Source organism: Nocardioides sp. SRI_004, assembly GCF_057586415.1.
Window position 1 is genome coordinate 110,249 of record NZ_JBYCZV010000014.1, and the last position, 50,746, is coordinate 160,994.

Below are 50,746 nucleotides of genomic sequence, written 5' to 3' on the forward strand. Positions count from 1 at the left end.
GAGCTGATGGTCCACCACTCGTCGTGAGGCCCCGACGGTCCTAGGCTGCGAGCATGACGCTGGCCCAGAACCTCGTCCGGATCGCCCTCGGCACGACCATGGTGGGAGCGGGGGTGACCCACCTGACGGTGGCCCGGGAGGAGTTCCGGGCGCAGGTGCCGGAGTGGTTCCCGGTCGACGACGACCTGACCGTGCTCGGCTCCGGTGTGGTCGAGATCGGCCTCGGCGCGGCCTTCGTGGCGCTGCCGAAGCGCCGGCGGCTCGTCGGCGGCCTGCTCGCTGCGTTCTTCGTCGCGATCTTCCCCGGCAACATCGCGCAGTACGTCGAGGGGACCAGCGCCTTCGGGCTCGACACCGACCAGAAGCGGCTCGCCCGGCTGTTCTTCCAGCCGGTCCTGGTGCTGCTGGCCCTGTGGGGCGGGGGTCGGCTCGGCCGGCAGCGGGGCGCGGGCGCGGACTGAGCGGCGAGCCGTCGGGAGCGGTTGTCGGCGCCGTGGCCTAGGGTGGGACCCGAGCGGCTCAGGACGGGGGCCGTGCCAGCGGGTCTCGCGACCCCTCGGCCGGAAGGCCCCCTGTGCAACCCAACAGCCCTGTCCTCGTCGAGCTCGACGGGGACAGTCTCCCCGGCCTGTTCCTCAAGGCGACCGCCGACGGCACGCGCCTGCTCGTCACGTTCGAGCAGGACGGCCACGTCTCGACCACCTGGCTCCCGGTCGAGCAGGTGCGGCTGGTCGAGGCGTAGCCGGGTCGGGCTCAGCCCTGGGGCGGGTGGTCCCCGGCCTGTCGAACCTGCTGGTTGGTCGAGTCGACGATCTCCTGCGCGATGGCACGGAGCCGGATGTTGCTCGTCGACGACGCGCGCACCAGGAACTGGAACGCCCGGTCCTCGGTGAGGCGGTAGCGCTCCATCACGATGCCGACCGCCGTGCCGATGGCTTGGCGTGAGGCCACCGACTCCTTGAGCTGGTGCTCGTGGCGCGAGCGGCCGAGCGCGATCGCGGCGTGCGCGGCGAAGAGCTCGGCGAGCTGGATCGCGTCGGGATCGATGCCGGGCTCGACGGCGTAGAAGTTCAGCCCGCCGAGCGCGCCGTCGTCGGTGTAGAGCTGCAGGCCCATCTGGGCGCGCAGACCGAGGCGCGCGACCTCCTCGACGTACCGCGGCCACCGCGTCTCGGTCTCGACGTCCTCCATCACCGTGACACCGCCGTGGGTGATCGCGTCGTAGCAGGGGCCCTCGCCGAGCTTGTACTGGAGCTCGTCGACCTCCCAGACCAGGCGGCCGGTCCCGGCGCGGGTCTCGATGGTTCCGAAGTGGCCGTTGCCCTTGCCGGTCACGGAGATGCCGACGTGCTCGAAGCCGGGCACGGTCTGCTGGGCGGCGTGCACGATCGCGTCGAGGGTGTGCTCCAGCGACTGCTGGCGGTCGATGGCGCGCGCGGCGTCGGTGAGTGCGGAAGCGATGCTGGTGGTGTCGGTCGTCACGGTCCCTCCTCGTCGTGGGGCCTTCGTGGTACCCGCGAAGGGCCCCGTCGATCCGGGAGAACGACGAAGGGCCCGGTCACGTGACCGGGCCCTCCGTGTGCGGTACACCCCCTCGGACTCGAACCGAGAACCCGCTGATTAAGAGTCAGCTGCTCTGCCAATTGAGCTAGGGGTGCATCTGGTGAAGCGAGATGGAACATTACCAGCGGCGGGGCTGGCCGGTGAAATCGGGAGGCCGCCTGGTCAACCGCGGGACTCCAGCACGGCCTGGGCCGCGTTGTGCCCGCCCAGGCTGCTGACCGCCCCGCCCCGACGGGCGCCCGAGCCGCAGAGCAGCACGGCGTCGTACGACGTCTGCACGCCCCAGCGCTCGGCGGGGGTGTCGAGCCGGGCCCGGGCGGGGGCCCACGGCCAGTCCAGGTCGCCGTGGAAGATGTGGCCGCCGGGCATCGCGAGGTCGGCCTCGACGTCCTGCGGGATCTTCGCCTCGATGCAGGGCTCGCCCGCCGGCGTGCGCATCACGACGGACTCGATCGGCTCCTCGAGCACGGCGTCGAGCGAGGCGATCGCGCGGCGCAGGGCCTCGGCCCTGGTCGCCTCGGGGTCGGCGTCGAACAGGCGGGCCGGCGTGTGCAGGCCGAAGTAGGTGAGCGTGTGGGTGCCGGCCGGGACGTCGCCGAGGATCGACGGGTCGGTGAGGGAGTGGCAGTAGACCTCGCCCGGCAGCGGGTCGGGGAGCTCGCCGCGCGTCGCGGCCGCCCACGAGACCTCGAGGTCCGAGGCGGACTCGGCGAGGTGGAGCGTGCCGGCGAACGCGACGGCCGGGTCGATGCCGGAGCGGAGCCGGGGGAGCCGCGAGAGCAGGAGGTTGACCTTGAGCTGGGCGCCCTCGGGCTTGGTGGCGGGATCCTCGCCCTCACCGAGCAGGATCCGCAGCACCCACGGCGCCACGTTGGCCAGCACGTGCCGCGCCTGAGCGCTGCGCTCCCGCGTGCCGTCGTGCCACCGGACCTCGGCCCCCTCGCCGGGGCCGCCGGGGAGGATCGCGCTGACCCCGGCGCCGGTCACGATCTCCGCGCCCGCGTCGCGGGCGGCCCTGGCCAGCGCGTCGGTGACCGAGCCCATACCGCCGACGGGGACCCGCCACTCGCCGGTGCCGTTGCCGATCAGGTGGTAGAGGAAGCAGCGGTTCTGGACCAGGCTCGGGTCGCGCAACGACGCGAAGGTCCCGATCAGCGCGTCGGTGCCCACGACGCCGCGGACGAGGTCGTCGCGGAAGCGCCGCTCGATCGCCTCGCCGAGCGGCCGCTCGACGACGTCGTGCCAGATCTCCGGGTCCACGGCAGCGCGGACCTCGGCGTCGGTGGCCAGCGGCCGGGTCAGGGTCGGCGCGACGGCGCCGGCCAGCCCGGCCACGCCGTCGTAGAAGGCCCGCCAGGCGTCGTACTCGTCGTCGGAGCCGGTGAGCTCGCGGAACGAGCGCCGGGTCGCCTCGCCCTCCTCCCGCTCGACCAGCAGGCCCGTGGCCCGCCCGTCCCGCACGACCGGCGAGTACGACGCCGTCGACCGGCTCACGAGCCGGAGGTCGGGCCCGAGGTCGGTCACCACCTGCTGCGGCAGCAGCGAGACCAGGTAGGAGTAGCGCGACAGGCGGGTCGGGAAGTCCGGGAAGGCCTGTGCCGAGACCGCCGCACCGCCGACGTGGTCGAGTCGCTCGAGCACGAGGACGGACAGTCCGGCGCGGGCGAGGTAGGCGGCAGCAGTGAGGCCGTTGTGGCCGCCCCCGACCACCACGGCGTCGTAGCGCGTCATGGACCGACCCTATGCGCAGGGGGTGGACGGAATAGGCCACCAGAGCATATGGTTGACATGGCAACCAATCCGCTCGACCACCACGGAGGTGGATCCCATGCCCGCGATCACCGTTGACGACCTCACCGTCCTGCCGCGCCTGAAGACGCCCGGCCTGGGTGACCAGCCGCGCCCGGTCTGGCAGGTGACCACCGCTCCGCAGGGCTACGAGGGGGAGGGCTTCCCGGTGCGGCGCGCGTTCGCCGGCATCGACATGAAGCACCTCGACCCGTTCATCATGATGGACCAGATGGGCGAGGTGGAATACGCGCCCGGTGAGCCCAAGGGGACCCCGTGGCACCCGCACCGGGGCTTCGAGACCGTCACCTACATCATCGACGGCGTCTTCGAGCACCAGGACAGCCACGGCGGTGGCGGCACGATCACCAACGGCGACACCCAGTGGATGACCGCCGGCAGTGGCCTGCTGCACATCGAGACGCCGCCGGAGTGGCTGGTCCAGCAGGGCGGGCTCTTCCACGGCATCCAGCTGTGGGTCAACCTCCCGAAGTCCGACAAGATGAACGATCCCCGCTACCAGGACATCCGCTCCGGTGAGGTCGCGCTGCTGACGAGCGACGACGCCGGCTCGCTGGTCCGGGTCATCGCCGGCAGCGTCGACGGGCACGACGGCCCCGGGTCGACGTACAGCCCGATGTCGCTGGTGCACGCGACGATCGAGCCCGGCGCCCGCCTCGACCTGCCGTGGCAGGTCGACTACAACGCCCTGGTCTACGTCCTCAACGGCTCCGGCACGGTCGGTGCCACGGACGCGCAGCCGGTGCGGATGGGCCAGACCGCGGTGCTCGGCGCGGGTGACTACGTCACGATCACGGCCGACGAGCGGCAGGAGAGCCGCTCGCCCAAGCTGGACGTGATCGTCGTGGGCGGCCAGCCGATCCGTGAGCCGATCGCGTGGGCCGGGCCGTTCGTGATGAACACCAAGGCCGAGGTCATGGCCGCCTACGAGGACTTCCAGAAGGGTCGCTTCGGCCTGCCGATCGGCGGCTGACGCCGGGGGCCGGGCCGCGGGCTCGTAGGGTCGGGCCATGGCCCGGCTGTTCCGTGACGCGTACGGCGTGCCGCACCTGCGTGCGGACTCGGTGACCGACCTGGCGCACGGCCAGGGCCGGGTCACCGCCCACGACCGCGCCTGGCAGCTGGAGTGGCTGCGCCTGCGGGCGACGGGCGGGACGGCGGCGGTCGTCGGCGGCGAGGTGGCGGAGGCGTGGGACGCCTTCGCACGCGGGGCGCGCCTGGAGGAGACCGCGCGGCGCGCGTACGACGGCTGCACGCCCGAGACGCAGGCCTTCACGCGTGCGTACGCCGCCGGCGTCAACGCCGGCCTCGCCGCGTCCGGCCCGGCGGCGGTGCCCGAGCTCGCCCACCTGGGCCAGGTGCCGGGGGAGTGGGAGCCGTGGACCCCGATGGCCACCTTCCTCGCCCAGCAGGTGCTCTTCGGGACGATCGGCTCGCAGCTGTGGGACCGCCTGGCGCGTGAGGTGCTCGGCGACGACGCCCGCCTGCTGAGCCACGAGGGTCCGCAGGCCGCCGGCAGCAACGCCTGGGTCGCCGGGGGAGGGCGCACCGCCTCGGGCTTCCCGCTGATCGGGGGCGACCCGCACCGCAACCTCGAGCAGCCGGGGGTCTACCAGCAGGTGCGCCTCGTGTGCGAGGACCCGGACGACAGCTTCGACGTCCTCGGCTACACCTTCGTCGGCGTGCCGGGCGTCCAGCACTTCGCGCACGCGAGCGAGGTGGCGTGGGCGATCACCAACGCCTGTGCGGACTACCAGGACGTCGTCGAGGACGGCTCGGGACTGCCGCTCGGCAACGGGCTCTCGGTGCGGACGGCGTCCTGGGTGCTCGGCGCGCTCGGGTTCGACGCGCTCCTGCCGCTGCTGCGGGCCCGCACCGTGGACGACGTCGACCGCGCCTTCGACCACTGGGTCGAGCCGGTCAACAACCTCGTGATCGCCGACCGCGGCGGTGCGCTGCGCTACCGGATCGCCGGCCGGGTCCCGGTCCGCGACGACGCCGGGGAGTGGGTCGGCTGGCTCGGCGAGCCGAACCGTGCCGACGCCGGCCCCGACGGCGTCCTCGTCACGGCCAACGAGCGCCGCGGCCCGGAGAGCGCCGCGGTGGGCTCGTCGTTCTCCCCGCCGTACCGCGCCGAGCGGATCCGCGCCCTGCTGGGCGATCGGGTCGGGCTCACCGCGGAGGACTTCGCGGCGATCCACGACGACGCCCTGCTCCCGACCGTCGGCCTCCTGTCCCGGCTCGTGCCCGGCGCGTTCGACGACTTCGACGGCGTGATGGCGGCGGACTCCGCGCCTGCCGCGCGCTTCGCGGCCTGGCGTTCCGCGCTGGTACGACGCCTCGCCGCCGAGCCGGCCCTCGCCGGCCTCCTCGCTCCCGGGCCGGCGCACGACCACGGCCCGCTCTTCGCCTGGTCGATGGATCCCGTGGTGCACCTCGGCCTGGCCCTGCCGACCCTCGCCGCCGAGGCGCTGGCCGGGCGAGCGCCGTTCGGGATCGACCTGCCGGCCCTGGCCCGCGCCGCGCTCGACGACATCGCCGGCGCCGATCTCCCGGCGAGTTGGGGCGAGACCCATGTCGCGCAGCCGACCCATGCGCTCGCCGAGGCCGGCTTCGACGCGGGGATCCCGCTCCTGCCGGTCTCCGGTGACCAGGACGCTGTCCGCACGATGGGCTCGTGGCCGGGCATCACCGACGCGGCGACCCGCGGCGCGGTCGCCCGCTACGTCTGGGACCTGGCCGACCGCGGCGCCGGTGGATGGGTCGTGCCGACCGGTGCGTCAGGCCTGCCCGGGCCGCACCACGCCGACCAGCTGCGTCCGTGGCTCGAGGGCCGGCTCCTGCCGATCGTGACCGACTGGGATCAGCTGGTCGAGGACAGCGCCTTCGCGAAGAACGCCTCCGCGTAGGGGTTGTCGTTGTAGCGCTCGACCCGGTCGTAGCCCGCGCGCTCGTACATCGCGATCGCCTCGAGCAGGGTCCCGTTGGTGTCGAGCACGACCCGCACGTAGCCCTGCGCCCGAGCGAGGTCTTCGAGGTGGCGCAGCATCCGCGACCCGAGGCCGGCGCCTCGCCAGTCGCCGTCGACCCACATCCGCTTGATCTCGGCCGTGCCGTCGCCGGCCGCCGGCAGCGGCCGGATGCCGCCGTAGGCCACCGGCGCCCCGTCGGAGGTCGCGATGACGTACGTCGCCCCGGGCTCCGGCGTGTCCGGCCCGCCGGGGTCGAACCCGCCCGGGAAGCGCTCGTCCAGCTCGGCGAAGTAGCGCCGGGTCGCCTCGCGTGCGGCCGGGTCGTCGCTGGCGACCTCGCGGAGGCGGACCGTGGCCGCCCGCACCAGCAGGTCCGCCGTGGCCAGCGCCCCGGCGAGCCGCTCCTGCTGGCGAGGGGTCAGGGGAGCGACCAGCGAGCCGGCGCGCTCCTCGGAGCGACGCTCCAGGTCGTCGTACGCCTGGCGCCCGGCCGGCGTGAGCTCGACCAGCCGGCGCCGCCGGTCGGCGTCGTCGACGACGGTGGCGACCAGGCCGTCGTCCTCGAGCCGGCGCAGCATCCGCGAGAGGTGGCCCGAGTCGAGGTCGAGGAGCTCGCGCAGGTCGCGCACCCCGACCGGTCCGGTGCTGCCGATCTCGAACAGCAGCCGCGACACGGCGAGGGGGCGGCCGGAGCCGAGGAAGGACTCGTCGAGCACGCCGATGCGCTGCGTGTAGGTGCGGTTGAAGCGGCGCAGGACCTCCGTGAGCATTCTCTGACCTTAGTCAGACAATGTTGCGAGGTGCAACGTCGCTCGGCGGCGTAGTGTGGTGCTCCCTCGTCTCGGAAGACTGGAGCCCGTCATGGTCTGGTTGTACGTCGCCCTCGCACTCGTCGTCGTCCTGGCGGCCGGGTTCCTCTACGACCGCCGTCGCCGTGCGGTCATCCGTGGCGACAGTGCGTCGCGCCACCGCGACCTGGGCCGGGCCGTCGAGCACGACAACAGCGGGCTCGAGCGCCGCATCCGCGGCGGACAGGGACTCTGAGGACGAATGCAGATCGGCCGGGCTCCGAGGAGCCCGGCCGATCTGTCTCGGGGTGAGTAACGGGACTTGAACCCGCGACATCTGCGACCACAACGCAGCGCTCTACCAGCTGAGCTATACCCACCATGACCCCGAAGGGCCGGGCAAGAGTGTAGACGCAGTCCGCTCCGAATCAGGAATCGGTGTCGGGATGTGTCGCGCCGAGCCCGGTGATCGAGCCGCCGTGGCGGGCCGCGGCCTCCTTGGCCGCATCACTGTCCGGGCCGGGGAGCGGGACGAAGACGGTGTCGCGGTAGTAGCGCAGCTCCTCGATGCTCTCCTGGATGTCGGCGAGCGCGCGGTGGTTGCCCCGCTTGGTGGGGGCGTTGAAGTACGCCCGCGGGAACCAGCGCTTGGACAGCTCCTTGATCGAGGAGACGTCGACGATGCGGTAGTGGAGGAAGCCGTCGAGCTCGGCCATGTCGCGCGCGACGAAGCCGCGGTCGGTGGCGACCGAGTTGCCGGCGAGCGCGGGCCGGCTGTCGGGAGCGCAGTGCTCGCGCAGGTAGGCCATCACCTGCTCCTCGGCCTCGCGGAGGGTCACGCCCTTCTCCAGCTCGGCGAGCAGGCCCGAGGTCTCGTGCATGTTCCGGACGAAGTCGATCATCTGGTCGAGCGCCTCGGCGGGGGGCTTGATGATGACGTCGACGCCGTCGCCGAGGACGTTGAGGTCGAAGTCGGTCACCAGGGCCGCGATCTCGATGAGGGCGTCGTTGCGGAGGTCGAGCCCCGTCATCTCGCAGTCGATCCAGACCAGTCGTTCGTTCACGATGGTGCACCCTACGCCTGCTCGCCGACGGCCGTGCGCGTGCTCTCAGGTCCCGCTCAGAGGCGGCCACTACTCTCGGCCGCGTGAACGGAACACTGGCCTGGGTGGGCCTGCTCGCCCGGCTGGTGACCGGAGGTGTGTGGCTCGTCGCGGGCGCGCTCAAGATCACCGAGCCGGACGCGAGCATCAACGCGGTCCGCGCCTACCAGCTGCTGCCGTCGTCGCTCGCGGAGGCGGTCGGGCTGGCGCTGCCGGGCATCGAGGTCGTCATCGGTCTCGCGCTCGTGGTGGGCGTGTTCACCCGCGGCGCGGCGGTGCTGTCCGCGCTGCTGTTCGCGGCGTTCATCATCGGCATCGCGTCGGTGTGGGCGCGGGGGATCGAGATCGACTGCGGCTGCTTCGGCGGTGGCGGCGCCGACCCGGGCGCGTCCTCGGCGTACCCGTGGGAGATCGCGCGCGACGCGGCCCTGCTGGCGGCGTCCGTCCTCGTGGTGTGGGTACGACGAACCCGGCTCGCCCTCGATTCCGTACTGTTCGAACCACGCGCCACCGGCGCTGCTGAAGGAGATGGGAACTGATGGCGTCCGACAACTCGAAGGCCACCGCGCGCGCGCAGAAGGCGGCCGCGGAGCGGGCCGCGCAGGCGAAGCGGGAGGCCCGGCGCCGGATCCTCACCATCGGTGGCGTCGTGCTCGCGATGGTCATCATCATCGGCGGCTCGGTCGCCTTCAGCCTGGTGAAGAAGAACGAGAACGACAAGAAGCTCGAGGACGCCGCCAGCGGCCGCAGCGACTACGGCGTGACGATCGGCCCGGACGACGCGCCCAACAAGGTCGTCATCTACGAGGACTTCCTCTGCCCCTACTGCGGTGAGCTGGAGAAGCGCACGCGCGACGACCTCGCCGAGCTGGCCGCGGACGACAAGGTCCAGGTGGAGTACCGGCCCTTCGACCTGCTCAGCCAGCTCGGTGACTACCCGATCCGGGCCGCGAGCGCCTTCTCCGTGGTGCTCGAGAAGTCCGGCCCGGAGGTGGCCAAGAAGTTCCACGACCTGCTCTACGAGAACCAGCCCTCCGAGAAGGACCCGGGCGCCGTGACCAACGACGACCTGGTCGACCTCGCCGTGGAGGCGGGGGCGAAGGAGGCCGACGTCGCGGACGCGATCCGCAACGTCAGCAACGAGGGCTGGGTGACCGAGGCGACCGCCGAGGCGCAGAAGGCCGGCGTCTCCAGCACGCCGACGATCCTGCTCAACGGCAAGGTGTTCGACGACGGACGCACGGTCGACGACCTCGCCGAGAACCTGATCGCGGCCCTCGACTGACGGTCCTAGGGTGGGTCCGTGCTGAGTTCCTTCATCGCCGGCCTGCCCAAGGCCGAGCTCCATGTCCACCACGTCGGCTCGGCCTCGCCGCGCATCGTCTCCGAGCTCGCCGAGCGCCACCCGGGCACGGTTCCCTCGGACCCCGCCCTGCTGAAGGACTTCTTCGCGTTCCGCGACTTCGCCCACTTCATCGAGGTCTACCTCGCGGTCGTCGACCTGGTCCGCACTCCGGAGGACGTGCGCTACCTGACCTACGAGATCGGCCGCGAGCTCGCTGAGGGCCAGGCCGTCCGGTACGCCGAGCTCACCTGCACGCCGTACACGTCGGTCCTGCCCGACGACCCGGACCGGGGCATGCCGATCGAGGCCTACACGGAGGCGATCGAGGACGCCCGGGTCGCGGCCGAGCGCGACTTCGGCCTGGTGCTGCGCTGGATCTACGACATCCCGGGGGAGTCGGGCCTCCCGGCAGCCGACGCGACGCTGCGCTTCGCGCTCGACCACGCGCCCGAGGGGCTGGTCGCCTTCGGCCTCGGCGGTCCCGAGATCGGCGTGCCGCGCGGGCAGTTCGTCCCGCACTTCGCCGCGGCCCGCGCGGCCGGCCTGCACTCGGTCCCGCACGCCGGCGAGACGACCGGGCCCGAGACCATCTGGACCTCGCTGCGCGACCTCGGCGCCGAGCGGATCGGTCACGGCACGTCGGCGGCCGCGGACCCCGCGCTGCTGGCCTGCCTCGCCGAGAACCGAATCCCCCTGGAGGTCTGCCCGTCGTCCAATGTCGCCACCCGTGCCGTGGCCTCGCTCGCCGAGCACCCGCTGCCGGTGTTCGTGGAGGCCGGCGTCGTGGTGACGATCAACTCCGACGACCCGCCGATGTTCGGGACCACCCTCAACCGGGAGTACGAGATCGCGGCCGACCTCCTCGGCCTCGACGAGGCCGGCGTGGCCGAGCTCGCCCGGGCCGGGGTCGGTGCGTCCTTCGCTCCCGACGACGTGAGGGCCCGGCTGGTCGGCGAGATCGACGGGTACGTCGGGGCGGGGGTCTGAGCCGTGCAGCAGTCACCCTTCGAGCTCTTCAGCATCGACTCCCTCCTGTCGGAGGAGGAGATCGCGATCCGCGACACCGTGCGGTCCTTCGTCGAGGCGAAGGCGCGCCCGCACCTCGCCGACTGGTACGAGTCGGCGTCGATCCCCGCCCGCGACCTGGCCCGTGAGCTCGGCGGGCTGGGCCTGCTCGGCATGCACCTCGAGGGCTACGGCTGCGCCGGCACCAGCGCCACCGCCTACGGCCTGGCCTGCCTCGAACTCGAGGCCGCCGACTCCGGCGTGCGCTCGCTGGTCTCGGTCCAGGGCTCGCTCGCGATGTACGCGATCTGGAAGTGGGGGTCCGACGAGCAGAAGGAGGAGTGGCTGCCGCGGATGGCCGCCGGCGAGGCGATCGGCTGCTTCGGCCTGACCGAGCCCGACTTCGGCTCCAACCCCGCGGGCATGCGCACCCGCGCGGTTCGCGACGGCGACGGCTGGGTGCTGACCGGCAACAAGATGTGGATCACCAACGGCTCCGTCGCCGACGTCGCCGTCGTGTGGGCGCAGACCGACGAGGGCATCCGGGGGTTCGTCGTGCCGACCGACACGCCGGGCTTCAGTGCGCCCGAGATCAAGAAGAAGATGTCGCTGCGCGCGTCGGTGACCTCCGAGCTGGTCCTGGACTCGGTCCGCCTGCCCGGCTCGGCGGTGTTCCCGGAGGTGCGTGGCCTGCGCGGACCGCTCTCCTGCCTGAGCGAGGCCCGCTTCGGCATCGTGTTCGGGGCGCTCGGTGCCGCCCGCGACTGCCTCGAGGTGGCGATCTCCTACGCACGCGAGCGGGAGATCTTCGACAAGCCGCTGGCGTCGTACCAGCTCACGCAGGCGAAGCTGGCCGACATGAGCCTCGAGCTCGGCAAGGGCATGCTGCTGGCCCTGCACCTGGGCCGGCTCAAGGACGCCGGCAGGCTGCATCCCGACCAGGTCAGCCTCGGCAAGCTCAACAACGTCCGCGAGGCCATCGCGATCGCTCGCGAGTGCCGCACCATCCTCGGCGCCGCGGGCATCACGCTGGAGTACCCGATCATGCGCCACGCCAACAACCTGGAGTCCGTGCTGACCTACGAGGGCACCAGCGAGGTGCACCAGCTCGTCATCGGCCGGGCCCTGACCGGCGAGGCCGCCTTCCGCTGAGGGCCCCCGGGAAGGCGTCAGCCCCGCGAGGCTCATACCTCCCGCGGGGCCATCTCCTTTGTACGACGCCGAGGTGACGGGCCGGGGGAGGCGCGCCGTCGTCCGGGTGACACCCGGACGAATCAGCTGCGGACCGCCACGATCGCGAGTCGGGCGGGTGAGCGTGACCGATGGACCACTCTCACCCACCCGACTGCGCGATGGCGCCCCCGGCAGGAGTCGAACCCGCAACCCTCGGAGTAGAAATCCGCTGCGCTATCCATTGCGCCACGGGGGCCGTGGCCTGAGGGTATCGCCCGTCCGCTCGGACGAGCATCTTGGAATATACCCATGGGGGGTATATGTTCCCGAGTCATGAACCCACGCAACGCCATCGCAGCCAGCGCGACCCTGCACTGCCTGACCGGCTGCGCCATCGGTGAGATCGCCGGCCTGATGATCGGTACGGCGGTCGGGCTGTCCAGCGGGCAGACGATCGTCCTGGCGGTGGGGCTGGCCTTCGTGTTCGGCTACCTGCTGTCGTCGCTGCCGCTGGTCGGCGCGGGCATGTCCTTCGGGCGGGCGCTGCGGCTCGTCCTGGCGGCCGACACGATCTCGATCATCGTGATGGAGGTCGTCGACAACGCGGTGATGGCCGCGATCCCCGGCGCGATGGAGGCGGGCCTGGTCGACCCGGTGTTCTGGATCGGCATGATCATCGCCCTCTCGGCGGCGTTCGTCGCGGCCTTCCCCGTCAACCGGTACCTCATCGACCGCGGCAAGGGCCACGCCCTGCACCACGCCCACCACGGTGGCCACGACGGCCACGACGGCGCTGACCACGCCTCGCACGAGGGTCACGCGCCCCACGGAACGGAGCACCACGGATGAACGTCAACACCCTCGCCGCCGGCGTGATCGGCTTCCTGCTCGGCGGGCTCGTCGTGTCGACCGCAGCCTCCCTGGAGGACGACGACGCGGAGCCGGCCCACGGCGTGGACCGACCCGCCGTCGTCAGCGTGCGCTGAGCCCCGCGCCGCAGCGGGCGCGGACCCCCGTCACTCCGGCTTGTGGGCGATGGCGGCGGCCACCGCGTGGTGCACCTCGGGGTGGAACACCGACGGCATGATGAAGCTCGCGTTGAGCTCGTCGTCGCGCACCACGTGGGCGATCGCGTCGGCGGCCCGCAGGCACATCTCGACGGTGACCTCGTGCGCGCGGGCGTCGAGCAGGCCACGGAAGACGCCGGGGAACGCGAGCACGTTGTTGATCTGGTTGGGGAAGTCCGAGCGGCCCGAGGCGACGACGGCGGCGTACTTGGCAGCCTGCGCGGGGTCGACCTCGGGATCGGGGTTCGCCAGCGCGAACACGACCGGGTCGTCCGCCATGGTCGAGATCCACTCGGGCTTGAGGATGCCGGGCGCGCTGACGCCGATGAAGACGTCGGCGCCGACGAGGACGTCCTGCAGGCCGCCGCTGCGACCGTCCTTGTTGGTCAGCGAGGCGAGCTCCCGGTGGGCGGCCGACAGGCCGGCGTCACCGGCGACCAGCGCGCCGTTGCGGTCGACGACCACGACGTCCTGCACGCCGGCGGCCAGCAGCAGCTTGACGATCGCCGTACCGGCGGCGCCCGCGCCCGAGACCACGACCCGGGCGGTCCCGATCTCCTTCTTCACCACGCGCAGCGCGTTGGTGAGCGCGGCGAGCACCACGATCGCCGTACCGTGCTGGTCGTCGTGGAAGACCGGGATGTCGAGGCTCTCGCGCAGGCGGGCCTCGATCTCGAAGCAGCGCGGCGCGGCGATGTCCTCGAGGTTGATGCCGCCGAAGCCGGGCGCGATCAGCTCGACCGCGCGCACGATCTCGTCGGTGTCCTGGGTGTCGAGGCAGATCGGCCACGCATCGATCTCGCCGAAGCGCTTGAACAGCGCCGCCTTGCCCTCCATCACCGGCAGCGCCGCGCCGGGGCCGATGTTGCCGAGGCCCAGGACCGCCGAGCCGTCGGTCACGACGGCGACCGTGTTGCCCTTGATCGTCAGGCGCCGCACGTCGTCGGGGTTCTCGTGGATCGCCATCGAGACCCGCCCCACGCCCGGCGTGTAGGCGAGCGACATGTCGTCACGCGTCTTCAGCGGGACCTTCGAGGCCACCTCGATCTTGCCGCCGAGGTGGATCAGGAAGGTCCGGTCGGAGACCTTGTGCACTTCCACGCCCTCGACCGCGGCGACCGCGGTCTGCAGCTCGGCCGCGTGCTCCGCGTCCGCCGCCGAGCAGGTGACGTCGACCGTGAGCCGGTTGCTGCTCGACTCCGCGACGTCGATCGCCGTCACCATGCCGCCCGCTCCCGCGATGGCGGTCGCGACCTCGCCCACGACGCCGTGGTCGACGGTCGTGTGGAGGCGCATGGTGATGGAGTACGACGAAGCGGTGGCGGTCTTCTTGGGCACGGGTCGAGTGTTGACCCTCGGGAGGGTTACTCGGAAGTCACCGCAACGTAGTGCTCATAGTGTTCACGGGCGGGTCACCCGCGCAGCGCGCCCATCCACTCCTCGATGGCGTCCGGCGTGCGGGGGAGAGCGGCGGAGAGGTTCGCGACCCCGTCGGCGGTGACGACCACGTCGTCCTCGATCCGGATGCCGGTGCCGCGCAGCTCCTCGGGGACGAGCAGGTCGTCGGCCTGGAAGTAGAGGCCCGGCTCGACGGTGAGCACCATCCCCTCGACCAGGTCCGCGTCGCGGTAGGCCTCGGGCGCCGCGTGGCCGCAGTCGTGCACGTCCATGCCGAGCATGTGGCTGACGCCGTGGAGGGTCCAGCGGGCGTAGACCTTCGAGTCGGGCGACAGGGCCTCCTCGACGGGCACGGGCAGCAGGCCGAGGTCGGCGAGCCCGTTGGCGAGCACGACCATCGCCGCATCGTGACCGGCGAGGAACTTCGCGCCCGGGCGCAGCGCCGCGATCGCGGCGTCCTGTGCCTGCAGCACCAGGGTGTAGAGGTCGCGCTGGAGGGTGGTGAACGTGCCGCTCACCGGCAGCGTCCGGGTGATGTCGGCCGTGTAGAGGTTGGGGTTCTCGACGCCCATGTCGAGCAGGATCAGGTCGCCCGGTACGACGGCGCCGGAGTTCTCGATCCAGTGCAGGGTCGTCGCGTGGGAGCCGTTGGCGACGATCGAGTCGTAGCCGATGTCGTTGCCCATCGCCCGCGCCCTGCGGAAGAAGGTGCCCTCGAGCCAGCGCTCACCGTGCTCGAGGACCCGGTCCCACTCGCGGACACTGTCCTCGAAGCCGAGCGTCGTGGCGTCGATCGCCGCCTGCAGCTGCCCGACCTCCCAGTCGTCCTTGACCAGGCGGAGCTCCGAGAGGACCCGCGCGAGCTCGGTGTCGCGTCCCTCGTCGGCGGCGACCAGGCCGTCGACCACGGGAGAGACGCCGCGGTGGACGCGGGTCTTCGTGCCGCTGCCCAGGGCGCCGGGGAGCTCGTCGACGTGGCGCACCTCGATGCCGAGGGCGGCCGACAGCTCGTCGGCCGACGGGCGCTTGCCGGCCCACAGGGCGCCGTACTGCCGGTCACGGAAGAACTCGTCGCTCTCGCGCCCCGCGCGCGGGCGCGCGTAGAGGACGGACGAGCCGTCCGGCTCGACGACCAGCACCGCGTCGGAGGTCTGGTTGCCGCACAGCCAGGTGTGGGCGGTGTCGGGGCGGAAGCGGTAGTCGGTGTCGTAGGCACGCACCTTGTAGCCGCCGCCCGGCAGCACGAGACGCTCGCCCGGGAAGGCCTCGGCGAGACGGCGCCTGCGGTCGACGGACAGGTCGGCCAGCGGGTGGCGCTCGACCTCGGTCGGCCGGTCGTCCCAGCCGGTGCGCATGAAGGCGGCGTAGGCCTCGGGGACCGCCGGGTCGTGCTGCTCGGTCTTGAGCTGCTCGGCCGGCGCGGAAGGGGTGCTCTGGGGGGTGTCCTCGGTCACCTTTCTCACTGTACGCCGCGTCCGGACTTTGCCGATCAGGGGTTGACGGACGCCTCCCGATAGGCTTCCGCCCATGTCAATGGGCCCTCGCAACAGTGTTGCCTTCACGGTCGTCGTGACCGTGGCGGTCACTGTCGGGGCCCTGCTGACCCTGATGGTCCTCGCCCTCTCCGGAGCGCCCGGCACGACCCTGCTCGCCACCGCCCTCGCCGCACTGCCGGTCGGCCCGGTGCTGGCGGCGTACCTCTGGCTCGACCGGTACGAGCCCGAGCCGCGGATCCTGCTCGTCGCGGGCCTGGCGTGGGGCGCCTTCGTGGCCACCATGGCGGCCATCGTCATCCAGGGTGTCGGCGGTCTGTTCGTCACCTTCACCGACACCGCGTCCCTCGCCCTCGCGGCGCCGGTGGTCGAGGAGGCCAGCAAGGGCCTCTTCCTGCTCCTGCTGCTGTGGTGGCGGCGCGCCGAGGTCGACGGGATCCTCGACGGGATCGTCTACGCCGGGATGGTCGGCGTCGGCTTCGCCTTCACCGAGAACATCCTCTACCTGGCGGCGGCCTGGAACGGCACCGACGGGATGGGCCCGGGCGGCTTCGGGGCGGTCACCGGGACCTTCGTGCTGCGCTGCCTGTTCAGCCCGTTCGCGCACCCGCTCTTCACCGCCTTCACCGGCATCGGGATCGGCATCGCCGTGGGCTCGCGCAGCCGGTCGGTCCGTGTGCTGGCCCCGGTCGGCGGGTACCTCGCCGCCGTGCTCGCCCACGGCCTCTGGAACGGCTCCTCGGTCTACGGCTTCGGCGGCTTCGTGGTCGTCTACGCGGTGATCATGCTCCCGGCCTTCATCGGCGTGGTCGCCCTGGCCTGGTGGGCGAGGGAGACCGAGGCGCACGTGCTGCGCATGGCGCTCACCGACGCCGCCGGGCGCGGACTGCTCCCCGCGACCGACATCGGATGGGTGGTGGACCTGCGGGCCCGCCGCGAGGCCCGCCGACACGCACGCCGCGACGGCGGCCCGGCCGCCGAGCGCGCGATGCGCGACTACCAGCAGGCGGCCATCGAGCTCGGCTTCCTGCACCACCGCCTGCTGCGCGGCACCGCACCGCGTGACTGGCAGGCGCGTGGCCAGGACTTTCTCGGTCGCATCCAGGCGGCTCGGCCTCGGATCGCGTTCCCCGGACAGGTGGTACCCCAGCGATGACCCCCGGACACCAGGCACCGACAGGTGCCGACCTCCCCGGCGTGGGCCCCGACGACGGCCGCATGCTGACCGAGGTCGTGCGCCTGCACGGCGCGCTCAAGGCCGCGCCCCTGCCCCTCGACCTCCCCGGCGTGAGCGCGCTGCGCATCGGCCGCGACCACGTCATCGAGCAGCTCGAGGACTACGTCATCCCGCGGCTCACCGAGATCGAGGCGCCGATGCTCGTCGTCGTCGGCGGCTCGACCGGCGCCGGCAAGTCGACGCTGGTCAACACCCTCGTCGGCCACAAGGTCACCACGCCCGGCCTGCTGCGGCCGACCACCAAGTCGCCCGTCCTGGTGCACCACCCCGACGACGCCCGCTGGTTCGGCGCCGACCGCCTCCTGCCGGAGCTGGCCCGGGTGCAGCAGGCGACCGACGACCAGTCCGCGATCCAGCTCGTCGCGAGCCCGCAGGTGCCGCGCGGCCTGGCGATCCTCGACGCGCCCGACGTCGACTCCGTCGACGAGCGCAACCGTGAGCTCGCCGCCCAGCTGCTCGCCGCCGCCGACCTCTGGCTCTTCGTCACCTCGGCGGCCCGCTACTCCGACCAGGTGCCGTGGGACCACCTCAAGGTCGCGGTCGACCGCAACACCGCGGTCGCGCTCGTCCTGAGCCGCACCCCGGCCGACGACGTCGCGACCGTGTCCGTGCACCTCGCCCGGATGATGGCCGCGCGCGGCCTCAAGGACAGCCCGCTGTTCGCGGTGGCGCAGGGCGTCGTCAGCGACGAGGGGCTCCTGCCGACGTCGTACGCGGCGGAGATCCGGGGCTGGCTCGAGGCGCTCGCCGCCGACGCCGCCGCCCGGCGCGAGGTCGTCAACCAGACGGTCGCCGGCGCGGTGCGCACGGTCACCCGCAAGGCGTTCCCGATCGCCGACGCCGCCGGCCTCCAGGTCGCCGCCGTCGGCGACCTGCTCGCCGCCGCCGACAAGGTCTACGACGACGCGCAGGCCGGGCTCGTCGCGGCCGGCTCGGACGGCACCCTCCTGCGCGGCGACCTGCTCGCCCGCTGGCAGGAGTTCGTGGGCAGCGGCGAACTGGTGCGCTCCCTGGAGGCCAAGGTCGGCTTCGTGCGCGAGCGGCTCGTCAACGCGATCAAGGGCAAGCCCCAGCAGGCCGAGCGCGTCGCGGTCTCGATCGAGATGGCCGTCGAGGCACTCGTCGTCGACCACGCCGAGCGGGCCGCCGAGAAGGCTGCGGGGGAGTGGCGTGCCGAGGAGTACGGCGCCGCGCTGCTCGCCTCGACCGACGACGACCTGACCCGCGCCGGCCGCGGCCTGCGCAACCGGGCGACGCAGGAGGTGCGCGGCTGGCTCGACGAGCTCCAGGAGTTCGTCCGTCACGAGGCCGGCGACGCGCGGCACAGCGCCCGCTTCCTCGCCCTCGGCGTGCGGGGACTCTCCGTCGCGCTGGCGGTCGTCGCCCTCGCCGGTGACGAGCCGCAGGGCCAGGCCGCCGAGTCGGTCCGGCTGGGCCGCTCGCTGCTGGACACGATCCTCGGTGCGGGCGCGGCGGGCCGGGTGGTCGACCAGGCCCGCGGCACGCTCGCGCGCCGGCTGACGACCCTGATGGGTGCCGAGCGGGCCCGCTACCTCGCGCCCGCGGCGCAGTGGGAGCTGAAGCCCGATGCGGCCGACCAGCTGCGCCAGGCGGCGCGGCGCGTGGACGACCTGCGGTTCGCCGCGGCGAAGAAGGGAACGGGTGGACACCTGTGACGGATGGTCTCGAGACGGAGGCGACCGGACTGGGCGACCTCGCCACGCGCGGCACGCCCATCGGTGAGCGGGTCGACGGCCTCGGCGACGCCGTGCTGGCGGCGCGGGGCCGGGTGCCCGACGAGCTGCTCGACGAGGTCGCGGCCGCCGCGGACCGGGCCACCGGCCGGCTGAAGCTGTCCGCCCGCCACACCGTGGTCGCGATCGCGGGCGCGACGGGGTCGGGCAAGTCGTCGACGTACAACGCGCTCACCGGCCTCGAGCTGTCGTCGGTGGGCATCCGCCGCCCGACGACCTCGTGGGCGACGGCCGTCGTCTGGGGGAGCCAGGGCGCCGAGGAGCTCCTCGACTGGATCGGCATCCCGCCGCGCCACCAGACCATGCGGGACTCGATGCTCGACACCCGGCGCGAGGACAGCTCGTTCGACGGCGTCGTCCTGCTGGACCTGCCCGACCACGACTCGACCGAGGTCTCCCACCACCTCGAGGTCGACCGGCTCATCGCCGTCGCCGACCTCATGGTGTGGATCCTGGACCCGCAGAAGTACGCCGACGCCGCCGTGCACGACCGCTACTTCAAGCCGATGGCGACCCACCAGGGCGTCATGCTGGTGGCGCTCAACCACATCGACACGGTGCCGCCGGAGCGACGCCAGACCATGGTCGACGACGTCCGCCGCCTGCTCGCCGAGGACGGCCTGCCGGACGTGCAGGTGCTCGGCATCTCGGCCAAGGAGGGCATCGGCATGGCCGAGCTCCGCGCCGAGATCCAGCGCCGGGTTCAGGACAAGCGCAGCACGACCGCCCGGGTCGAGGCCGACATCGCCGCGGCCGCCGGTCGCCTCGAGGCGGCCGCCGGCTCCGCCCCGGTGCGGGAGCTGCCCGCGAAGCGCTTCGATGAGCTCGAGGAGGCGGTGGCCGACGCGGCCGGCGTCTCGGCGGTCGTCGACGGCATCGAGCGAACCCTCGGCAGCCGGGCCCGCGGCGCGGTGACCTGGCCGCCGCTGCTGCTCCTCGGCCGCGGCGGCGGTGACGGCGAGGGGATCGACGCCGATCCGCGGATCGCCCCGCTCGACCGGGCGAGCGTCGACACCGCCGTCCGCGGGCTCGCCGACGAGGCCGGTGACGGCGTGGGCGAGGGCTGGGCCCCGCACGTGCGCGCCGCCGCGACCGGGCACCTGGCCGAGGTGGGCGACCGCCTCGACCGCGAGCTCGGCAAGGTCGACCTCGGCGTCCGGCTCCCGTTCTGGCTCAACCTGGTCCGGCTGCTGCACTGGCTCCTGCTGCTGGCCGCCGTCGGCGGCCTCGGCTGGTGGGGCTACGCCGCCGTCCGCGGTACGACGGACGACCTCCAGCAGGTCGCCGGGTTCCCGCTGCCGGCGGTCGTCGGCGTCGCCGGCCTCGTGCTCGGGATCGTGCTCGCGATCGTCGGGCGCAGCCTGGTCGGCGGCCTGGCCCGCGGGCGTGCCGAGTCCGCCGACGAGCGGCTCCGCGCCGTGGTGCACGAGGTCGTCGATGCCGATGTGGTGCAGCCGGTGAACCGCGAGGTCGCCGCCTACGCGAGCTTCCGCCGCGGGATCGCGGCCGCGCGTCCCTAGCCGCGCGCCCCGCTCGACCGCCACGACGGCCCCTGCTGACCCAGCAGGGGCCGTCGTGCATCCACAACCCGGCACCGTGCGGTGGTTCCTCCACAGGCCGCGGCGGCGGGGGCGACGTGCGTCGTACCCGGGGAGTGGACTGTCCCCTCGACCGGCCACACGGGTGGCCGGACCGAGAGATCAGGAGCTCCGAGATGGCCAACGAGACGATCGTGACGGTGCAGGGGTGGGTCGCCGGCATCCCGATGGTGCGCGAGGTGGGCGGCGTGCCGGTGATCAACTTCCGGGTCGGCTGCACGCCGCGTCACTTCCACCGCGGATCCAACAGCTGGGTCGACGGCCCGACACAGTGGTACGGCGTGAGCGGCTGGCGCCGCCTCGCGACGCACGCCGGGACCTCGCTCAAGCAGGGCGACGCCGTCGTCGTGCACGGACGGCTCAACCACCGCACGTACGTCAACAAGAGCGGTGTCGAGGTCCTGGCGATGGAGATCGAGGCGTTCACGGTCGGCCACGACCTGACCCGCGGCACGGCGTCGTTCACGAAGGCCCCCTCCGCCGGCGTGCCGGCTGCCGACCCCGGCCAAGGAGGTGCGCCTGCTGCTGCGTAGGCTTGGCAGGTGGCTGAATACGTCCTCTCCCTGCGCAACGTTCGCAAGGCCCATGGCGACAAGGTCGTCCTCGACAACGTGACGCTGTCGTTCCTCCACGGCGCCAAGATCGGCGTCGTCGGACCGAACGGCATGGGCAAGTCGTCGCTGCTCAAGCTGATGGCCGGGCTCGACCAGCCCAACAACGGCGACATCGTCCGCGACCCCGATGCCACGGTCGGCATGCTCCAGCAGGAGCCGCCGCTGACCGAGGGCAAGACGGTCCTGGAGAACGTCGAGGAGGCCGTCGCCGACACCAAGGCGAAGATGAAGCGCCTCGAGGACGCCTACATGGAGATGGGCGACCCCGACGCCGACCAGGACGCCCTGATGGCCGAGACCGGCGAGCTGCAGACCGAGCTCGACAACATCAACGCCTGGGACCTCGACAGCCGCCTCGAGCAGGCGATGGACGCCCTGCGCTGCCCGCCCTCCGACGCCCTCGTCGACAACCTGTCCGGTGGTGAGCGTCGCCGCGTCGCGCTGTGCAAGCTCCTCCTCCAGCAGCCCGACCTGCTGCTCCTCGACGAGCCCACCAACCACCTGGACGCCGAGTCCGTGCAGTGGCTCGAGGGCCACCTGAAGTCCTACCCGGGTGCCGTCCTGGCCGTCACCCACGACCGCTACTTCCTCGACAACGTCGCCGAGTGGATCGCCGAGGTCGACCGTGGCTCGATCCACGGCTACGAGGGCAACTACTCGACGTACCTCGAGACCAAGAAGGAGCGCCTCAAGGTCGAGGGCGCCAAGGACGCCAAGCGCGCCAAGATGCTCGAGAAGGAGCTGGAGTGGGTGCGCTCCAACGCCAAGGCGCGCCAGACCAAGTCCAAGTCGCGTCTGGCCCGCTACGAGGAGCTGGCGGCCGAGGCCGACAAGGCCCGCAAGATCGACGCGGCCGACATCAACATCCCGCCGGGTCCGCGCCTGGGTGACATCGTCCTCGAGGCCGAGCACCTCACCAAGGGCTTCGAGGACCGGATCCTCTGGAACGACATCTCCTTCACGCTGCCGCGGGCCGGCATCGTCGGCGTCGTCGGCCCCAACGGCGTCGGCAAGACCACCCTCTTCCGGATGATCACCGGCGGCGAGGAGCCCGACTCCGGCAAGCTGACCGTCGGCCAGACCGTGAAGATCTCCTATGTCGACCAGAGCCGTGGCGGCATCGACCCGAACAAGAACGTCTGGGAGGTCGTCTCCGACGGCCTGGACTTCATCAAGGTCGCCAACTTCGAGATGAACAGCCGCGCCTACGTCGCGTCGTTCGGCTTCAAGGGCCCGGACCAGCAGAAGAAGGCCGGCGTGCTCTCCGGTGGTGAGCGCAACCGCCTCAACCTGGCCCTCACGCTCAAGCAGGGCGGCAACATGCTGCTGCTCGACGAGCCGACCAACGACCTCGACGTCGAGACCCTGTCCTCGCTCGAGGACGCGCTGCTCGACTTCCCGGGCTGTGCCGTGGTCACCTCCCACGACCGCTGGTTCCTCGACCGGATCGCCACCCACATCCTCGCCTGGGAGGGCACGGAGGAGAACGAGGGCGAGTGGTTCTGGTTCGAGGGCAACTTCGCGTCGTACGAGGAGAACAAGATCGAGCGCCTCGGCCTCGAGGCCGCCCGTCCGCACCGCGTCACGCACCGCCGCCTCACCCGCGACTAGTTGTCTGGCACGAGCGCGTCTACGCTCCGGCGGGGGCAGCAAGCTGCCGTCGCTGCGCTCCCGCCGCGCTGCCGCACCGCAGTCGCGTTCCGTAGGTCAAGCCGTGGACTGGCGGCAAGCCGACAGTCCTCGAGCGGGTGCGCGAGTGTGTCACCCGGGTCCGCCCCGGGCGCGGGCTACCTCAGCTCGCGCTCCGGGTGGGCGTCGATCAACCGGTCGCAGACCGCGTCCATGACGCGGCCGAGCGCGTCGAGGTCCTCGGGCGCCACGAGGTCGATGAGTGACTGGCGCACGGTCTCGACGTGGCTCGGCGCCGCCGTGCGCAGCATGGCGTAGCCGTCATCGGTGAGCCGGCAGACGACCCCGCGTCCGTCGTCGAGGGAGCCGGTGCGCCGCACCAGCCCGCTTCCCTCCATCCGCTTCACCGTGTGGGTCACCCGACTACGGCTGTGCGCCAGCGCCGCGGCGAGCTGGGCCATGCGCAGCTGGCCGTCGGCCTCGGAGAGGCGGACGAGGATCTCGTACTCGACGGCCGACAGGCCGTGGTCGCGACGGAGGTCCTCGTCGAGCCGATCGAGGAGCAGCGTCGTCCCGAGCAGGAAGGCTCGCCAGGTCCGCTGCTGGTCCCGGTCGAGCCACCGCGGCTCGAGGCGGTGGGCCACGGCTGCGACACGCTCCTCGCTCATCGGGGCATTCTATGACTTCGCTGTGCGTCGCGGACGGAGGTCCTTGCGCATCACGACCCGCGGGTGGCCGCTGAGCACGGACGTGGTGTCGGCGGCGTGCTCGAAGCCCGCCGCCTCGAAGGTGGCGCGCAGGCCGGCGTAGGCCATCGTCAGGTCGACCTTCGCGGAGCCGTTGTCGAGCGGGTAGGCCTCGAGGACCGGTGCGCCGCCGTCACGCGCGAACTCGATCGCGCCCTCGACCAGCCGGTGGGAGATCCCCTGGCCGCGGTGCCCCGGCCGGACCCGGATGCACCAGACCGACCACACCGGCAGGTCGTCCACGTGCGGGATCTTGCGGTTGCGCGCGAACGTCGTGTCGGACCGCGGCGCGACGGCGGCCCAGCCGACCGGCACGTCACCGTCGTAGGCCAGCACGCCGAGGGGACCGTCCTCGAGCAGCTTCGCCACGAACGCGCCGCGCTCCTGGCCGCGCATCGTGTTGTTGACCTTCGAGGGGATCCGGTAGCTCAGGCACCAGCACACGCTGGCGTCGGGGCTCTTCGGGCCGACGAGCGCCTTCACGTCCTCGAAAACGGCGGCGGGCCGCACCTCGATGCTCATGCACCGAAAGGTACGGCCCGCCGCCGACAGGCTGGTCCGGTCAGGACATGCGCTCCAGGATCATCGCCATGCCCTGGCCGCCACCGACACACATGGTGATCAGGCCGGTGGACTTGTCGTGCCACTGCAGCGAGTTGATCAGCGTGTTCTGCAGGCGGGCGCCGGTCATGCCGAACGGGTGACCGACGGCGATCGCGCCGCCGTTGACGTTGAGCTTCTCGATCGGGATGCCGAGGTCCTCGGCGGAGGGCAGCACCTGCGCGGCGAAGGCCTCGTTGATCTCGGCGAGGTCGATGTCGTCGATCGACATGCCGGCGTGCTTGAGCGCGTTGCGGGTCGCCTCGACCGGGCCGAGGCCCATGATCTCGGGGGAGAGGCCGGAGACGCCGGTCGACACGATCCGGGCGAGCGGGGTCAGGCCCAGCTCGGCGGCCTTCGTGTCGGACATGATCACGACCGCGGCGGCGCCGTCGTTGAGGGCGCAGCAGTTGCCGGCGGTGACCACGCCGTCGGGGCGGAAGACCGGCTGCAGCTCGGAGAGGGCCTCGTAGGTGACGCCGGCGCGCGGGCCGTCGTCCTTGCTGACGACCGTGCCGTCGGCGAGGGTCACCGGGGTGATCTCGCGCTCCCAGAAGCCGTCCGCGATGGCCTTCTCGGCGAGGTTCTGCGAGCGGACGCCGAAGTGGTCGAGGTCCTCGCGCTTGAGGCCGCGGATGCTCGCGACGTTCTCGGCCGTCTGGCCCATCGCGATGTAGATGTCGGGGAGCAGGCCGTCCTCGCGCGGGTCGTGCCAGACCTTGCGGCCCTGGGCGTACTCCTCGGTGCGCACCTGGGCGTCGGCGAAGAGGGGGTTCTTGGTGTTCGGGATGTGGTCCGACGTACCGAACTGGAAGCGCGAGACGGTCTCGACACCGGCGGAGATGAACACATCGCCCTCGCCCGCCTTGATCGCGTGGAAGGCCATCCGCGAGGTCTGCACCGACGAGGAGCAGTAGCGGGTGATGGTCGCGCCGGGGATCTCGGTGCCCATCAGGGTGGTGACGATCCGCGCCATGTTGTTGCCGGCCTCGCCACCGGGCAGGCCGACGCCGAGGTAGAAGTCGTCGACGTCCTTCGGGTCGAGCGCGGGGACCTTGTCGAGGGCGGCCTGCGCGATGAACGCGGTGAGGTCGTCGGGGCGGAAGTCCTTCAACGAGCCCTTGTTCGCGCGGCCGATCGGGGTACGGGCGGCGGAAACAATGACGGCCTCGGGCATGGGCACTCCTCGGTGAGCGGTGGTAGTCGGAACCAGCACAGACTAGTAGGAGTGCATTGGAACAGGTTGCAGTCGTGGCGGACGCCACACTCCCGCCTGACGGGACGTGGTCACCCGCTCCGGCCCCGGTCCCCGCATGGAAGCATCGGGGCGTGCGGCACCGCTACGAATGCCCCCTGCGCTGGGCTGACCTCGACGTGCTCGGCCACGTCAACAACGTCCGATACGTCGACTACCTGCAGGAGGCGCGCAGCGCCTTGCTCCGGGCCTGCCTGCACGCGGCGGGCGTCGAGCGGCAGGAGGGCGTCGGGTACGTCGTCGTCCGGCACGAGGTGACCTTCCTGGCGCCGTTGCTGTTCCGCAGCAGCTCGGTCCTCATCGACTCGTGGGTCACCGAGATCCGGGGCGCGAGCTTCACCCTCGACCACGAGATCTTCCACGAGGCGGAGGACGGCGGCCGGGTCGTCTACGTGCGGGCCCGGACCGTGCTCGCGCCCTTCAGCCTCGAGTCCGGGCTGCCGCGCCGGATGGACGACGCGGCGCGGGCCGCCCTGGCGCCGTACGCCGAGGAGGGCGAGCGCACCCGCCCGCTCAAGGTCGACGTGCCGCGTGAGCACGCGGCGCACTACCCGGTCACGGTGCGCTTCTCCGACCTCGACATCTACCGTCACGTCAACAACGTCGTGTACTTCGAGTACTTCCAGGAGGCGCGGATCGCGCTCTTCGGCAAGCTGCGCGCGGCACTGCGGGAGTTCCCCCGGATCAACGTCGTCGTCGCCCAGACCGACCTCGAGTACGTCGCCCCGATCACCGCGCGCGCCGAGCCCTACGACTGCTGGTCGGTCGCGACCCGGATGGGCAACAAGTCGATGGTCATCGAGTCCGAGATCGTCGACGCCTCCGGAGCGGCGCCGCGCGACGGCGTGCTGGCGAGGTCGCGCGTGGTCCTCGTCTTCTTCGACGCGACGACGCAGCAGTCCGTGACCCCGCCGCCGGGCTACCGCGAGGCGATCGTCGACTCGTTGGGCGGACCGCTCGCCGTGCCGTCGGCCTGACGGCTCACCACCCGGGCGGGAGCCCGGTGAAGTCCGGCTCGCGACCCTCGGCGAACGCGCTCAGCGCCTCCAGGTTGGCCGGGCCGCCCATCAGCTCGGCGAAGGCGGCGTTCTCGCGGTCGCGGGCGTCGCGGATCGCGGCGCGGTGCGGCTCGGTCATGGCCCTCTTCACCGCGACGAGCGAGGAGATCGGCCGGCGGGCGAGCAGGCTCGCGTGCTCGCGGGCGACGTCGAGCAGGCGATCGGCCGGGCAGACCTGCCGGACGAGCCCCATCTCCCGGGCCTCCTCGGCTGAGACCCACTCGGCCGACAGCAGCATCCAGGCGGCGTCCTGGCGGCCCACCAGCGCCGGGAAGAGGTACGACGACGCGGCCTCCGGTGCCACCCCGAGGGACGTGAACGGGCACTTCAGTCGGGCATCGGCCGCGATGAAGGCCAGGTCGGCGAAGCCGAGGATCGTCGCGCCGATGCCCAGGCCGATGCCGTTGACGGCCACGACCAGCGGCTTGGGGAAGTCCACGAGGGCGTCGACGAGCCCGATGAAGCCGTGCTTGCCCCGCTCGAACGTCGGGTCGGTCGCCATCCGGTGCATCTCGAGCAGGTCGGTGCCGGCGCTGAACGCGCGCCCGGCGCCCGTCAGCAGCACCACGGCGACCTGCGGGTCGGTGGCCGCCTCGAGCAGCGCGTCCGCCGTGGCGTCGTACAGGGCCTCGTTGAACGCGTTGAGGGCGTCCGGCCGGTTGAGGACGAGCGTGCGGACGCGGTCCTGGTCGGACACCGTGAGGATCATGGGTCCAGACTAGAACGTGTTCTAGGGCTGCGTCACTCGGTGGTCGCGAGCGGCTCCGGCGCGAGGGCCGACCGCAGCCGGCGCAGCGCCCGGTGGCGCGCGACCCGCACCGCCACCGCCGTCATGCCCAGCGCGCTCGCCGTGCTGGCGACGTCGAGGTCGAGCACCTCCAGGCAGGCGATGACGTCGCGCTCGCGGGGCGGCAGGGAGGCCAGCGCCTGACGGACCCACTCGTCGGCGATCAGCCCGCCCTCGGGTCCGGCGACCGCCTCCTCGGCCTCGGCGGTGATCAGCTCGAGGCCGCGGGACCGGCTGCCGGAGCGGCGCCACGCGTTGGCGCCGTGGTTGCGGGCGATGCCGAACAGCCAGCCCCCGAAGTCGGCGGTGTCGCCGTGGAAGTCCGCGATCCGCTCGGCCGCCACCATCCAGGTCGCGGCCGCGAGGTCCTCGGGCGCCTCGGTCCCGGGCACCGTGCGCGCCTCCAGCCACAGCAGGAGGCGTCCGGCATGGGCGAGGTAGAGGTCGCGCCATGCCAGCGACTCACCGCGCTTGGCCGCGGCGACGCATTCGTCGTCGGCGCGCACTGACGTGTTCCACCCCTGCCTGCCCGTGGCGTCCCGACGTGCCGTCCGGACCTGCAACACATTGTCGCGCCTTCGCGGCGCTTTGGGGAGGGAATCGAGCGGGTGTCTTTACTTTGTGGGGCCGTGTCCGCGGCCGTGGCCACGGCCCGGGCCGGGCCGGTCGCCGTCGGTCCCGCGGCGGTCGTCGGCGCCGCCCTTGTCCTTGTCGTCCTTGGGCGCCGAGCCGGTGCCCAGCGCGGCCGGGTCGCCGAGCTTGGCCGCCGGCCCGTCGTCGGGCGCCTCGGGCAGCCCGGGGAGGTCGGGCTTGCGTCCCTTGTCGTGGCCGACCTTGCGGCCCTTGTCCTTGACCTTGCGCTCGCCGGGGCGCTCGGCCGGGATGCGCGCCCGGTCGATCGCGCGCTCGGAGCCGTCGGCGCGGTCCGAGGCGGAGGAGTGAGTGCCCGGCAGCCCCGGGGACAAGGGGCTGCCGGGCGAGGTGGACACGTCGGGTTGTGGGGTTCCGACGTTTCCGTGACTCGGCGGGCCGGAGGGCTCCTCCTGGGTGGGGCTGTCGGCAGGCGACAGTGGGATGTCGCTGCCGGTTGGGGTGCCCGCTGCCCAGGTCGCCGCCGCGATCACGGCCACGGAGGCCGTCGCGACGATCATGCGGAGTCCAGCCGACCGAGCCGTCTGGGGGGCGACCGGTTGCGAGCTCGCACCGAGCTCGGCCAGGACGCCCAGGAACACCGGGTCGGGCTCGAGCGTCGGCACTGCGACGCGGAGCCGTTCGGTCCGGTGGTTGCTCATCTCTCGATCTCTGCTTCGCGCTGCGTGGTGGTGCTTCCTCGAGGTCAGTCCCCACCCCAGACGGGGACTGGCCTTCACGGGGTACATGTAGCGAGCGGCGCGTGGTGTTACATCGGCTCGGAAATCTTTTCGCGGGCCATCTCCTGGCGCAGCCGCTTCAGCGCCCGGTGGTGGGCCACGCGTACGGCGACCGCGCTGATCCCGAGCGCGGTGGCCGTCGTCGGCACGTCCATGTCGAGCACCTCGCGGCAGGTGACGACGTCGCGCTCACGCTCGGGGAGGGTCGCCAGCAGCCGGCGGGCCCAGTCGTCGGAGGTCGTGTCCGGCTCGGGGCCGGGGACCGTGCCGGTCGAGCCGTTGTCCAGCGGGATCCGGTCGCGTCGTACCGAGCGCCGGTGCGCGTTGACCGACAGGTTGCGGGCGATGCCGAACAGCCAGCCCGCGAACTCCTCGGAGCTGCCGTTGAACCCGGCGATCTTCTCCGCGGCGACCAGCCAGGCGCCCGAGGCGATGTCCTCGGGGCTCTCCTCGCCGGAGGGGCGCCCGCGCAGCCAGACAACGAGACGGGAGGCGTGCGCCCGGTAGAGCTCACGCCATGCATCGGAATCGCCCCGCTTGGCCGCGGCGACGACGTCGTCGTCCGTCGTCACCGCGCCTGGTCCACCAACGCTTCCTGCGGCCGGGGGGAGCGGTGGGCACCGCTGTCGCTGTCGGGAGAGGTCGGGTGCGCGCTGGCGCGGCCGCCGTTGACCGGCGGCAGGCCGGGAAGGTCCGGAACGCCATCGAGTCCCGACGGTTGGGGAACCGACGGGACTACGGTGGGAACGGGCAGCGAGGGGACCTCCGGGAGGTCGACCTCGCCCCCGGGTGGGTCGCCGCTCGGCGGCGACGGGGTCGGACCGCCGGACGGTCGGCCGGACGGTACGCCGCTGTCGCTGGGCTCGGCCGGCGTCGTGGCCTGGCCGGTCTCCTCGCCCGCGGGGTCCGACGCGTCGGTGCCAGCGGGTGAGGTCGGCGCGTCCGAGGGTGGGGTTCGGGCGTCGCCGGGTTGTGGGTCGGTCGGCTGTTGCGTGATGCGTTCCTCGGGGCGGAACGGTGAATCCGTCCCAGGCAGGGCGCCTGCTGCCCACGAGGTCGCTCCGACGGCGATCGCACCCCCCAGCACAATCGCAAGCCGTGCACCAGCCGACCGACCCGGTCGCGCCGCCGGCACCGTCGAGCTTGCGCTCAACTCGGCCAGCTGCGCGAGCAGCACCGGATCCGGATCGGCTGGGCGCACCTCGGCGCGCAGCGTCTCGATCCAGTCCGGACGGGTCATGGTTTCTCTTTCGAGTTGGACCATCGTGAACGGGCCCGATCACGATGGGGAAGGGAATCCCCTCGTGCAGTACCTGTCACGCGGTCGGCTGTGCGTTACATCCTCGCGAAAATCTTTTCGGGCCGCACCCGAACGCCGCATCGCCGGCTGCCGGGCAGGGTCGGCCGGCGGGGTCGGCCGGCAGGGTCAGCCGGCGGTGTTCACCATGAAGTTCGCGGCGTGCGTGACGTACTCCCAGAACCGGGCGTCCTGCTCCGGGGTGAGGTCGACGCTGTCGAGCCCGGCGCGGAAGTGGGTGAGCCACCGGTCGCGGGCGTCGAGGTCCACGGCGAACGGCGCGTGCCGCATGCGCAGGCGCGGGTGCCCGCGCTGCTGGGAGTAGGTCGTCGGCCCGCCCCAGTACTGCACGAGGAACATCAGGAACCGTTCCTCGGCGGGGCCGAGGTCCGCCTCGGGGTACATCGGCCGCAGGACCTCGTCCTGCGCGACGCCCTCGTAGAAGCGGGCGACGATGCGGCGGAAGGTCTCCAGCCCGCCGATCTCGTCGTAGAAGGTCTGCTCCTGCTCCACGTCGTCCATCATCCCTCGTCGCCGGTGGCGGCCTTCGGGGGAGGGGCGTCGTGGTCGCGGCGGTCCTCGCGGTGCCACACCACGCGCTGGGCGAACGGGATCTCGATGCCCTCGTGGTCGAAGCGGGCCTTGATCCGCTGTCGCAGGGCGCGGGCGACGGCCCACTGCTCGAGCGGCGCCGTCTTCACCATCACCCGGATCGTCACCGAGTCGGCCGCCAGCATCTCCACGCCGGTCACCTCCGGCTCCTCGATGATGAGCCCGTTGAACTCCTCGTCCTCCCACAGGTCGTGGGCGACCTCGCGGAGCACCCGCTGCACGCGGGCCAGGTCCTCGCCGTACCCGACGCCGACGTCGACGACCGCCCGGGACCAGTTCTGGCTCTTGTTGCCGACCCGGAGGATCTCGCCGTTGGGGACGTACCAGACCGTCCCGTTGATGTCGCGCAGCCGCGTCATCCGCAGGGTCACGGCCTCGACCGTGCCGTTGGCCTCGCCCACGTCGACGACGTCGCCGACGCCGTACTGGTCCTCGATGAACACGAAGATCCCGGCGAGGAAGTCCTTGACGAGCGACTGGGCGCCGAAGCCGAGCGCGATGCCGATGATGCCGGCGCTCGCGATGATCGGCGCGATGTCGACGCCGAGCTCGCTGAGCACCATCGTGCCGATGACCGCTGCCACGACGAAGGTGATGATGCTCTTCAGCAGCCCGGCCATGGTCGCCGCGCGCTGCTTGCGCCGTGCGGCGACCGAGGTCTCGACCCGCTCGGGCAGCACGCCCTTCTCCGCGCGACTCGCGATCCGGTCGACGACGCGGTGCAGGAGCCAGCGGATGACCAACCCCAGCAGGACCAGCCCGATCACCGCCAGCGGCTTGCCGATCAGCACGTCGGACCACTCCGCGAGGCGGCGGTTGCCGGTGACGTCCCACGTCAGGTCGCACACCTGCTCGCCGTCGGCGCAGGGGTTGACCGCGTCGGTTGCCGTGAGGAGGAGTGAAAGCATCCCGACAGTCTTCCAAATGAGTCGTGACCGGTTGGCGGCCACCACCTGCCCCGGCGGGGCCGGGTGCCGATATCCTCCTCCCGTGACCAGCACTGTTGTACGACGCCTCCTCGCCCTGTGCTCCCTCGTCGGCGTGAGCGCGCTGCTCGTCGTGGCCGGCGCGAGTGCGGCCTCCGCCGACACCCCCGAGCCCCGTCCGGGCAGCTGGGAGCCGAAGCCGGACATCGACGTCCTCCACGCGTGGCTGGTCCTGGCCGGCATCCCGCTGCTGGTGTTCGTCGTCATCACGCTGCTCTTCGTCGCGCCGGCGCTCGCCCGCGGCGCCGACCTCAGCCCCAACGCGCTGGAGCCCGAGAACCAGTGGCTCGGCGGCCCGCGCAAGGCGGCCGGCGAGCTGGCGGCGCCGGACTCCGAGGACTCGAAGGCCGGCGGCGCCGGCGGCAGCTGGTAGTCCGCGGCCATGAGCACCACGGCACTGAACGCGACCGAGCGCGCCGCGCTCGACGTCACCATCCGCAACGCCGAGCAGGCCTGCCGGGCGGAGATCTCGGTCTTCGTCGGTGCTGCCAGCGGCGACCCGCGCGACTTCGCGACCAGCCTGCACAACACGCTCGTGCTCCCGGCGCGCAGCGTGCTCGTGATGGTCGACCCCGACCGCCGGCTGGTCGAGATCGTGACCGGCGGCCACGTCCGCGAGCGGCTCACCGACGACGAGGCGCAGCAGGCCGTCGCCGCGATGACCGAGCGCTTCGCCGAGGGTGACCTCGCGGGCGGCCTCAACCGCGGCATCGAGCTCCTGGGTGAGCTCGCCAAGGACTGAGCCCGCCACCACGACGCGCAACGGCCCGGCACCCCGAGGGGCGCCGGGCCGTTGCCGTGTCCGGGGGCGCTACGAGGCGTCGAACGCCTGGGCGGCGAGCGCGCGGGCCACGTCGGCCCGGCCCTCGCGCACGTAGCGCACCGCGCCCGGGTTGACCGCGTCGGCGTTGGCGGCGAGCCACGCGTCGACGGCCTCGAGCGTCTCCGGGGTGGCGATCAGGCGCGGGAAGATGAACTCCAGCGCGACCGACGCCTTGTGCGCGCCCAGCCGCTCCCAGGTGCCGGCGACGTCGGCGAGGTAGGTCGCGACGTACGGGGCGAGCACCTCCTCCTGGCCGGCCTGCCAGAAGGAGAGGACGACGCTGCGCTGCGTCTCGTTCGGCGTCGCCGGGTCGAGCACGGCCTGCTGCCACGCCCGCTCCTTCGCGGCGGCGGTGGGCATCGCGGCGCGGGCGGCGGCGGACTTCTCCTGGCCGGAGATGGTGTTGTCGCCCGCGAGCTCGGCGTCGATCCGGGCGTCGTCGGCGCGACCGACCCGGGCGAGCGCGGTGAGCAGGCCCCAGCGCAGGTCCTGGTCGATCGCCAGGCCCTCGAGGACGAGCGTGCCGTCGAGCATGCCCTCCAGCTCGGCGATCGCCTCCTCGCTGCGCGCGGCGGCGGCGTAGGCCCGCGCGAACGTCAGCTGGTGGTCGGTGCCCGGCTCGGCTGCCTCGAGGAGGGCGCGCAGGCCCTTCTCCCAGCGGTCGGCCAGCTGGGCACGCGTGGCCGGGGCCGCGTAGAGCGTGACCGCCTGGGCGGCGTACACGGGGATCCGGCTGACGCCCCACGCGTCGGTCTCGCTGCCGATGTTGCCGAGCACCAGCTCGACGTAGTCGGTCGCGGAGAGCTCGGCGTCGCGGGTCATGTCCCAGGCGGCGCTCCACACCAGCGCGCGGGCGAGCGAGTCGTCCAGGTCCGAGAGCCGGGCGATCGCCGTGGCGCGGGAGTGCTCGTCGAGGCGGATCTTCGCGAAGGCGAGGTCCTGGTCGTTGAGCAGGAGGAGCTCGGGCTGGGCCTTGCCGACCAGCTCGGGCAGCTCGGTGCGGGCGCCCTCGACGTCGACCTCGACGTAGTCGGTGCGCACGAGGCGGCCCTCGACGGTGTTGTAGAAGCCGATGCCGACCCGGTGGCGGCGCAGGGTCGGGTGCTCCTCGGGCGCGACCTGGTCGATCGCGAAGGTGGCGTAGGTGCCCTGCGCGGTGAGCTCGAAGGCGGGGGAGAGGGTGTTCGTGCCCGCGGTCTGCAGCCACTCCTGCGCCCAGCCGGTGAGCTCGCGACCGGAGGCCTTCTCGAGCGCGGTGAGCAGGTCGGAGAACTCGGTGTTCGCGAACTCGTGGTCGTGGAAGTACTGCTTGAGCCCGGCGAGGAACGGGTCCAGCCCGACCCACGCGACCAGCTGCTTGAGCACCGCCGCCCCCTTGGCGTAGGTGATCATGTCGAAGTTGACCTCGACCGCGTGCAGGTCGACGTTGTCGGCCGCGATCGGGTGCGTCGACGGCAGCGAGTCCGCGCGGTAGCCGGTCTGCTTGCGGGCGTTGGTGAAGCCCGTCCAGGCGTCCGTGTACGACGTCGCGAGGGCCTCGGCGTGGTAGCAGGCCCATTCGGCGAACGACTCGTTGAGCCACAGGTCGTCCCACCACTTCATGGTGACGAGGTCGCCGAACCACATGTGCGCCATCTCGTGCAGGATCACCGAGCAGCGGAACTCGTAGAACGAGCGGGGCTGGCGGGAGCGGGGGAGGTACTCGTCGCGCAGGGTCACGCAGCCGGCGTTCTCCATCGCGCCCATGTTGTACTCCGGCACGTAGAGCTGGTCGTACTTGCCGAACGGGTAGGGGTAGCCGAAGGCGTCCTCGAAGAACTCGAAGCCCTGCTTGGTGAGGGTGACGATCTCCTCGCGGTCGCGCTCGAGGTACTCCTTGAGCGACTGGCGCGAGTAGTGGCCGAGCGGGATCGTGCCGTACTTGCCCTCGTAGACGTCCTGGACCTCGTAGTAGTCACCTGCGACGACGGCGGTGATGTAGGTCGACATCGGCTTGGTGGCGGGGAAGTTCCAGACCGCGAGCGGCTCGCCCTGCGCATTGCTCGCGCCGGTGGCGACGGGCTCCGGGGTCGTCGCGTTGGAGACGACCTTCCAGTGGGCGGGGGCGGTCACGTTGAACGTGAAGGGCGCCTTCAGGTCGGGCTGCTCGAACGTGGTGTAGACGCGTCGGGCGTCGGGGACCTCGAACTGCGAGTAGAGGTAGACCTTGCCGTCGGCCGGGTCGACGAAGTGGTGCAGGCCCTCGCCCGTGTGGGAGTAGGTGCAGTCGGCCTTCACGACCAGCACGTTGTCGGCCTGCAGGTCGGGCAGCGCGATCCGGCTGTCGGCGTACGACGTCGCGGGGTCCAGCGCCACGCCGTTGAGCGTGATCTCGTGCACCGTCGCGTCGACCAGGTCGGCGAAGGTGCTGGCGCCGGGCTGGCGGCAGGTGAAGGTCAGGGTCGTGGTGGACCCGAAGGTCTCGACGCCGTCGCGGGTCGCGTCGCTGAGGTCGAGGTCGATGACGTAGGAGGCCACGTCGACGAGCGCGGCGCGGGTGGCCGCCTCGTCGCGGGTGAGGTTGGTGCCGGGCATGGCAGTCATCCTCGCATCCGCCCCACATTGTCAGACAACTGACGGTGGCCTCGGCAGTGCGGCGGCGAATCACAACGGTGTAACTTCCAAAAGTCAACGCGACACGCCAGTGATTCGTGGGTTTTTCGGGGTTTTTGTTGCGTTCTGGGGCAGATGTGTCCGATGGTGTTCGGCATGCGCAACCGTGGCCCGGTCCTGCGCTGGGGGACGTCCGTCGCCGCCAGCGCCCTGTTCGCGACCCTCCTGGTGGCCGTCGGCATCACCGTCAGGGACGAGGCACCGGTCTCACCATCGGCAGGTGTCACCGACCTCTGCAGCGGTTGGAGCGGATGCAACAGCGCGGGCTACTCCGACGCGGGCTACGGCGCGGTCAGCGGGCGGATGTACTGGAACATGTACTCCGGGCACAACTGCACCAACTACGTGGCCTACCGGATGATCAAGGCCGGCATGTCCGCCACGCGCCCCTGGGTCGGCGGCGGCAACGCCAGCGAGTGGGGCCTGCACATGCGCGACATCACCGACCAGGTGCCCTCGGTCGGCTCGGTCGCCTGGTGGGGTCGCTACGACAACGGCAGCGGCTCGGCGGGCCACGTCGGGTACGTCGAGAAGGTCGTCTCCTCCAGCGAGATCATCATCTCGATGGACAGCTGGGGAGGCACCTTCCACTGGCGCCGGATCACCAAGGACAGCGGCCGCTGGCCGACCGGCTTCATCCACTTCGTGGACAAGAAGCTGACCCCGACCGTCACGCCGAAGGTCACCGGCACGCCCAAGGTCGGCGAGGCGCTGCGCCTCGACCCCGGCACCTGGACGCCGTCCGCGAAGCGCACCATGCAGTGGCTGGCCGACGGCGTCGCGATCCCGGGCCAGACCGGCGGCGGCCTGCAGCTGACGCCCGCGCTGGTCGGCAAGAACATCTCCGTCCGGGTCAAGGCGACCCGGTCCGGCTACGACCCGGTCACGGTGACCACGAAGGCGACGGCCGACGTCGCCCCCGGCACCTTCGAGACCGGTGAGCAGCCGGTGATCAGCGGCGAGGCGTACGTCGACGGCGTGCTCACCGCGACCGCGGGCGGCTGGGACCCGGACGACCCCGCGATCGAGTGGCGCTGGTACGCCGACGGCGTCCGGATCCGCGGCAACGGCGGCTCGACGCTCGCCCTCAAGCCGGAGCACGACGGCGCGATGATCAAGGTCGTCGCCGTGGCCCGCAAGGACGGCTACACCACGGCGACCGCGCCCGCGGTGGCCCAGGTCGGCCCCGTGCTCGCCGGCAAGATCACGGTCGCGAAGCCGCTGGCCATCACCGGGACCAACCGGGTCGGCTACCAGCTCAACGCCGTGCCGGGCACCTACGAGCCCGCGGACGTGACCGCGGCGTACCAGTGGCTGCGCGACGGCGTCCCGATCCCCGGCGCCACGCGGTCGCGCTACGTGCAGACCGTCGCCGACGTCGGAGCCACGATCTCGGTCCGGGCCACGCTGACCCGGCCGCGCTACGTCCCGCTCGCCGTCGACGCGGTCACCGCGCGGACCCAGGCGGTCCCGACCCTCAAGGTGGCCACGAGCGGCGGGCGCGGCAAGGCCAATGTCGCGGTCCGGGTCACGGCTCCCGGCGTCACGCCCGTCGCCGGCTGGGTCGAGGTCACCATCGGCCGACACGTGCGCAAGGCACAGCTCGTCGACGGACTGGTCCGCGTGACCATCGACGACCTGGCCGTCGGCTCGAAGAACGTCAAGGTCTACTTCCGCGGCAGCAGCAGCGTGGTCGCCAAGCGTGCCACCGCCACCGTGGTCGTGAAGTAGCCGTCGTGGGGTGAGGGGAAACTCCGCAGCGGCGCCGGGAACAACCCGGCGCCGCTGGGGAGTTGAGCCAGTCATGAGCACCCCCAACCGAGCAGACCTCTGGTTCGACCCGCTGTGTCCCTTCGCCTGGATCACCTCGCGCTGGATCCTCGAGGTCGAGCAGGTGCGTGACATCGAGGTGCACTGGCACGTGATGTCGCTGGCCTACCTCAACAAGGACCGCGACATCCCGGACGAGTACCGCGCGATGCTCGCCCCCGCCTGGGGCCCGGTGCGGGTGCTGCTCGCTGCGCAGCAGCAGTACGGCGACAAGGTCCTCCGCCCGATGTACGACGCCTTCGGCCAGCGGATCCACCTCGAGGGCCGCAAGCTGCACGAGCAGCCCGACGGCGGGCTCGCGCTGATCGCCGAGGTGCTGGAGGAGACCGGCCTCGACGCCTCCCTGATCGAGGCGGCCACCGACGCGTCGTACGACGAGGCCGTGGCGCGCTCCCACCACGAGGGCATGGACGCCGTCGGCGACGACGTCGGCACGCCCACGATCCACGTCAACGGCACCGCCTTCTTCGGCCCGGTGCTCTCGAAGATCCCGCGCGGCGAGGACGCCGGCCGGCTCTGGGACGGCACCGTGGCCGTCGCGTCGTTCCCGTACTTCTACGAGCTCAAGCGCTCCCGCACCGGGGACCTCGACTTCTCCTGAGGACGCCGTTCGGCGGCGGAGGGGACCGGTCAATAGGATCCTCCCCATGACGCATGTCCTCTCCGCCGTCGCCTGGCCGTACGCCAACGGCCCGCGCCACATCGGCCACGTGGCCGGGTTCGGTGTGCCCTCCGACGTCTTCAGTCGGTACCAGCGGATGGCGGGCAGCGACGTCCTCATGGTCTCGGGCTCCGACGAGCACGGCACCCCCATCCTGATCGCCGCCGACGAGGCGGGGATGACCCCGCAGGAGCTGGCCGACAAGAACCACCGGCTGATCGTCGAGGACCTCGTCGGGCTGGGCGTCAGCTACGACCTCTACACCCGCACCACGACCCGCAACCACCACGCGGTCGTGCAGGAGCTCTTCCTCGGCGTCTACGAGAACGGCTACTTCGTCGAGCAGACGACCTACGGCGCGATCTCGCCATCGACGGGCCGCACGCTGCCCGACCGCTACATCGAGGGCACCTGCCCGATCTGCGGGTACGACGGCGCGCGGGGCGACCAGTGCGACAACTGCGGCAACCAGCTCGACCCGCACGACCTCATCAACCCGCGCTCGAAGATCAACGGCGAGACGCCGGAGTTCATCGAGACCCAGCACTTCTTCCTCGACCTGCCGGCGCTCGCCGACGCGCTGACCGAGTGGCTCGACGGCCGCGAGGCGACCGGGCTGTGGCGCCCCAACGTCATCCGCTTCTCGAAGAACATCCTCGAGGAGATCCGCCCGCGGGCGATGACCCGCGACATCGACTGGGGCATCGCGGTCCCGCTGGACGGGTGGCGGGAGAACCCGACGAAGAAGCTCTACGTCTGGTTCGACGCGGTCATCGGCTACCTCTCGGCCTCGATCGAGTGGGCGCGCCGCTCCGGCAACCCGGACGCGTGGCGCGACTGGTGGAACGACCCCGAGGCCCTGTCCTACTACTTCATGGGCAAGGACAACATCACCTTCCACTCGCAGATCTGGCCCGCCGAGCTGCTCGCCTACGCCGGCAAGGGCGACAAGGGCGGCCAGCCCCGCGAGTACGGCGTGCTCAACCTGCCGACCGAGGTCGTCTCCAGCGAGTTCCTGACGATGGAGGGCAGGAAGTTCTCCTCGTCGAAGAAGGTCGTCATCTACGTGCGCGACCTGCTCGCGCGCTACCAGCCGGACGCCTTCCGCTACTTCGTCGCCGCTGCCGGCCCCGAGAACCAGGACTCCGACTTCACATGGGCGGAGTTCGTCCGTCGTACCAACGACGAGCTGGTCGCCGGCTGGGGCAACCTGGTCAACCGCACGGCCAACCTGATCGCCAAGAACTTCGGCGAGATCCCGGCCGCCGGTGCGCTGACCCCCGAGGACCAGGCGGTCCTCGACGCGACCGAGGCCGCCTTCGGCACGGTGGGCGACCTGATCGGCCGGCACCGCCAGAAGCAGGCGATCGGCGAGGCGATGCGCGCGGTCGCGGAGGTCAACAAGTACGTCTCCGACACCGAGCCGTGGAAGATCAAGGAGGACCCCGAGCGCCTCGGCACGGTCCTGCACGTGATGGCCCAGTGCGTCGCCGACCTCAACCTCCTGCTCAGCCCGTTCCTGCCGTTCTCGGCCAACGAGGTCGACAAGGTCTTCGGTGGCGCCGGCACGATCGCGCCGATGCCGCGGATCGAGGAGGTCGCCGACCTCGACGACCCGGAGCGGTCGTACCCGATCATCACCGGCGACTACGCCGAGGTGCCCGCGTGGCAGCGGCACCCGGTCGAGGTCGGGCGGCCGGTCGCGAAGCCGACGCCGGTCTTCACCAAGCTCGACACGGCGATCGTCGACGAGGAGCTGGCCCGGCTGGAGGGCTGATGCTCGCGCAGCTCGCCGACCTCGGCACCCGGAAGTTCTGGCGCGCGACCGGCCGTCCGGTCGACCTCGACGGCGAGCACTCGTGGCTGCGGGCGCCGACGAGCAGCGGCCCGGTCGTCCGCGACGGATGGCTGGCGGCCGAGGCCGCCCTGCACGGTGGGTACGTCGACGACGAGACCCCGGGCGCGGGCCTGCTCCCGTCGATGGCGGACCTCGACGGTCCGGGCTTCCGGGCCGCCGACCTGCGGCCGCAGGTGCGGGACTTCTACGAGCACACCGCCGACTGGCACCTCGAGGCCTGGAGCTCGTGGGCGCCGTGGGCCTGGCCCGGCGGTGAGCTGGTCTCGCGGTTCTTCGGCAAGCGGGTCGAGCAGCTGGCCCTGCCGATGCGGCCGCTCGACGTGGCGCACGGCATGGAGTCGCGGGTCCCGGTGATCCGCGACGCCGACGGCCGGCAGGTCGCCGCCGGCTGGCTGCGGACGCTGCGGGCGACGGGGGAGTTCGTGTTCAGCGGCTGCTACTCGACGCGCACGCTGCCCGGCGCCGCCCGGCCCTCGGTCCACGTCGCCTTCCCGCTCGAGTCCGGCAACGTCCAGGTGTTCCTGCAGCCGCAGGTGCTGGCCGACGGATCCCTCCTCCTCTCCTCGCCGGCGGGGGAGTTCGGCGCGGACGGTGCCTATGTCGTCGTCGAGGACGGCTCGACCCACGCCTCCCGGATGCCGGTGCACGAGACCTTCCACGTGTACGTCGACGACCGTGGCGTGCTGCGCACCGACCACGTGCTGCGCCTGTGGGGTGCCACGGCGATGCGGCTGCACTACAAGCTCGAGCGGAGCGCGTGAAGTTACGCCTCTCGTCGTACGACCGATCGCCCCGGCTCGCCTAGTCTCAGCACCATGGGCACCGCCTTCCTCCTCACCTCGCTCGTGATCGTCGCGACGCCGGGCACCGGCGCGCTCTACGCCATCGCCGCCGGCCTCACCCGGGGCACCCGCGCCGCGGTCCTGGCCGCCCTCGCCGGCACCCTCGGCACGATCCCGCACATGGTCGCCGCGATCACCGGCCTGGCCGCGCTGCTGCACGCGAGCGGGGTCGCCTTCGCGGTCCTGAAGTACGCCGGCGTCGCCTACCTGCTGTTCATGGCGTGGTCGACCTGGCGCGACCGCGGCGTGCTCGCCGTGGACGAGGAGTCCGCCGCGACCTCCTCGACGCGCGCGGTGCTCGTCTCCGGCATCACGCTCAACCTGCTCAACCCGAAGCTGACCATCTTCTTCTTCGCCTTCCTGCCCCAGTTCGTGCCGGCCGGCTCGGGCGCGGTGCCCACGATGCTCGGGCTGAGCGCGGTGTTCATGGCGATGACCTTCGTCGTCTTCGCCGTGTACGGCGCCTGTGCAGCCGCCGTCCGCGACCAGGTCCTGGCGCGGCCCACGGTCGTCGACCGGGTGCGCAAGGCCTTCGCCGCGAGCTTCGCGGTGCTGGCCGGCCGGCTGGCGCTCGAGTCGCGCTGATCTCCTAGCCTTGCGGTCATGGCCCTGCATCCCCAGGCCCGCCAGGCGATCGAGGACGCCGCAGGCGAGCTCCCCGTCACCGACCCGTCGTACGACATCGCCGCGGCGCGCCACCAGGCCCGCGTCGCGGCGGCCGCCCAGGAGAAGGTGCCGATCGGCGAGGTGCGCGACGTCGACGCCGGCGGCGTACCGGCCCGGCTCTACCTCCCCGAGGGGTACGACGCCGTGGTGGTCCACGCGCACGGCGGCGGCTTCGTCTTCAACGACGTCGAGGTGCACGACGCGGCCGTCCGTCGCTTCGCCGCGATCGCCGGGGCCGCCGTGCTCAGCGTCGACTACCGGCGCCCGCCCGAGCACCGCTTCCCGGCCGCGCCCGACGACCTGACCGCTGCGGTCGCCTGGCTCGCGACCCAGCCGGAGCTGGCCGGCCTGCCGACGTTCGCGCACGGCGACAGCGCGGGCGGCAACCTCGCCCTGGTCACGGCCCTGCGCCATCCCGGCCGGTTCGCGGGCGTCGCCCTGATCTACCCCTTCCTCGACCCGACGGCGGCCTTCGACTCCTACCGCACGGCCGCCGACGGCTTCGAGCCGAGCGAGGCGGCCTGGTACTGGCAGCAGTACGCGTCGCCGGACGACCTGGCCGACCCCGACCTGGCCCCGCTGCTGTCCGACCGGCTCGGCACGCTGCCGCCGACGCTGGTCACGACCGCCGAGCACGACCCGCTGCGCGACGAGGGCGAGCACCTCGTGCTGCTGCTCGCCGAGGCCGGCGTCGAGGTCGTCGGCACCCGCTACCTCGGCCAGCTCCACGGCTACTGGCGCCACGCGTCGGTGTTCGACGCCGCCGAGCCGACGATGCGGCAGGTCGGCGGCTGGATCCGGATGCTCGTCGAGCGGGCGCGAAGGACCGCCGGCTAGCCCGGGTCGACGACCTCCAGCGTCCCGTCGTCGCGCTGCCACAGCCCGGCGACGTGCATCCGGCGCAGGCCGCCGACCCGGTCCCACGCGTGGTAGACGAGCCGGAGCGACTTCCCGTCGACGAACCCGGTCGCGCCGCCCGGACCGGGGTTGCCCGTCGTGGCCGTCGTCAGCAGCGGGGCGCCGTGGTTCTGCCGCACGCACGGACCCTCGGGCCCGGCGCAGATGGCGTAGCCGGTCGCGTAGTCCGCCCGCTCCCACGAGTTGCCGGAGTAGAAGAGGTAGGTCACGCCGCGGAACTGGACCATGCTCGGGTTCTCGATCGTGTCGCCCTCCCACGGCTCGTCGAGGGTGAGCAGCTCGCGCGTCTCCGAGCCCTCGGCGAAGCCGGTGCCGTCGGCGTTGAGCCGGCGGACGAACAGGCCGGCCGGGCGCCGGTTGACGACGCCCGAGAACTTCCACAGCAGCCACGGTCGCCCGGTGCTGTCGACGAAGACGTCCGGGTCGATCACGCCGAGCTGCGCCTGGCCGTAGCAGAGCGGCTCGCCGACCGGCCGGAACGGGCCCGCGGGGGAGGGACCGCGCGCCAGGCCGATGCAGTTGTGCCGCTCGCCGCCGCTGGTGCCGGCCTGCGCGGCGTACGCCGCCGTCCACCCCTTGCCGACCTTGCCGACGCCGGGTGCCCACAGGCTCTGGCCGCCGCCACGGGAGCGCACCCAGCCGGCGGGCTGCAGCGGGTCGACCTTGCGGCCGGCGCTGTCGGTCAGCGGGGTCCACGTGCGCAGGTCACGCGAGACGAGGGTCGGCAGGCGCAGGTGGGAGGTGTTGGTCGCGTAGGCGTACCAGCGCCCGTCGGCACGCACGATGTCCGGGTCTGCGAAGTAGCCGCGGTACGCCACGCCGGGGCGCCACTGCTCGCTCCCGGCGGCGACGTCGATCGGCGCCGGTCGCTTCTGCTGCGGGAGCTGCTGGGCCAGCCGCTCGGCGAGCTTGGCGAGGTCCTGCATCTCGCCGGCGAGCACGTCGCTCGGCAGCACGGTCGGCACCGCGGTGGGCTCGGGGATCAGCGGCGCCTCGGACGTGGTCGGTCCCGCCTCCGGCGTCCCCTCGCTGCTCCCGCTGCAGGCCGAGACGGCCAGCGCCACCGTGGCGAGCACTCCCGCCAGCGCGCGACCTCGCATGCTTTCACTCCCTCCCGCGCCGACACCCTAGACTGCCGAGAGCCATGACTGAGCCTGTTGCGCGCCCTGCCGAGACCGTCGCCGAGGCCGAGGACGCCCTGCTGTCCCGGTGGCCCGAGACGCGGCTGGAGCCCTCGCTCGACCGCATCCGGGCCTTCACCGAGCTGCTCGGCGACCCGCAGCGCGCCTACCGGTCGATCCACCTGACCGGGACCAACGGCAAGACCTCCACCTCGCGGATGATCGACGCCCTGCTCCGCGCCCTCGACCTGCGCACCGGCCGCTTCACCAGCCCGCACGTCGAGCGGATGGCCGAGCGGATCAGCGTCGACGGCGAGCCGCTGGACGACGAGGCCTTCGTGCGGGCGTTCAACGACGTGGCGCCGTACATGCACCTCGTCGACGAGGCCGAGGCCCACCCGCTCAGCTTCTTCGAGGCCGTCGTCGGCATGGCGTACGCCGCGTTCGCCGACGCGCCCGTCGACGTCGCCGTCGTCGAGGTCGGGATGGGTGGCTCGTGGGACGCGACCAATGTCATCGACGCCGACGTCGCGGTGGTCACCCCGATCGCCGTCGACCACGCCAACTACCTCGGCGGCACGCCCGCCGAGATCGCGCGCGAGAAGGCCGGGATCATCAAGCCCGGCTCCGTCGCAGTGCTCGCCCAGCAGACGGCCGAGGCCGCCGCCGTCCTCCTCGAGCGGGCCGCCGAGGTCGGCGCGACCGTCGCCCGGGAGGGCCTCGAGTTCGGCGTCGTCGCCCGCGCCGCCGCCGTCGGAGGCCAGGTCGTGACCCTCCAGGGCCTCCGGGGCCGGTACGACGACGTCTTCCTCCCGCTCTACGGCGCGCACCAGGCGCAGAACGCCGCGGCGGCGCTGGCCGCGGTGGAGGCCTTCCTGGGCGGCGAGGAGCCGCTCGGCGACGACGTCGTCCGCGGCGCCTTCGCCGAGATGACCTCGCCGGGCCGGCTCGAGGTGATCCGCCGCAGCCCCACGATCGTGCTCGACGCGGCCCACAACCCGCACGGAGCCGAGGCCACGGCCGCCGCGCTGGAGGACTCCTTCCAGTTCGACCCGCTCATCGGCGTCATCGGCGTGATGGGCGACAAGGACGCCGAGGGCCTGCTCGCCGCGTTCGAGCCGCACCTGGCCCACGTCGTGGTCACCCAGAACTCCACCGAGCGGGCGATGCCGGCCGACCGGCTGGCCGAGGTCGCGCGCGAGGTGTTCGGCGAGGACCGGGTGAGCGTCGTACCCCGGCTCGCGGACGCGATCGACGAGGCCGCGGCCCGCGCCGAGTCCGCCGGTTCCGACGCGCTGAGCTCCGGCGCCGTGCTGGTCACGGGCTCCGTCGTGACGGTCGGGGAGGCGCGGGTGCTGCTGGGCGGGCTCAAGTGAGCGGCACGGAGCAGCCCGACCAGGTCACACCGACCGACCCGGAGCGGGAGAAGTCGCCGCGACGCGGGATGTGTGCGGCCGTGCTGACGCTGGAGGCGATCGCGGTCGCACTGTCGGTCCCGGTCATGATCACGATCTCCGACGTGAGCCCCGCGCTGGCGCTCTCGCTGGGGCTCGGGCTCGCCGTCCTGTGCGTCCTGGTCGCGGGGATCCTGCGGCGGGAGTCCGGCTACCGGGTCGGCCACGCGCTGCAGGTCGGCGCGGTCGCGCTCGGCTTCCTGGCGCCCATGATGTTCGTCGTCGGGGGCCTGTTCGCCCTGCTGTGGGGCACCGCCTACGGCCTGGGCCGCAAGATCGAGCGGGAGCGGGCCGAGGCGTTCGCCGAGTACGACCGCCGCCGCGAATCGGGGGAGTAACAGGCGCTCGGTAGAGTGGCGCCGTGCCTGTGATCATCGACAAGCTCCTCCGCATCGGAGAGGGCAAGATCCTCCGCCAGCTCGAGGGGATCGCGAAGGCGGTCAACGCCATCGAGGACGACTTCAAGGCGATGTCCGACGACGAGCTGCGCGGCATGACGGACGAGTTCCGCAAGCGCCTCGCCGACGGCGAGGACCTCGACGACATCATGCCCGAGGCGTTCGCGACGGTCCGTGAGGCCGCCCGCCGCGTGCTCGGCCAGCGTCACTTCGACGTCCAGGTCATGGGCGGCGCGGCGCTGCACATGGGCAATATCGCCGAGATGAAGACCGGCGAGGGCAAGACCCTCGTCTCGACGCTGCCGGCGTACCTCAACGCCCTCGAGGGCAAGGGCGTCCACGTCGTCACGGTCAACGACTACCTCGCCAAGTTCCAGTCCGAGATGATGGGCCGCGTCCACCACTTCCTGGGCCTCTCGGTGGGCGTGATCCTGCCGAGCATGCGCCCGGCGGAGCGGCGCGTCGCGTACGCCTGCGACATCACCTACGGCACCAACAACGAGCTCGGCTTCGACTACCTGCGCGACAACATGGCCTCCTCGCTCGAGGAGTGCGTCCAGCGCGGCCACAACTTCGCCATCGTCGACGAGGTCGACTCGATCCTCATCGACGAGGCGCGGACCCCGCTGATCATCAGCGGTCCGACGCAGGACGAGGTCAAGTGGTACGGCGAGTTCGCCAAGATCGCGCAGAAGCTCACCAAGGACGTCGACTACGAGGTCGACGAGAAGAAGCGCACGATCTCCGTCCTCGAGGCCGGCATCACCAAGGTCGAGGACCACCTCGGCATCGAGAACCTCTACGAGTCGGCCAACACCCCGCTCATCTCCTTCCTGCATAACTCCATCAAGGCCAAGGAGCTGTTCCGCAACGACAAGGAGTACGTCGTCATGGAGGGCGAGGTGCTCATCGTCGACGAGCACACCGGCCGCATGCTCGCGGGTCGCCGCTACAACGACGGCCTCCACCAGGCCATCGAGGCCAAGGAGGGCGTGAAGGTCCGCGAGGAGTACCAGACCCTCGCCACCGTCACCCTCCAGAACTACTTCCGCCTCTACGAGAAGCTCTCCGGCATGACCGGTACGGCCCTCACCGAGGCGTCCGAGTTCGACAAGATCTACGGCCTCGGCGTCGTCCCGATCCCGACTAACAAGCCGATGCAGCGCATCGACCAGGCCGACCTCGTCTACCGCACCGAGGAGGCCAAGTACGACGCCGTCGTCGACGACATCGTCGAGCGCCACAAGAAGGGCCAGCCGGTCCTGGTCGGCACGGTCTCGGTCGAGAAGTCCGAGTACCTCTCGCAGGCGCTGAAGAAGAAGGGCGTCGCCCACTCGGTCCTCAACGCGAAGGTCCACGCCGAGGAGGCGAAGATCGTCGCCCTCGCCGGCCACAAGGGCGCGGTGACCGTGGCCACCAACATGGCCGGTCGAGGCACCGACATCATGCTCGGTGGCTCGGTCGAGTTCCTCGCCGACCAGGAGCTGCGCAAGCAGGGCCTCGAGCCGACCGGCGAGACCGCGGACGAGTACGACGCCGCGTGGCCCGCGATGGTCGAGCGGTTCAAGGAGGAGGTCGCCAAGGAGCACGACGAGGTCCGCGACCTCGGCGGGCTCTACGTCATCGGCACCGAGCGCCACGAGTCGCGCCGCATCGACAACCAGCTCCGTGGTCGCTCCGGCCGTCAGGGCGACCCGGGCGAGAGCCGCTTCTACCTGTCGCTGCAGGACGAGCTCATGCGGCTCTTCAAGTCCGACTGGGTCGACCGCGTCCTGCTGCTGCTGAAGATCCCGGACGACGTCCCGATCGAGAACAAGCGGGTCACCAACGCGATCGCCAACGCCCAGGGCCAGGTCGAGTCGCAGAACTTCGAGTCCCGCAAGAACGTCCTCAAGTACGACGACGTGATGGACCGGCAGCGCAAGGTCATCTACGGCGAGCGCCGCGAGGTGCTCGAGGGCGTCGACCTCGAGGAGCAGGTCCGCACCTTCATCGACGACGTGGTCAGCGGCTACGTCAACGGCGCGCTCGACGAGTTCTCCGAGGAGTGGGACCTCGAGCAGCTCTGGACCGACCTCAAGCAGTTCTGGCCGGTCTCGATCTCGTGGAAGGACCTGGTCGAGGACGCCGGCTCGCAGGCCGCGCTGCACAAGCCTGACCTCGTCGAGGCGCTGAAGGCCGACGCCCACGCCGCCTACGACCGCCGCGAGGAGGAGGTCGGCGAGGAGGTCGCCCGCGAGCTCGAGCGCCGCGTCCTGCTGTCCGTGCTCGACCGCAAGTGGCGCGAGCACCTCTACGAGATGGACTACCTCCGCGAGGGCATCTACCTGCGGGCCTACTCGCAGCGTGACCCGCTCGTCGAGTACCAGCGCGAGGGCTTCGACATGTTCGCCGCCATGATGGACGGCATCAAGGAGGAGACCGTCGGCTTCCTGTTCAACCTGGAGGTCCAGGTCGAGCAGGAGGAGGAGGTCCACTACCACGCCGACGGCTCCCGCCACGCGGGTCCGATGCACGAGGGCGCGTTCGCCGAGCCCCCGGTCGGCGTCGTCGAGGGCGGGCTCAGCCTGGACAAGATCGCGGACGGCCTCGAGGGCGGCGCGCCCAAGGCGGCCCCCAAGGTCAGCGCCAAGGGCCTCGACACCCCGAAGCAGCCGCAGAACCTCTCCTACTCGGCTCCCGACGAGACCGGTCACGAGGAGGTCCGCGGCGCCGGCGCGGCGAGCAACGCCGACGACGAGTTCGCCGACGTGGGCCGCAACGCCCTGTGCCCCTGCGGCTCGGGCAAGAAGTACAAGCGGTGCCACGGTGCGCCGGGCGGTCCGACGGGTGTCGCCCTGCGCGGCTGAGGACCACGTGAGAGTTTCACCGGCCGACCGGTGAAACTCATGGTTGGACGATGAAACTTCGTCGTCCAACCATGAGTTTCGTCGTCCAAGTGCGGGAGTTTCACCGGCCGGCCGGTGAAACTCCCGCACTGGCCATCTACTGCAGCGTCATCCGCGGCTCGCCGTTGAGCAGGCCGGTCGCGGTGCGCACGCAGGCGCCGCCCTTCGGCGTACCGGCGTTCCACGCCTGGCGCACGCAGCTGCGCACGGCGAGCTGCCCCCAGTAGTTCGGGTGCAGCGACTCCTGGATGTAGTACGGACTGTCGCCGGCCGTGGTGACGGTGCGGATCTGGTTGACCCACTCGGTCCGGTCGACGGCGCCCGCGGAGGTCCAGTTCGCGATGCCGACCTCCTCGTAGAGCCCGACGCCGGTCTCGCACAGGCGCCGGCCGTTGAAGGTGCTCGCGAGGTCGAGCACCTTGCTGTTCGTGATGCCGGCCTGGGTGATGGCGCCGGTGACCGTGCTGTTGATCTTGGGCAGGGCCGTGTTGTTGGCCCAGTCGGCGTCAGCGTTCCAGAAGCCGCAGCCGCCGGTGTCCTGGCGCGTGTAGCCGCTCTGGCTGTAGCGGAAGCCGGAGCCGCCGGGGATCGGCGACGGGTAGGTCTGGACCAGCATCGTCCACTGGGTGTCGGCGTAGCCGGCGTTGCGCATCGCGGTGCGGATGTTGGTCAGGGCTCCGGCGATCCTCGTCTTCACGTTCGCGACGTTGGTCGTGGTGAAGTTGCTGGTGACGCTGCTGTCGTCGTAGCAGTAGTCCTTCCACCACGACGGTGAGAGCAGGAAGTCCTGCACGCACTGCTGGACGATGCCTGCGAAGTTGAAGTCGTTGCCACCGATCGAGACGACGACCATCCTCACGTTGTGCGTGCCGGCGAAGGTCTGCAGGGCGCGCGCCTGGCCGACGCCCTCGGCGCCGCTGTAGAAGTCGAGCCCGGGCTTGAACTCGTCGCCCGTCGCCGTGGCGGTCTTCGCGCCGGAGCAGGCGAGGTTGAGGCTGCCGACGCCGCCGCCGATGTGGATCTCTGCGCTCTTCGAGCGGTGGCAGCGGTTGATCGCCTCACCGGTCCCGCTGGCGTTGTCGTAGTAGGCCGTCGAGCCGAGGGCGTCGGCCCGCGCGCTGCTGCTGTTGGACGAGCCGGCCCAGCGACCGGCCTCACCCGAGATGTAGGAGTCGCCGACCGAGACGACGTAGGGAGTGCCGACTCCGGGGCCGTCGGCGTGGGCGGGGGATGCGGTGAGCGGGGCGACCAGCGTCGCGCCGACGGCAGCCAGGGTGGCCGCGAGTGCACGGATCATGGACGGAAGATAGTGACCGAGGTCACATCTGAACAAGGGTCAGGTTCGAGAGCTCCTGGGGGACATCCGCGACCTGCCCGGAGAAATCGTCAGGAGAAGTCGAGCGCGGTGCAGATCCACCGCTGGTCGCTGCGCTCGAAGCGGACCGCGATCGCGCGCGACCGCTCGCCGTGGCGCACGTGGACCCCGCACTCGACGATCCCGTCGGTCACGAAGCAGGCGTGCACGCTGCGGACCTTCGGGCGCACCGGCTGCACCTGGGCCAGCCCCGGCTGGTGCCCACCCGCGCGGGCCACCAGGTGTGCGCGGAGCCGCAGGTCGGCGTACACCTCGGGGGTGGTCCAGCGCACCAGCTGGGACACGGGCCGGTCGCCGCCGACGATCTCGACGACGGCCTGGGCGAACCGGTGGGTCCACTCCTCGATCGTGCGTCGCAGCCGCCGGTCGATCGGTACGACGGCTGCCCCGGGCCGGCTCGACGACGGTGAGGTGGCCGGAGGTGGCCCCTGCCGGGGGAGCAGGGCCAGGGCGAGGGTGCCCTGGGTGGGGGCGACCGGGACGGCCCGGCGGACGCCGACGAGGTCGCTCGGTGATGCGGTCATGGTGCTCTCCTGTCGTGGTGTTCAGTGCGGCGGCAGGCGGAGCTGCTGCCCGGGCTGGAGGAGGTCGGGGTCGGCGCCGATGACGGCGGCGTTGAGCGCGTGGACCCGGTGCCAGTACGACGCCACGTCGGCCGCCGACGCGTCGGGGCCCAGGGTCCGGGCGGCGATCGCCCACAGGCTGTCGCCGGGGCGGACTGGCACGGTCCGCTCGTCGCCACGGTCGTCGGTCACTGCGCCGGTGGGGTGGGCGGAGTCGGCCGAGTCGGTGGGACCGGCGGAGCCGGCGGCGCCGGTCGCGCGGTCGGGCAGCGGCAGGCCGTCGAGGGAGGGAGCGGGGCCGTCGCCGCCGGTGGCCGCGGCGGGGCCGGCGACGGCGACCACGCCACAGGCGGCAAGGAGGAGGGTGCGTACCGGACCGATCCGCCGGCTGGTGCGGCCGGTGCGGAGGGTCGCGCCGGGGGAGCGCAGCTGGTGCCAGGCCACGTCGGTGGTCGTCAGCCACAGCAGCACCGCGGCGACCAGGGCGGCCGCCGCGCAACCGCCGACCAGCAGGTCGGCGAAGCTCGCCTGCGGCCGCAGCAGCCCGAGCGCCGGGCCGGCCGTCCGCCCCAGCGCGACGGCGCCGGCGGTGACCGCCACCCACAGCAGTGCCGCGCGTCGCCGTACGGCAGAAGTCGCATCGTCCATCCCGAGAACCTTTGCGTTTGCTTCCGTTTGATTCAGGATGTACGGTTTGAGCGCATTCGTCAAACGTCTGTCCACAGGCCCCGGCCGCGCTGCGCTCCCGCGGCCGTGCGAAGGTGGACGCATGGGTTGGGAGGACGAGCTGTTCGCGCTCTTCGACGACCTCGAGGACCAGGCGAGCGCCCTCCACGCGGCCGACCGGCTCGCCGAGGTGGCCGACCGCAGCCGCGCCGAGTACCAGCGGGTCACGCTGGCCAGCCGCCTGATGGCGAGCATCGGCACGGCCGTGACCCTCGGCCTGCGGGGCGTCGGCCCGGTGTCGGGCACGGTCGAGCGGGTCGCGGACGGCTGGCTGCTGCTGTCCGCAGGAGAGCACGACTGGGTCGTCAACGCTGCCGCGGTGACCGCCGTCGAAGGGGCGTCGGTCCGCTCCGTCCCCGAGCTGGCGTGGTCACCGCTGACCCGGCTGGGCCTCGCCTCCGCGCTGCGCCGGATCGCCGAGGCGGGGGAGGAGTGCGTGGTCCACCTCGCCGACGGAGGCCGTCACGACGGCGTCCTGCGCCGGGTCGGGGCGGACTTCTGCGAGCTCGTCGAGGGTGAGGACCGGCGTACGGTGCTGATCGCCTTCACGGCGCTCGCCGCGGCTCAGTCGCGCGCGTGAGGCCACCGATCGGGCAGGAACTGCAGCTGGCTGGCCGGCAGGTTCAAGTGGTCTAAGCAACGCTGATTGAGGTGGTGTTGCTGATGGGCATGCGGGTGATCGGTGAGGACGTCCGCGAGGAGTTCTACGACT

51 protein-coding genes and 3 tRNA genes (1 of these 54 only partly in view) are annotated in these 50,746 nt (G+C 72.0%); 30 read left to right on the plus strand and 24 right to left on the minus strand.

Going from position 1 to position 50,746, the window contains the following annotated elements; genetic code table 11:
- From AC2YHB_RS18840 to AC2YHB_RS18850, 3 genes are all read left to right on the plus strand, one after another.
- Nucleotides 1-27: the 3' end of a WYL domain-containing protein gene (locus tag AC2YHB_RS18840; RefSeq protein WP_487354476.1), read on the plus strand. The gene continues 960 nt to the left of window position 1, outside the view; only the last 27 of its 987 coding nucleotides appear in the window; its start codon lies off the left edge, out of view; its stop codon occupies nucleotides 25-27.
- A 26-nt stretch (nucleotides 28-53) separates the two neighbouring features.
- A complete protein-coding gene (locus AC2YHB_RS18845; protein WP_036540800.1) occupies nucleotides 54-461 on the plus strand; it encodes a DoxX family protein in 408 nt (135 codons plus the stop codon).
- A 113-nt stretch (nucleotides 462-574) separates the two neighbouring features.
- Nucleotides 575-742, plus strand: a complete 168-nt coding sequence (locus AC2YHB_RS18850) for a hypothetical protein (protein ID WP_179650234.1) — start codon at nucleotides 575-577, stop codon at nucleotides 740-742.
- An 11-nt stretch (nucleotides 743-753) separates the two neighbouring features.
- On the opposite strand, the gene AC2YHB_RS18855 is transcribed toward AC2YHB_RS18850, so the two are convergent.
- The 3 genes from AC2YHB_RS18855 to AC2YHB_RS18865 form a co-directional block, all read right to left on the minus strand.
- Nucleotides 754-1,482: an ANTAR domain-containing protein gene (locus tag AC2YHB_RS18855; RefSeq protein ID WP_487354477.1), complete on the minus strand. Its 729-nt coding sequence runs from the start codon at nucleotides 1,480-1,482 to the stop codon at nucleotides 754-756.
- Between the two features lie 103 nt (nucleotides 1,483-1,585).
- A tRNA-Lys gene (locus tag AC2YHB_RS18860) sits at nucleotides 1,586-1,658 on the minus strand.
- A gap of 67 nt (nucleotides 1,659-1,725) precedes the next feature.
- Complete coding sequence (locus AC2YHB_RS18865) at nucleotides 1,726-3,294, minus strand: phytoene desaturase family protein (RefSeq protein WP_487354478.1); 1,569 nt, start codon at nucleotides 3,292-3,294, stop codon at nucleotides 1,726-1,728.
- A 97-nt stretch (nucleotides 3,295-3,391) separates the two neighbouring features.
- Here AC2YHB_RS18865 and AC2YHB_RS18870 point away from each other — a divergent pair, with 97 nt between their 5' ends.
- The gene (locus AC2YHB_RS18870; RefSeq protein WP_036540803.1) at nucleotides 3,392-4,345 is read left to right on the plus strand and encodes a pirin family protein; all 954 of its coding nucleotides are present in this window, start codon (nucleotides 3,392-3,394) and stop codon (nucleotides 4,343-4,345) included.
- A 37-nt stretch (nucleotides 4,346-4,382) separates the two neighbouring features.
- Nucleotides 4,383-6,281, plus strand: coding sequence for a penicillin acylase family protein (locus AC2YHB_RS18875; protein WP_036540805.1), 1,899 nt, complete (start codon nucleotides 4,383-4,385; stop codon nucleotides 6,279-6,281).
- Here the strand turns inward: AC2YHB_RS18875 and AC2YHB_RS18880 are convergent.
- Nucleotides 6,236-7,114 carry a helix-turn-helix domain-containing GNAT family N-acetyltransferase gene (locus AC2YHB_RS18880; RefSeq protein WP_036540810.1) on the minus strand — a complete coding sequence of 293 codons (879 nt, stop codon included), beginning with the start codon at nucleotides 7,112-7,114 and terminating at the stop codon, nucleotides 6,236-6,238. The genes AC2YHB_RS18875 and AC2YHB_RS18880 overlap by 46 nt on opposite strands.
- A gap of 91 nt (nucleotides 7,115-7,205) precedes the next feature.
- Here AC2YHB_RS18880 and AC2YHB_RS18885 point away from each other — a divergent pair, with 91 nt between their 5' ends.
- Nucleotides 7,206-7,388, plus strand: a complete 183-nt coding sequence (locus AC2YHB_RS18885; RefSeq protein ID WP_036540813.1) for a hypothetical protein — start codon at nucleotides 7,206-7,208, stop codon at nucleotides 7,386-7,388.
- 51 nt (nucleotides 7,389-7,439) lie between these two features.
- Here AC2YHB_RS18885 and AC2YHB_RS18890 read toward each other — a convergent pair.
- Both AC2YHB_RS18890 and orn read right to left on the minus strand, forming a co-directional pair.
- Nucleotides 7,440-7,512 (minus strand) — tRNA-His (locus AC2YHB_RS18890).
- A 48-nt stretch (nucleotides 7,513-7,560) separates the two neighbouring features.
- Nucleotides 7,561-8,196, minus strand: coding sequence for an oligoribonuclease (gene orn / locus AC2YHB_RS18895; RefSeq protein ID WP_036540815.1), 636 nt, complete (start codon nucleotides 8,194-8,196; stop codon nucleotides 7,561-7,563).
- 83 nt (nucleotides 8,197-8,279) lie between these two features.
- Between orn and AC2YHB_RS18900 the strand changes: the two genes are divergently transcribed.
- Genes AC2YHB_RS18900 through AC2YHB_RS18915 form a run of 4 tightly spaced genes read left to right on the plus strand, consistent with a single transcriptional unit; the run spans nucleotide 8,280 to nucleotide 11,737 of the window.
- Nucleotides 8,280-8,774: a MauE/DoxX family redox-associated membrane protein gene (locus AC2YHB_RS18900; protein WP_051931390.1), complete on the plus strand. Its 495-nt coding sequence runs from the start codon at nucleotides 8,280-8,282 to the stop codon at nucleotides 8,772-8,774.
- The gene (locus tag AC2YHB_RS18905; protein WP_036540817.1) at nucleotides 8,774-9,520 is read left to right on the plus strand and encodes a thioredoxin domain-containing protein; all 747 of its coding nucleotides are present in this window, start codon (nucleotides 8,774-8,776) and stop codon (nucleotides 9,518-9,520) included. The genes AC2YHB_RS18900 and AC2YHB_RS18905 overlap by 1 nt, the downstream gene beginning before the upstream one ends.
- Before the next feature lie 18 nt (nucleotides 9,521-9,538).
- A complete protein-coding gene (locus AC2YHB_RS18910; protein WP_487354479.1) occupies nucleotides 9,539-10,567 on the plus strand; it encodes an adenosine deaminase in 1,029 nt (342 codons plus the stop codon).
- A 3-nt stretch (nucleotides 10,568-10,570) separates the two neighbouring features.
- Nucleotides 10,571-11,737: an acyl-CoA dehydrogenase family protein gene (locus tag AC2YHB_RS18915; protein ID WP_487354480.1), complete on the plus strand. Its 1,167-nt coding sequence runs from the start codon at nucleotides 10,571-10,573 to the stop codon at nucleotides 11,735-11,737.
- 201 nt (nucleotides 11,738-11,938) lie between these two features.
- On the opposite strand, the gene AC2YHB_RS18920 is transcribed toward AC2YHB_RS18915, so the two are convergent.
- Nucleotides 11,939-12,014: transfer RNA gene (locus AC2YHB_RS18920), tRNA-Arg, on the minus strand.
- Nucleotides 12,015-12,091: 77 nt separating this feature from the next.
- On the opposite strand from AC2YHB_RS18920, the gene AC2YHB_RS18925 reads away from it, so the two are divergent.
- The gene (locus AC2YHB_RS18925; protein WP_179650240.1) at nucleotides 12,092-12,607 is read left to right on the plus strand and encodes a DUF4396 domain-containing protein; all 516 of its coding nucleotides are present in this window, start codon (nucleotides 12,092-12,094) and stop codon (nucleotides 12,605-12,607) included.
- Nucleotides 12,604-12,744 (plus strand): hypothetical protein, encoded by a 141-nt coding sequence (locus AC2YHB_RS18930; RefSeq protein WP_179650242.1) that lies wholly within the window; start codon nucleotides 12,604-12,606, stop codon nucleotides 12,742-12,744. Before AC2YHB_RS18925 ends, AC2YHB_RS18930 begins: the two co-directional genes overlap by 4 nt.
- 30 nt (nucleotides 12,745-12,774) lie before the next feature.
- Here AC2YHB_RS18930 and AC2YHB_RS18935 read toward each other — a convergent pair whose 3' ends face one another.
- Complete coding sequence (locus AC2YHB_RS18935; protein WP_179652398.1) at nucleotides 12,775-14,121, minus strand: NAD-dependent malic enzyme; 1,347 nt, start codon at nucleotides 14,119-14,121, stop codon at nucleotides 12,775-12,777.
- A 116-nt stretch (nucleotides 14,122-14,237) separates the two neighbouring features.
- Entirely contained in the window at nucleotides 14,238-15,677 is a 1,440-nt protein-coding gene (locus AC2YHB_RS18940; protein WP_036540829.1) for an aminopeptidase P family protein, read from the minus strand.
- Between the two features lie 73 nt (nucleotides 15,678-15,750).
- Between AC2YHB_RS18940 and AC2YHB_RS18945 the strand changes: the two genes are divergently transcribed.
- From AC2YHB_RS18945 to ettA, 5 genes are all read left to right on the plus strand, one after another.
- A complete protein-coding gene (locus AC2YHB_RS18945) occupies nucleotides 15,751-16,872 on the plus strand; it encodes a PrsW family intramembrane metalloprotease (RefSeq protein WP_036540831.1) in 1,122 nt (373 codons plus the stop codon).
- Entirely contained in the window at nucleotides 16,869-18,629 is a 1,761-nt protein-coding gene (locus tag AC2YHB_RS18950; RefSeq protein WP_242530555.1) for a GTPase domain-containing protein, read from the plus strand. The genes AC2YHB_RS18945 and AC2YHB_RS18950 overlap by 4 nt, the downstream gene beginning before the upstream one ends.
- Entirely contained in the window at nucleotides 18,626-20,227 is a 1,602-nt protein-coding gene (locus AC2YHB_RS18955) for a GTPase (protein ID WP_308645615.1), read from the plus strand. Before AC2YHB_RS18950 ends, AC2YHB_RS18955 begins: the two co-directional genes overlap by 4 nt.
- Before the next feature lie 194 nt (nucleotides 20,228-20,421).
- Nucleotides 20,422-20,838, plus strand: coding sequence for a single-stranded DNA-binding protein (locus tag AC2YHB_RS18960; RefSeq protein ID WP_179650246.1), 417 nt, complete (start codon nucleotides 20,422-20,424; stop codon nucleotides 20,836-20,838).
- A 9-nt stretch (nucleotides 20,839-20,847) separates the two neighbouring features.
- Nucleotides 20,848-22,530 (plus strand): energy-dependent translational throttle protein EttA, encoded by a 1,683-nt coding sequence (ettA, locus tag AC2YHB_RS18965; RefSeq protein WP_179650248.1) that lies wholly within the window; start codon nucleotides 20,848-20,850, stop codon nucleotides 22,528-22,530.
- A 176-nt stretch (nucleotides 22,531-22,706) separates the two neighbouring features.
- On the opposite strand, the gene AC2YHB_RS18970 is transcribed toward ettA, so the two are convergent.
- Genes AC2YHB_RS18970 through AC2YHB_RS18980 form a run of 3 tightly spaced genes read right to left on the minus strand, consistent with a single transcriptional unit; the run spans nucleotide 22,707 to nucleotide 25,071 of the window.
- Entirely contained in the window at nucleotides 22,707-23,216 is a 510-nt protein-coding gene (locus AC2YHB_RS18970; protein ID WP_179650250.1) for a MarR family winged helix-turn-helix transcriptional regulator, read from the minus strand.
- 9 nt (nucleotides 23,217-23,225) lie between these two features.
- On the minus strand, nucleotides 23,226-23,816 hold the full coding sequence (locus AC2YHB_RS18975; protein WP_036540836.1) for a GNAT family N-acetyltransferase: 591 nt from the start codon (nucleotides 23,814-23,816) through the stop codon (nucleotides 23,226-23,228).
- Between the two features lie 40 nt (nucleotides 23,817-23,856).
- Complete coding sequence (locus AC2YHB_RS18980) at nucleotides 23,857-25,071, minus strand: acetyl-CoA C-acetyltransferase (RefSeq protein ID WP_179650252.1); 1,215 nt, start codon at nucleotides 25,069-25,071, stop codon at nucleotides 23,857-23,859.
- Between the two features lie 152 nt (nucleotides 25,072-25,223).
- Between AC2YHB_RS18980 and AC2YHB_RS18985 the strand changes: the two genes are divergently transcribed.
- A complete protein-coding gene (locus AC2YHB_RS18985; protein WP_179650254.1) occupies nucleotides 25,224-26,126 on the plus strand; it encodes an acyl-CoA thioesterase in 903 nt (300 codons plus the stop codon).
- 4 nt (nucleotides 26,127-26,130) lie between these two features.
- Here the strand turns inward: AC2YHB_RS18985 and AC2YHB_RS18990 are convergent, their stop codons facing one another.
- From AC2YHB_RS18990 to AC2YHB_RS19020, 7 genes are all read right to left on the minus strand, one after another.
- Nucleotides 26,131-26,916, minus strand: coding sequence for an enoyl-CoA hydratase/isomerase family protein (locus tag AC2YHB_RS18990; protein ID WP_036540841.1), 786 nt, complete (start codon nucleotides 26,914-26,916; stop codon nucleotides 26,131-26,133).
- Between the two features lie 32 nt (nucleotides 26,917-26,948).
- On the minus strand, nucleotides 26,949-27,500 hold the full coding sequence (locus AC2YHB_RS18995; protein ID WP_179650256.1) for an RNA polymerase sigma factor: 552 nt from the start codon (nucleotides 27,498-27,500) through the stop codon (nucleotides 26,949-26,951).
- A gap of 108 nt (nucleotides 27,501-27,608) precedes the next feature.
- Nucleotides 27,609-28,286, minus strand: a complete 678-nt coding sequence (locus tag AC2YHB_RS19000) for a hypothetical protein (RefSeq protein ID WP_179650258.1) — start codon at nucleotides 28,284-28,286, stop codon at nucleotides 27,609-27,611.
- Nucleotides 28,287-28,393: 107 nt separating this feature from the next.
- The gene (locus AC2YHB_RS19005; RefSeq protein WP_036540848.1) at nucleotides 28,394-28,936 is read right to left on the minus strand and encodes an RNA polymerase sigma factor; all 543 of its coding nucleotides are present in this window, start codon (nucleotides 28,934-28,936) and stop codon (nucleotides 28,394-28,396) included.
- Nucleotides 28,933-29,604, minus strand: a complete 672-nt coding sequence (locus AC2YHB_RS19010) for a prolipoprotein diacylglyceryl transferase (protein WP_179650260.1) — start codon at nucleotides 29,602-29,604, stop codon at nucleotides 28,933-28,935. Before AC2YHB_RS19010 ends, AC2YHB_RS19005 begins: the two co-directional genes overlap by 4 nt.
- Before the next feature lie 186 nt (nucleotides 29,605-29,790).
- A complete protein-coding gene (locus AC2YHB_RS19015) occupies nucleotides 29,791-30,174 on the minus strand; it encodes a globin (RefSeq protein WP_487354481.1) in 384 nt (127 codons plus the stop codon).
- An 8-nt stretch (nucleotides 30,175-30,182) separates the two neighbouring features.
- Nucleotides 30,183-31,181: a mechanosensitive ion channel family protein gene (locus AC2YHB_RS19020; RefSeq protein ID WP_179650262.1), complete on the minus strand. Its 999-nt coding sequence runs from the start codon at nucleotides 31,179-31,181 to the stop codon at nucleotides 30,183-30,185.
- 82 nt (nucleotides 31,182-31,263) lie between these two features.
- Between AC2YHB_RS19020 and AC2YHB_RS19025 the strand changes: the two genes are divergently transcribed.
- Both AC2YHB_RS19025 and AC2YHB_RS19030 read left to right on the plus strand, forming a co-directional pair.
- The gene (locus AC2YHB_RS19025; RefSeq protein WP_179650264.1) at nucleotides 31,264-31,632 is read left to right on the plus strand and encodes a hypothetical protein; all 369 of its coding nucleotides are present in this window, start codon (nucleotides 31,264-31,266) and stop codon (nucleotides 31,630-31,632) included.
- A 9-nt stretch (nucleotides 31,633-31,641) separates the two neighbouring features.
- Nucleotides 31,642-32,001 carry a DUF5130 family protein gene (locus tag AC2YHB_RS19030; protein WP_179650265.1) on the plus strand — a complete coding sequence of 120 codons (360 nt, stop codon included), beginning with the start codon at nucleotides 31,642-31,644 and terminating at the stop codon, nucleotides 31,999-32,001.
- 69 nt (nucleotides 32,002-32,070) lie between these two features.
- On the opposite strand, the gene pepN is transcribed toward AC2YHB_RS19030, so the two are convergent.
- The gene (gene pepN, locus AC2YHB_RS19035) at nucleotides 32,071-34,656 is read right to left on the minus strand and encodes an aminopeptidase N (RefSeq protein ID WP_179650267.1); all 2,586 of its coding nucleotides are present in this window, start codon (nucleotides 34,654-34,656) and stop codon (nucleotides 32,071-32,073) included.
- 174 nt (nucleotides 34,657-34,830) lie between these two features.
- Here pepN and AC2YHB_RS19040 point away from each other — a divergent pair, with 174 nt between their 5' ends.
- The 6 genes from AC2YHB_RS19040 to AC2YHB_RS19065 all read left to right on the plus strand — a co-directional run bounded on the left by AC2YHB_RS19040 (nucleotide 34,831) and on the right by AC2YHB_RS19065 (nucleotide 41,428).
- Nucleotides 34,831-36,465, plus strand: a complete 1,635-nt coding sequence (locus tag AC2YHB_RS19040) for a CHAP domain-containing protein (protein WP_487354482.1) — start codon at nucleotides 34,831-34,833, stop codon at nucleotides 36,463-36,465.
- A gap of 73 nt (nucleotides 36,466-36,538) precedes the next feature.
- Nucleotides 36,539-37,165, plus strand: coding sequence for a mycothiol-dependent nitroreductase Rv2466c family protein (locus tag AC2YHB_RS19045; protein WP_036540860.1), 627 nt, complete (start codon nucleotides 36,539-36,541; stop codon nucleotides 37,163-37,165).
- Between the two features lie 46 nt (nucleotides 37,166-37,211).
- Nucleotides 37,212-39,002 carry a methionine--tRNA ligase gene (gene metG / locus AC2YHB_RS19050; RefSeq protein WP_207009853.1) on the plus strand — a complete coding sequence of 597 codons (1,791 nt, stop codon included), beginning with the start codon at nucleotides 37,212-37,214 and terminating at the stop codon, nucleotides 39,000-39,002.
- Nucleotides 39,002-39,844: a hypothetical protein gene (locus tag AC2YHB_RS19055; RefSeq protein WP_487354483.1), complete on the plus strand. Its 843-nt coding sequence runs from the start codon at nucleotides 39,002-39,004 to the stop codon at nucleotides 39,842-39,844. The genes metG and AC2YHB_RS19055 overlap by 1 nt, the downstream gene beginning before the upstream one ends.
- A gap of 54 nt (nucleotides 39,845-39,898) precedes the next feature.
- A complete protein-coding gene (locus AC2YHB_RS19060) occupies nucleotides 39,899-40,510 on the plus strand; it encodes a LysE family translocator (RefSeq protein WP_179650273.1) in 612 nt (203 codons plus the stop codon).
- 18 nt (nucleotides 40,511-40,528) lie between these two features.
- Nucleotides 40,529-41,428, plus strand: a complete 900-nt coding sequence (locus tag AC2YHB_RS19065; RefSeq protein ID WP_179650274.1) for an alpha/beta hydrolase — start codon at nucleotides 40,529-40,531, stop codon at nucleotides 41,426-41,428.
- Here AC2YHB_RS19065 and AC2YHB_RS19070 read toward each other — a convergent pair.
- The gene (locus AC2YHB_RS19070; RefSeq protein WP_487354484.1) at nucleotides 41,425-42,609 is read right to left on the minus strand and encodes a glycoside hydrolase family 43 protein; all 1,185 of its coding nucleotides are present in this window, start codon (nucleotides 42,607-42,609) and stop codon (nucleotides 41,425-41,427) included. The two genes, AC2YHB_RS19065 and AC2YHB_RS19070, sit on opposite strands and share 4 nt — an antisense overlap.
- A gap of 44 nt (nucleotides 42,610-42,653) precedes the next feature.
- Here AC2YHB_RS19070 and folC point away from each other — a divergent pair, with 44 nt between their 5' ends.
- The 3 genes from folC to secA are packed head-to-tail and all read left to right on the plus strand — an operon-like array spanning nucleotide 42,654 to nucleotide 47,331.
- Nucleotides 42,654-44,006 carry a bifunctional tetrahydrofolate synthase/dihydrofolate synthase gene (gene folC / locus AC2YHB_RS19075; RefSeq protein WP_036540875.1) on the plus strand — a complete coding sequence of 451 codons (1,353 nt, stop codon included), beginning with the start codon at nucleotides 42,654-42,656 and terminating at the stop codon, nucleotides 44,004-44,006.
- Complete coding sequence (locus AC2YHB_RS19080; protein ID WP_487354485.1) at nucleotides 44,003-44,422, plus strand: DUF4233 domain-containing protein; 420 nt, start codon at nucleotides 44,003-44,005, stop codon at nucleotides 44,420-44,422. Before folC ends, AC2YHB_RS19080 begins: the two co-directional genes overlap by 4 nt.
- 23 nt (nucleotides 44,423-44,445) lie before the next feature.
- Entirely contained in the window at nucleotides 44,446-47,331 is a 2,886-nt protein-coding gene (gene secA / locus AC2YHB_RS19085) for a preprotein translocase subunit SecA (protein ID WP_487354486.1), read from the plus strand.
- 136 nt (nucleotides 47,332-47,467) lie between these two features.
- Here secA and AC2YHB_RS19090 read toward each other — a convergent pair whose 3' ends face one another.
- The 3 genes from AC2YHB_RS19090 to AC2YHB_RS19100 form a co-directional block, all read right to left on the minus strand.
- A complete protein-coding gene (locus AC2YHB_RS19090; protein WP_218864736.1) occupies nucleotides 47,468-48,667 on the minus strand; it encodes an SGNH/GDSL hydrolase family protein in 1,200 nt (399 codons plus the stop codon).
- A gap of 89 nt (nucleotides 48,668-48,756) precedes the next feature.
- Nucleotides 48,757-49,269, minus strand: coding sequence for an Rv3235 family protein (locus AC2YHB_RS19095; RefSeq protein WP_051931406.1), 513 nt, complete (start codon nucleotides 49,267-49,269; stop codon nucleotides 48,757-48,759).
- A 21-nt stretch (nucleotides 49,270-49,290) separates the two neighbouring features.
- The gene (locus AC2YHB_RS19100; protein ID WP_179650278.1) at nucleotides 49,291-49,956 is read right to left on the minus strand and encodes a LysM peptidoglycan-binding domain-containing protein; all 666 of its coding nucleotides are present in this window, start codon (nucleotides 49,954-49,956) and stop codon (nucleotides 49,291-49,293) included.
- A gap of 121 nt (nucleotides 49,957-50,077) precedes the next feature.
- Between AC2YHB_RS19100 and AC2YHB_RS19105 the strand changes: the two genes are divergently transcribed.
- Nucleotides 50,078-50,614: a hypothetical protein gene (locus AC2YHB_RS19105; protein ID WP_179650280.1), complete on the plus strand. Its 537-nt coding sequence runs from the start codon at nucleotides 50,078-50,080 to the stop codon at nucleotides 50,612-50,614.
- The last annotated feature ends 132 nt before the right edge of the window (nucleotides 50,615-50,746 follow it).

Coding starts and splice junctions, on each gene's coding strand:
- AC2YHB_RS19020 (WP_179650262.1), bottom strand. CDS start 31,181: ATGCTTTCACTCCTCCTCACGGCAACCGACGCGGTCAACCCCTGCGCC.
- AC2YHB_RS18970 (WP_179650250.1), bottom strand. CDS start 23,216: ATGAGCGAGGAGCGTGTCGCAGCCGTGGCCCACCGCCTCGAGCCGCGG.
- AC2YHB_RS19055 (WP_487354483.1), top strand. CDS start 39,002: ATGCTCGCGCAGCTCGCCGACCTCGGCACCCGGAAGTTCTGGCGCGCG.
- AC2YHB_RS18935 (WP_179652398.1), bottom strand. CDS start 14,121: ATGCGCCTCCACACGACCGTCGACCACGGCGTCGTGGGCGAGGTCGCG.
- AC2YHB_RS18885 (WP_036540813.1), top strand. CDS start 7,206: ATGGTCTGGTTGTACGTCGCCCTCGCACTCGTCGTCGTCCTGGCGGCC.
- AC2YHB_RS18980 (WP_179650252.1), bottom strand. CDS start 25,071: ATGCCCGAGGCCGTCATTGTTTCCGCCGCCCGTACCCCGATCGGCCGC.
- AC2YHB_RS19090 (WP_218864736.1), bottom strand. CDS start 48,667: ATGATCCGTGCACTCGCGGCCACCCTGGCTGCCGTCGGCGCGACGCTG.
- AC2YHB_RS18925 (WP_179650240.1), top strand. CDS start 12,092: ATGAACCCACGCAACGCCATCGCAGCCAGCGCGACCCTGCACTGCCTG.
- AC2YHB_RS18975 (WP_036540836.1), bottom strand. CDS start 23,816: ATGAGCATCGAGGTGCGGCCCGCCGCCGTTTTCGAGGACGTGAAGGCG.
- AC2YHB_RS19100 (WP_179650278.1), bottom strand. CDS start 49,956: ATGGACGATGCGACTTCTGCCGTACGGCGACGCGCGGCACTGCTGTGG.
- metG (WP_207009853.1), top strand. CDS start 37,212: ATGACGCATGTCCTCTCCGCCGTCGCCTGGCCGTACGCCAACGGCCCG.
- AC2YHB_RS18950 (WP_242530555.1), top strand. CDS start 16,869: ATGACCCCCGGACACCAGGCACCGACAGGTGCCGACCTCCCCGGCGTG.
- AC2YHB_RS19010 (WP_179650260.1), bottom strand. CDS start 29,604: ATGACCCGTCCGGACTGGATCGAGACGCTGCGCGCCGAGGTGCGCCCA.
- AC2YHB_RS19065 (WP_179650274.1), top strand. CDS start 40,529: ATGGCCCTGCATCCCCAGGCCCGCCAGGCGATCGAGGACGCCGCAGGC.
- AC2YHB_RS19105 (WP_179650280.1), top strand. CDS start 50,078: ATGGGTTGGGAGGACGAGCTGTTCGCGCTCTTCGACGACCTCGAGGAC.
- AC2YHB_RS19045 (WP_036540860.1), top strand. CDS start 36,539: ATGAGCACCCCCAACCGAGCAGACCTCTGGTTCGACCCGCTGTGTCCC.
- AC2YHB_RS18845 (WP_036540800.1), top strand. CDS start 54: ATGACGCTGGCCCAGAACCTCGTCCGGATCGCCCTCGGCACGACCATG.
- AC2YHB_RS18990 (WP_036540841.1), bottom strand. CDS start 26,916: ATGATCCTCACGGTGTCCGACCAGGACCGCGTCCGCACGCTCGTCCTC.
- AC2YHB_RS19040 (WP_487354482.1), top strand. CDS start 34,831: ATGCGCAACCGTGGCCCGGTCCTGCGCTGGGGGACGTCCGTCGCCGCC.
- AC2YHB_RS18870 (WP_036540803.1), top strand. CDS start 3,392: ATGCCCGCGATCACCGTTGACGACCTCACCGTCCTGCCGCGCCTGAAG.
- AC2YHB_RS18905 (WP_036540817.1), top strand. CDS start 8,774: ATGGCGTCCGACAACTCGAAGGCCACCGCGCGCGCGCAGAAGGCGGCC.
- AC2YHB_RS19060 (WP_179650273.1), top strand. CDS start 39,899: ATGGGCACCGCCTTCCTCCTCACCTCGCTCGTGATCGTCGCGACGCCG.
- AC2YHB_RS19095 (WP_051931406.1), bottom strand. CDS start 49,269: ATGACCGCATCACCGAGCGACCTCGTCGGCGTCCGCCGGGCCGTCCCG.
- AC2YHB_RS18875 (WP_036540805.1), top strand. CDS start 4,383: ATGGCCCGGCTGTTCCGTGACGCGTACGGCGTGCCGCACCTGCGTGCG.
- AC2YHB_RS18960 (WP_179650246.1), top strand. CDS start 20,422: ATGGCCAACGAGACGATCGTGACGGTGCAGGGGTGGGTCGCCGGCATC.
- pepN (WP_179650267.1), bottom strand. CDS start 34,656: ATGCCCGGCACCAACCTCACCCGCGACGAGGCGGCCACCCGCGCCGCG.
- AC2YHB_RS18880 (WP_036540810.1), bottom strand. CDS start 7,114: ATGCTCACGGAGGTCCTGCGCCGCTTCAACCGCACCTACACGCAGCGC.
- AC2YHB_RS19000 (WP_179650258.1), bottom strand. CDS start 28,286: ATGAGCAACCACCGGACCGAACGGCTCCGCGTCGCAGTGCCGACGCTC.
- AC2YHB_RS18945 (WP_036540831.1), top strand. CDS start 15,751: ATGTCAATGGGCCCTCGCAACAGTGTTGCCTTCACGGTCGTCGTGACC.
- AC2YHB_RS18930 (WP_179650242.1), top strand. CDS start 12,604: ATGAACGTCAACACCCTCGCCGCCGGCGTGATCGGCTTCCTGCTCGGC.
- AC2YHB_RS19070 (WP_487354484.1), bottom strand. CDS start 42,609: ATGCGAGGTCGCGCGCTGGCGGGAGTGCTCGCCACGGTGGCGCTGGCC.
- AC2YHB_RS19030 (WP_179650265.1), top strand. CDS start 31,642: ATGAGCACCACGGCACTGAACGCGACCGAGCGCGCCGCGCTCGACGTC.
- folC (WP_036540875.1), top strand. CDS start 42,654: ATGACTGAGCCTGTTGCGCGCCCTGCCGAGACCGTCGCCGAGGCCGAG.
- AC2YHB_RS18865 (WP_487354478.1), bottom strand. CDS start 3,294: ATGACGCGCTACGACGCCGTGGTGGTCGGGGGCGGCCACAACGGCCTC.